Origin of the sequence: Pseudomonas prosekii, from assembly GCF_900105155.1 — a bacterium.
Classification (GTDB): Bacteria; Pseudomonadota; Gammaproteobacteria; order Pseudomonadales; family Pseudomonadaceae; genus Aquipseudomonas; species Aquipseudomonas prosekii.
In genome coordinates this window covers 3703912-3759576 of the sequence record NZ_LT629762.1, presented here as the reverse complement: position 1 = coordinate 3759576, position 55665 = coordinate 3703912, and the positions used below count along the sequence as shown (strand labels likewise).

Here is a 55665-nt window from a genome sequence, read left to right as displayed (position 1 = left end):
GTTCGATGCCCGCACCGAGCTGAGCCAGGGAGAATTAACCTGGCCAGTGAAGCTGATCGACCTGTCACTCAAGGGCTTGTTGATCGAGAAGCCCGAACCCTGGCTGGGTAATCCGGCGCATCATTTTCTGGTGGATATTCACCTGACCACTGACGTCGAGATCAAAATGGACGTCGAGTTGGCACACGACGACCACGGCCAGCTCGGCTTCGTCTGCAAACACATCAGCCTGGAATCCATCGAGCGCTTGCGGCGGTTGATCGAGTTCAACCTCGGCGACCCGGCAGAACTGGAGCGCGAGTTGGGTGCCCTGATCGAGGTTTAATAACCTGTACGGCCTTGTAGCAGCTGGCGAAGCCTGCGTTCGGCTGCGCAGCAGTCGTGAAGTCCGGCGACTCGGTGTTTCAGGAAAATCTCGCACTCAGGTTTTGCGTCTGCTTCGCAGCCGAACGCAGGCTTCGCCAGTTGCTACAGATTATGTTGCAAGCAATGGGGCAAGTTATTCGAAAAGAGCGTCCAGCGCCTGTTCCAGTCGGGTCACCGCGATAATCTGCAAGCCCGGTGGCGCTTCTTTCGGCGCGTTGCCCTTGGGCACGATCGCGCGTTTGAAGCCGTGTTTCGCCGCTTCCTTCAAGCGCTCCTGGCCACTCGGCACTGGGCGCACCTCGCCGGACAACCCGACTTCGCCGAACACCAGCAGGTCATGCGGCAGCGGCCGATTGCGCAGGCTCGACATCACCGCCGCCATCAGCGCCAGATCCGAGGCGGTTTCCAGCACTTTGACCCCGCCGACCACGTTGAGGAACACGTCCTGATCGTGGGTCGGAATCCCGCCATGGCGGTGCAATACCGCCAGCAGCATGGCCAGACGGTTCTGATCCAGCCCCAGCGTGACCCGGCGCGGGTTGGCCAAATGACTGTCATCGACCAGCGCCTGCACTTCGACCAGCATCGGTCGCGTGCCTTCCCACGTCGCCATCACCACACTGCCCGGGACTTCTTCCTGCGCGCGCGTAAGAAAAATCGCCGAAGGGTTGGAGACTTCTTTCAAACCCTTGTCGGTCATGCCGAACACGCCGAGTTCGTTGACTGCGCCGAAACGGTTTTTCACCGCCCGCAGCAGACGCAAACGGCCATCGGATTCGCCTTCGAAATACAACACGGTATCGACCATGTGCTCCAGCACCCGCGGGCCGGCGAGCGCGCCTTCCTTGGTAACGTGGCCGACGAGGAAAATCGCCGTGCCGCTCTGCTTGGCGTAACGCACCAGCAACGCCGCGCTCTCGCGCACCTGGGAAACACCGCCAGGCGCGGATTGCAGTTGTTCGGTGAAAATCGTCTGGATCGAGTCGATCACCATGACCTTGGGTTTTTCCAGACGGGCCGTGGCGATGATTGTTTCGATGCAGGTTTCGGTCATCACCCGCAGCTTGTCCTGAGGCAAACCGAGGCGACGCGCGCGCATCGCCACTTGTTGCTGGGATTCTTCGCCGGTGACATACAGCGCCGGCATGCTCTTGGCGAGGTTGCACAAGGTTTGCAACAGAATCGTCGATTTGCCGATGCCCGGATCACCGCCGATCAACACCACCGAGCCGTCTACCAGACCGCCGCCCAACACCCGATCGAGTTCACTGGAGGCCGTTGAGAAACGCGGAATTTCTTCGACGCTGACTTCCGCCAGGGTCTTGATCTGCGCCTGCTGGCCGGTCCAACCGGTGCGACCGCTGGGCGCCGCAGCACCGCCGCTCTCGACCATGGTTTCGGTCAGCGTGTTCCAGGCCCCGCACTCGCCGCACTGGCCCGCCCACTTGGGGAACGTTGAGCCGCACTCGGTGCAGCCGTACATGCGCTTGGCCTTGGCCATCTGAACTCCCGGGAAAAACCGCGATGATAGCTCAGCTGAGGCGGATCAGCGCGGCGCGGCGTTGCGGATTTCACCGCTGGCCAGACGCGCGGCGCTATTGCCCAGCGGATCTTCGGCATTCAGGTCGGCACCCTTGGCTTTCAGCGCATCGAGCAATTCCACGCGATTGAACAGTCCGGCGTACATCGCGGCAGTCTGCCCGGCGCCGTTGCGTTGATCGGGGCTGCAATCGCTGGCCAGCAAGGTGCGCGCGATGTGCATTTCACCCTTGAAAATAGCGCCCATCAGCGCCGTGTTGCCGCGTTGATCCTGTGCGCAGGCATCGGCGCCGGCGGCGAGCAAGCGGTTCACCGCATCCGTCTGACCGTGGTACGCCGCCAGAATCAGCGCGGTGTAACCCTTGGCGTCGCGGGTATCGAGGGAATAACCGGCGTCGATAAAGGTCTCGAGCATCGGCACATCGCCACGGCGCGCGGCGTCGAAATAGTAATCCTGCAGTTGCGCTTTCAGCGCGGCCGGGTCTTGCGTGACATCGGCCACAGGCTCGGCAAACGCACTCCACGAGAGCGCTGCCAGAAAAAAGCATAAATACCAACGCATGACTGGCTCCTTTGTTGTGACGTAGAGGTGGCGCAGAGGTGACGGAGCCTCGTACGAGGCCCCGCGTGTTCAGGCAAAAAAGCGATCAGTCCGCCAGTTTCGCCGCCAGTGCCTTGACCCGCGCCAGGTCACCCTTGGCCACTTTGGTGACGCCGGTGCCGTACTCGGGATCGGCCTTATAAAGGAAGGACAGCATGATGTGCTTGCTCTCATCGTCGGTGGTCGCCAACGATCCGCCGAAGCTGTCGATCAAGTCCTGACGCTCCTTCGGGCTGAACGAGCGATACAAATCGCCGGCCTGCTTGAAGTTCTGCTCATGCTGGATCTTCGCCTGCTGGGTGCTGCCGTTCAGCGCCGACTGGCTGTAGCGCGCGGTTTGCGCCTCTTCACGCGGCAGCAAACGGCTCGGCTGATAGTTCACACCAGAGCTGCTGGCGCCACTGTTCATCGCGCCATCCTGATTGCCATTGTTCACTGGCACTTTCGCTGCGTTGATCGGCAATTGCAGGGCGTTGGCGCCGAGGCGATACATTTGCGTATCGGCATAAGAGAACACTCGACCTTGCAACAAACGGTCTTCCGAAGGCTCGATACCTGGCACCAGATTGGCCGGAGCCATGGCAACTTGTTCGGTTTCCTGGAATACATTCGCCGGATTACGGTTCAACACCATTTGTCCAACTTTGCGCTCCGCAATACCCGGCCAGACCTTAGTTGCGTCCAATGGATCAAAATCAAACTTGTACAAGTCTTGCGGGTTGACCACTTGCACGTACAAGTCCCACTTCGGGAAGTTGCCTTTGTTGATGTTGGTGACCAAATCATTCGTCAAATGGCTGTAGTCCTGACCTTGAACTTTGACCACTTCTGCCGGATCGAGATTCTTGATCCCTTGCAAACTTTTCCAGTGAAACTTCACGTAGTGAACTTCACCTTTAGTGTTGATTAACTTGTAGGCATGAACACCGTTACCGTCCATCTGCCGATAACTGGCAGGTGTGCCAGCGTTGGAATACAACTCGGTCAGCGTGCGCGTGGCTTCCGGCACGTGGGAGAAGAAGTCGAAACGGCGCGAGTCGTCGTCAAGGTTCGTGCGCGGATCAGGTTTGAAGGCGTGGACCATGTCCGGGAATTTGATCGCGTCGCGGATGAAGAAGGTCGGGAAATTGTTGCCGACCAGGTCCCAGTTGCCGTCAGCGGTGTAGAACTTGGTGGCAAAACCGCGCGGGTCACGCAGGGTTTCCGGGGAATGGTTGCCATGCACCACCGCCGAGAAACGCACGAACACCGGGGTGCTCTGGCCGGCGGCGAACACTTTGGCTTTGGTCAGATCGCTGAGATCGTCGGTCACCGTGAAGGTGCCGTGGGCGCCGGTGCCGCGGGCGTGCACCACGCGCTCGGGAATGCGCTCGCGGTCAAAGCGCTGGAGTTTCTGGATCAACTGCACGTCTTGCAGGAGCACCGGGCCAGTGGCGCCGGCAGTTTGCGAGTTCTGGTTATCGCCGACGGCGGCACCGTTATCGCGGGTCAGGGTGGCTGCACTCACAGAAAACGACAGCAGGCCGGCGCTCAAAACGCCGAGGGCGCGGCGATGGGGAAAAGCCCCGAGGCCAAGGGAAATTTGCATTGGAGATTCCTCTGATTTTTTAAGGCGCATCCAGGTGCGCTCAACAGAGGCTAGAGACCGCTGGCGCAAAATCTAAATAGAAATGCCCAACCGCAGCGATAGGGAAAACGGGCTGGAAGCCACGGTCTAGACGGGGTAACCGCGCGCGAGTGATGGCTTTTTGTAAACTTTTCGCAATCAGGCGGGTCGACTGCAGGCAAGCCATGTAAGCAGGTGTTTCGAGCGAGATGCGTTTTGCTGATTTACACTGCGTTCACCAATCTCATCTGTAACAAGGAAATCACCTATGGGCGTGATAAACGAGTTCAAGGCCTTCGCGGTCAAAGGCAATGTGGTCGACATGGCCGTCGGTATCATCATCGGCGCCGCGTTTGGCAAGATCGTTTCGTCGTTCGTCGGCGACGTGATCATGCCACCCCTCGGTCTGCTGATCGGTGGGGTGGATTTCAGTGATCTGGCCATTACGCTCAAGGCTGCCAACGGCGACATCCCGGCGGTTGTGCTGGCGTACGGCAAGTTTATCCAGACCATGATCGACTTCGTGATCGTTGCGTTCGCGATCTTCATGGGCGTCAAACTGATCAACCGTTTGAAGCGTGAAGAGGCCGTGGCGCCGAAGCTGCCGCCAGTGCCGACCAAAGAAGAAGAGCTGTTGAGCGAGATCCGCGATCTGCTCAAGGCGCAGAACGAACAACCGAGAAGGTTGGAGTGATAAAAAACGGCGCCTGCGGGGCGCCGTTTTTTTTACCAGCGGTTTTTTACCAGCCGTTTTTTACCAATAGCTCTCTACCAGTAGTTCTCTACCGCGACCTGCCCGGGCCGGCGACTCAGGCTGAGGTTCATGTCGCGTTGTTTGAGCAGCTTGCGGGTGTCGTCGATCATCTGCGGGTTGCCGCAAATCATCACGCGCGAGTGCTCCGGCGTCAGCGCCACGCCTGCCGCGCGCTCCAGTTCGCCATTCTCGATCAGGGTGGTAATCCGCCCATTGAGCGCGCCGTCGAACTGCTCGCGGGAAACGGTGGGGATGAAGTGCAGTTTGTGCGCGTACTCGGCCAGGTAATCGCGCTGCGCCAGCCCCGCGATCAAGTCCCGATACGCCAGCTCCCGTCCCTCGCGCACGCTGTAGACCAGGATGATGCGCTCGAATTTCTCCCAGACTTCGAAGTCCTGCAGGATCGACAGAAACGGCGCTACCCCGGTGCCTGTGGATAACAGCCACAAGTCGCGACCATCGACGAAGCGATCAAGCGTCAGGTAACCCGTGGCCATTTTCTCGATCAGCAAGGTGTCGCCGACTTTCAAGCGGCTCAGCTCACTGGTGAATTCGCCGCCCGGCACGACAATCGAGAAGAATTCGAGAAACTCGTCATGCGGCGAAGAAACCATCGAATAGGCGCGCCACACCGTGCTGCCATCAGCCTTGGTCACGCCCAATCGGGCGAACTGCCCCGCAACAAAACGAAAGCCCGAATCCCGCGTGGTGCGCAGGGTAAACAGGCTCGGGGTCAGTGGCTGAACGTCGAGCAGGGTCTGGCGGGTGAATTTTTCTGCACTGGCAGTCATGGGGCACTCCATCGGACAGGTGCGCCAGTGTCCCGCAAAGCAGGCGGGTTAAACACCGATGGTTTGTAGTGGCATTCCCTGAATTGTTTTATCGCAAGGCCGCGAGCGAAGTTTTTGACGGCGCTGAATCACCGGTTAAATGAACTGCAATAGTGTTTACATTATGAAGTTCATCTTAATCGTTACAGAACCATTACAACCTTAAGAACTCATTTATCGAATTATTGAACGTTTCCATAACAAAATAGTCGGGGTGTTTTCTGAGGATTAGTCCTACACTCCGGGCGTGCCGGATCATTGGATCCAATATGCACCCCGACGAAATACGTAAATGGAGATTACGGTAATGGAAATATGGAAGGAGACGCAGCTCACTCAGTTGTCGTGCGCCAAAGAGTTTGATACCGCGTACCAGATTTCACTCAACTTCATCAAAAATCTGGGCTTCAAGTTTTGCGCGTTCTCAACCACCTCCAAGGCGCCGACCACATCGACCACCACATTTATGCGCAACAACTTCCCCCCAGACTGGAACACTCTTTACGAACAGAACAAATTCGATGCTATTGACCCTATCGCCGCCCACTGCACGCAATCGATGTTGCCGATTCTTTGGTCCGAACACGCTTTCGCCAAAACCCCATGGATCTGGCAGGCCATGCAAGAGCAAAAGCTGCAGCACGGCTGGTCGCAATCGATCCACGACGAGGAAAATGACCTGTGCAGCGTTTTGAGCCTGGCCCGAAGCCACTGTGAGGTGACGGCGTATGAGATGTATGAAAACCTCGGGTTCACGGTGTTCATCAGTCGCCATTTGCACGCCTTGGCCGCGATGGCGCTACCCAGGAAACCCCCTGCGCCAAGCATCCCGCACCTGTCTGCGCGAGAGATCGAAGTGCTGAAATTATCGGCCGACGGCAAGACCGCCTACGAGATTTCGCGGAACCTCAACCTGAGCGAACGCACGGTGAACTTCCACGTGCACCGCTCCATCGAGAAACTCGGCGTGTGCAACAAGATTTCCGCTGTGATCAAAGCCACCCGGGTCGGCGTCATCTGAGGACGCTGTACTCAGGGAAAACCTGCGAGTAATCCAACCGAAAAAAACGTACCATTTGCGATCCGTCCAGAGTGATGACGTGGGAACCTCCACGGCGCAGTCCACTCGGCCGTTTCTGCCCGCTACATCGCCCCAGGGCTGCGGGATACCCGTTGATTATCCAGAGCCCCCCGCCCCATGCCTTTGCTCGAAACACCTTTCGCCGAACTCGACCTGATCCGCCAGCCCGAACAGCAGAACGAACCGCTGCAAGCCTTCGATGCCGCGGACGAGTACTTGCTCAATCATCTGGCCGAACAGCAACCGAGCGCTGACTGCAGAGTGTTGGTGCTCAACGACAGTTTTGGCGCATTGGCTGCGAGCCTCGCGGGCAAGGTCCGGATCACCAGCAGTGGTGATTCGTATCTGGCGTTTCAGGGTCTGGAAAAGAATTTGATTCGTAACGGCCTGAGTTTCGACGCCGTGCCGAGTGTGCCGGCCAACGAAGCCTTGGTCGGGCCGTTTGATCGTGTATTGATCCGCGTGCCAAAAACCCTCGCCCTGCTCGAAGAACAATTGATTCGCCTGCAAAGCCAATTGGCGCCGGGCGCGCAGGTGATTGCTGCGGCGATGGTCAAGCACCTGCCGCGTGCGGCAGGCGATCTGCTCGAACGTTATATCGGCCCGGTTCAGGCGTCGTTGGCGGTGAAAAAAGCGCGTTTGCTGATTGCCACACCAGAAGCGAAAGCGCCGGCCACCTCGCCCTACCCTTCGCGTTACCTGCTCGACGAGCCGGCCATCGAACTGCTCAACCACGCCAACGTGTTCTGCCGCGAAGGCCTGGATATCGGCACGCGCGCGTTCCTGCCGCACCTGCCGAAAAACCTTGGCGCGGCGCGCGTGGCTGATCTCGGTTGCGGCAACGGCGTATTGGCGATCGCCAGCGCCCTGCAAAATCCTGACGCGCAGTACACGCTGGTGGACGAGTCGTTCATGGCCGTGCAATCGGCCAGCGAAAACTGGCGTGCGGCGCTGGGCGAGCGCGAGGTGATCGTGCGAGCGGGTGATGGTCTGGCCGGGCAGGAAGCACAATCGCTGGACGTGGTTTTGTGCAATCCGCCGTTTCATCAGCAGCAAGTGGTCGGTGACTTCCTGGCCTGGCGCATGTTCCAGCAGGCTCGCGAAGCGCTGGTGGTGGGTGGCGCGCTGTATATCGTCGGCAATCGTCATTTGGGTTATCACAGCAAACTGGCGCGGCTGTTTCGCGGGGTCGAGCAAGTGGCGGCGACGCCGAAATTCGTCATTCTGAAAGCGCGTAAATAATCCCGGGCAAAAAAAACCCTCCATCAGGAGGGTTGAGAAACCGTGTCACAAGGCACGGAACGGGAATAGGTGAATGCCTTCAGTGCGTGCTCAGGCCCGCGGCATTCATGAACATGCGCATCAGGCTGGCGACGATGAACAGCGCCACGACGCTGCCGGTCCAGATCATCGCCAACCATCCGAGCCGCTGCCACAGCGGCTTTTTTTCGGCCTGTTGAATCTCGTGCAGGGACGGTTTGGTGGACATGATTGCAATCCTCATTTGAGGGTGATGGCGTCTGGGAAGACGCCTTCGCGAGCAAGCTCTGCTCCTACAGGTGCGGTGGCGTCCGGGGGGACGCCTTCGCGAGCAAGCTCTGCTCCTACGGGTGCGGTGGCGTCCGGGGGGACGCCTTTGCGAGAGAAAGCTCTGCTCCTACGGGTACGCGGTTCGGCTAGTGGTAGCCATCTTCATGGGTGACTTTGCCGCGGAACACGTAGTAGCTCCAGAAGGTGTAACCCAGGATGAACGGGATAATGAACAGCGTGCCGACCAGCATGAAGCCTTGGCTTTGCGGCGGTGCGGCGGCGTCCCAGATCGAGATCGACGGCGGCACAATGTTTGGCCACAAGCTGATGCCCAAGCCGCTGTAGCCGAGGAAGATCAGCACCAGCGTCAGCAGGAACGGCGTGTAATGCGCGTTGCGAGCGACGGCGCGGATCAGACCGTACATGGTCACCAGAACCAGGATCGGCACCGGCAGGAACCAGAACAGATTCGGCAGCGTGAACCAGCGCGCGGCGATGTCGGCGTGGGCCAACGGCGTCCAGATACTGACGATGCCGATCACCGCCAACACCACGAACGCCAAGGGCCGCGCGAGGTTGTGCATCTGCTCTTGCAACTTGCCTTCGGTCTTCATGATCAGCCAGGTGCAACCGAGCAACGCGTAGGCAATCACCAGCGCTACGCCGCAGAACATGGTGAACGGCGTCGCCCAGTCGAGTGAGCCGCCGGCGAACTGGCGGTCGACCACCGGCAAACCGTCGATAAACGCCCCGAGCGCTACGCCCTGGAAGAACGTCGCCGCCACCGAACCACCGATGAACGCCTTGTCCCACAGGTGCCGCTTGTCGTCCTTGGCTTTGAAGCGGAATTCGAACGCGACGCCGCGAAAGATCAGCCCGATGAGCATGAAGATCAGCGGCAGGTACAACGCCGAGAGCACCACCGAATAAGCCAGCGGAAACGCCCCGAACAACGCCGCGCCGCCGAGTACCAGCCAGGTTTCGTTACCGTCCCAGACTGGCGCCACGGTGTTCATCATTACGTCACGGTCGGTTTTGCCGGGGATGAACGGGAAGAGAATCCCGATGCCCAGGTCAAAGCCGTCCATGACCACGTACATCATGATGCCGAAGATGATGATCACGGCCCAGATCAGTGGAAGATCAATACCCATGATTCAAATCTCCTTGGTCACGGTGTGGTCGGCATCGGCATTGTCGTCGTCGGCTGCGGACAGCGGACGGGCCGGCGTGCGTTTCTTGCCTGGACCACCCTCGTTGGTTTCCTTGCCCTCGTCGATCTTCGGACCTTTGCGCACCAGTCGCATCATGTAGCCGAGGCCGGCGCCGAACAGCGCGAAATAAACCACCACGAACAGCACCAGGGTGATGCTCATCTGCATAAAGCTGTGATTGGAGGACGCATCCGCCGTGCGCATCAAACCGTAAACCACCCACGGCTGACGGCCGATTTCGGTGGTGAACCAACCGGCGAGAATCGCGATCAGGCCGGACGGGCCCATCCACAATGCGAGGTACAGGAACGGCCGCGAGGTGTAGAGACGATCACCCTTGCGCAGCCACAGGCTCCACAAACCGGTGAAGATCATCAGGAACCCGAGGCCGACCATGGTCCGGAACGACCAGAACACGATGGTCGAATTCGGCCGGTCTTCCGGCGGGAAGTCCTTGAGTGCCGGCACTTGCTTGTCCAGCGAGTGGGTCAGGATCAGGCTGCCGAGGTACGGGATTTCCACGGCAAACTTGGTCCGCTCTTCTTTCATGTCAGGCCAGCCGAACAGGATCAGCGGCGTCGGCTCATCGCCCTTGTTTTCCCAGTGACCTTCAATCGCGGCGATTTTTGCCGGTTGATGCTTGAGGGTGTTGAGGCCGTGGAAGTCGCCGATTACCGCTTGAATCGGGGCGACGATCAACGCCATCCACATCGCCATCGACAGCATCGTGCGAATCGCCGGGTTGTCCTTGCCGCGCAGCAAATGCCAGGCCGCCGAGGAACCGACGAAGAACGCGGTCGCGACGAATGCGGCAGTGGCCATGTGCATCAAGCGGTACGGGAACGACGGGTTGAAGATCACCGCCAGCCAGTCCACCGGAATCACGCGGCCGTCGATGATTTCGAAGCCTTGCGGGGTCTGCATCCAGCTGTTGGACGCGAGAATCCAGAACGTCGAGATCAACGTGCCGACGGCCACCATGACGGTGGAGAAGAAGTGCAGGTTGCGCCCGACCTTGTTCCAGCCGAACAGCATGACGCCGAGGAAACCGGCTTCGAGGAAGAATGCCGTGAGTACTTCATAGGTCAGCAGCGGCCCGGTGACGGCGCCGGCGAAGTCTGAGAAGCGGCTCCAGTTGGTGCCGAACTGATACGCCATGACCAGCCCGGAGACCACGCCCATGCCGAAGTTGACGGCAAAGATCTTCGACCAGAAATGGTAGAGGTCGCGGTAGGTGTCGTTGTTGGTTTTCAGCCACAGGCCTTCGAGCACCGCCAGGTAACTCGCCAGACCAATGGTGATGGCCGGGAACAGGATGTGGAACGAGATGGTGAACGCGAACTGCATCCGGGCGAGATCAAGCGCCTCCAAACCGAACATAAGTCTTCCTCTATCAGGTAATACCGGCTGTAGGGCTTATGGCCCTGCACCCACTCTGGCCCCACGGATATGGAGTGTGGCGAAATTCAATTGGTTCTTTTTTATAAGCGTCACAGCGTAGGGAGTCTGGCCATGTGGCCGCCGGATCATTTCCCATAAGGGTTTTGATCTGGATCAAGCAATGTTGAAAGAGTAGTCGCATTTCGGACGATGGCCGCTGTGGTCGATTGCCGCGTGACAGGTTGCCTCAGAGGATTGGCCATCAAGCCACATGGCCCCTGTAGCAGCTGGCGAAGCCTGCGTCCGGCTGCGAAGCAGTCGTTCTTCCTGTGACCTCGGCTGACCTGATGCACCGTGGTGTCTGGCCTTACGGCTGCTTCGCAGGCTGCGCCAGCTGCTACATGGGATCTCGTACGCCGGAGTGATTTGATCGTTGTCTTGCTAACTAAATTTTCCTTCACCGTAACTTCCGGTTACAGCTTGGTGATACCCTCGACCTTCCCCACGCCCAAGACCTGCCTTCAGATGCCCAGCCAAGCGCCCCTGCTGTTACGTCACCACCGTCCTTTTCTCGCGTTCTGGCTGGCTCGGGTGTTTACCGCCAGCGGGTTTCAGATGCTCACCGTGGCGATCGGCTGGAATCTCTACCAACTGACCGGTAACGTGCTGGATCTGGGTCTGGTCGGTCTGGTTGAATTCGCCCCGCGCGTGCTGTTCATGCTGCACACCGGGCATGTCGCCGACCGGTACGACCGGCGCAAAGTCGCGGCAATCTGCCAGTCGCTGCAAGCGTTGATCGCGTTGTCGCTGGCAATCGGCAGCGCCACTGACCACGTCACCCGCGAGATGATCTTCATCCTCGCGTTCCTGCTCGGCGCCGCGCGCTCCTTCGAAATGCCGACCACCCAAGCCCTGCTGCCGAGCATCGTGCCCAGCACCTTGTTCCCGCGCGCCGTCGCCGCCGCGCAATCGGCGCAGCAATCGGCAACCATCGTCGCCCCGGCGCTCGGCGGTTTGCTTTACGCCTTCGGCAGCGTCTGGGTGTATGGCCCGACGGTGATTCTGTACATCATCGCGTGCGGCCTGATGCTCAACCTGCCCGCCCGGCAGACGCCGTTGAACAAGGGCAAAGCGACCATGGATTCGTTGCTGGCGGGGATTCGTTTCATTCGCAGCCGCCCGGACATTCTCGGGGCGATTTCCCTCGACCTGTTCGCCGTGCTGCTCGGCGGCGCCACCGCGCTGCTGCCGGTGTTCGCCAAGGACATCTTGCTCACCGGCCCGTGGGGCTTGGGCCTGCTGCGTTCGGCGCCAGCAGTGGGCGCGTTGCTGATGTCGCTGTACCTCGCCCGATTTGCCGTGGAGCGCAAAGTCGGCCGGGTGATGTTCACGGCGGTCGGGATCTTCGGCGTCGCGACCATTGCGTTCGGCCTGTCGACGTCGTTCTGGTTTTCCCTTGCGGTGCTGGTAGTGCTGGGCGCGGCGGACATGATCAGCATGGTCATCCGCGCGTCGTTTGTGCAGTTGGAAACCCCGGATGAAATGCGCGGCCGGGTCAGCGCCGTGAACGGCTTGTTCATCGGCGCCTCGAATCAACTGGGCGAATTCGAATCCGGGCTCACCGCCCACTGGTTCGGCACCGTGCCGGCCGTGGTCATGGGCGGCATCGGGACGCTGGTGGTGACCGGCACCTGGATCAAACTGTTCCCGACCTTGGCCAACCGCGACCGCATGAGCGAATTGGTCGAAGAGGCCAAGGTCTAGCGCACGTTGGACGAACTGCCCTAGAGCACTTTGTCCAAGGTGATCGGGAAGTCCCGCACCCGTTTGCCAGTGGCGTGATAGATCGCATTCGCCACCGCCGCCGCCACCCCGACAATGCCAATCTCGCCGACGCCTTTGGAACCGAGGGCGTTGACGATCTCGTCGTTTTCTTCGACGAACAGCACGTCGATGTCACCGATATCAGCGTTTACCGGGATGTGGTACTCGGCCAGGCTGTGGTTCATGTTGCGGCCGAGCGCATGGTCGGTTTGCGTTTCTTCGTGCAACGCCATGCCGATGCCCCAGACCACCCCGCCGAGAATCTGGCTACGGGCCATTTTCGGGTTGACCACACGGCCGGCAGCGATGGCGCTGACCACGCGATTGACTTTGATCGTGCCGAGATCTTCGTCGACCAGCACCTCAACAAACACCGCCGAATGGGTCGCGGTGGCGTAAGCGTCACGTTTTTTGTCGGGCTCGGCGTCGACCTGAACTTCGATCGCGTCTTCGCCACTCTCGCGCGCCAGATCCGCCAGCGACACCCGCTCATCGCCGAACAACAAGTGCCCTTCTTCGAAGGTCGCTTGCTCCAGCGTCACAGCGCCGAACGCCGGATGAGTCTGCCGCGCTACCGCCAAGAGTTTCTCTTTCAGCGCTTCACAGGCCTGCTGCACCGCCGTGCCGACCGAGGACACCGTAAACGAGCCGCCCTGCAATGGCGCCGTCGGCAACGACGAATCGCCGAGGACAAAGACTACATCTTCATGCGCAACGCCTGACGCCTGCGCGGCAATTTGCGTCATCACCGTGTAGGTCCCGGTGCCGATATCGGTGGTGGCGCTGCTGACCGTGAGTTTGCCGTGGTGATCGAGCGATGCCTTGGCGCTGGCCTTTTGCTGCATCGCTTCCCAGACACCGCCAGCCATGCCCCAACCCACCAACTGTCGGCCCTGACGCATGCTGCGCGGCTCGGGATCGCGCTGCTCCCAGCCAAAACGCTTGGCGCCCTGTGCATAACATTCGCGCAGTTCTTTGCTGGAATACGGTTTGTCTTCGTTCTGATTGCGCTCGGCGTAGTTGACCAGACGCAGTTGCACCGGATCGATCGCCAGCGCGCAGGCCAGTTCGTCCATCGCGCATTCGAGGCCGATCAGCCCCAAAGCGGCGCCCGGCGCGCGCATGTCCAGCGGCGTGAACACGTCCAGCGGCACCAGTTTGTAGGTCAGTTGCACGTTGTCGCAGTGATAAAGCATGCCGCTCCATTCGACCACGTGCTCGGTGAAATCCTCGAACCGCGAGGTCTGGCCGATGGCGGTATGCCCGACCGCGAGCAGGCGCCCGTTGGCTGCCGCGCCCAATTGCAGGCGCTGCAAGGTGCGCGGCCGATAGCCGAACGTGAACATCTGTTGGCGGGTCAACGTCACTCGTACCGAACGCTTGAGGTGCAGCGCCGCCATCACCGCCAATGGCAATTGATACTGCGGACGCAGGCCCGAACCGAACGCGCCACCGACGTACGCGGCGAAAATCCGTACCTGCTCTTTTTCCAGACCGAAGACTTTTTGCACGTAGGACTGACAGTTCTGCGGGCCTTGGGTCTTGTCGTGGATGTGCAGACTGCCGTCAGCCTGAAACAACACGGTACTGGCGTGCGGTTCCATCGGATTGTGATGCTCGATCGGCGTGCTGTAGTTGAGGTCGAGGCTCAGCGCCGCACCGGCAAATTCAGCCTGAAAATTCCCACGCGGCTTGGGCAGTTCGGCCGGCGCCGGATGGGCTTCGTCCTGCAGGCTCAGCAGATCTGTCTGATGCGATTCGCTGGCGTATTCAATCTCGATCAATGAACCGGCGTAACGCGCGAGCTCAAGATTGTCCGCCACCACTAAGGCCAGCGGCTGGCCGCTGTACATCACCCGGTCGTTGTACAACGGGCGAAACGGCGAGCCTTCGGCGGAATCGGCGTCTTCGTAATCTTCGTCATAACTGGCAATTTTCGGCCGATTGGTGTGGTCGATCACGGCGACGACGCCGGGCAGTGCCAAGGCTTTCGAGGCGTCGATGCTGACGACACGGCCGTGGGCGATGCTGCTGGAGACCACGCTGCCGTGCAGCAGGCCTGCTTCAGGAAACTCGCCGGCATAACGCGCCTGACCAGTGACTTTGAGATGGCCGTCGACTCGATCCAATGGCTGGCCCAGCGGTTTGGTAAACGTGTTCATCAGGCTTGCCCTCCCTGCGCGGCATCGCTCAGGGCGCGGATAATCGCGCGGCGCGCCAGTTTGACTTTGAAAGCGTTGTGTTCGAGCGGTTGCGCGTGTTGCAGCAAGGCGTCGGCGGCAGCGGCAAAGGTTTCCGCATTCGGGGTTTTGCCGATCAGCGAGTTTTCCACCTCGGTGTCACGCCACGGTTTGTGCGCGACACCGCCGAGCGCCAGGCGCGCCTGGCCGATCACGCCATCGTTGATTTCCAGGGCCGCGGCCACGGAGACCAGCGCAAAGGCATAAGAGGCACGATCACGAATCTTCAGATAATTACTGTGCTCGGCGAAACCGGCGGCGGGCAGCTCGATGGCAGTGATCAGCTCATCGTCGGCCAACTGGTTATCGCGCTCCGGCGTGTCGCCGGGCAAACGGTGGAAATCGCTGAATTCGATGGTGCGCTGGCCATTGCGACCCTGCACGTGGACCACCGCTTGCAGCGCCGCGAGCGCCACGCACATGTCCGACGGATGGGTGGCGACGCACTGCGCGCTGGCGCCAAGAATCGCGTGAATCCGGTTCAGGCCATCCTTCGCCGGGCAACCGCTGCCGGGCTCGCGTTTGTTGCACGGCACGTTGGCGTCGTAGAAGTAATAGCAGCGCGTGCGTTGCAGCAGATTGCCGCCAGTGCTGGCCATGTTGCGCAATTGCGGCGACGCCCCGGCGAGAATCGCCTGCGACAGCAGCGGGTAACGCTGCTCGATCAGCGGGTGCCAAGCCAAATCGGCGTTGCTCACCAGCGCACCGATCATCACGCCGCCGCTGGCGGTCTCGGTGACTTCACGCAGCGGCAGGCCGGTGATGTCGATCAGGTGCTCGGGACGCGTGAGGTTTTCTTTCATCAAGTCGAGCAGATTGGTGCCGCCGGCGATGAAGCGCGTCGCTGGCCCGGCCAGATGCACGGCGTTGTCGACTGAATCCGGCTTGCTGTATTGGAACGGATTCATTGGCCACCTCCTTGCCCGGCACGCGCCTGACAGGCCGGCAACGCTTCTTCGATGGCATCGCGAATGTTGCTGTAGGCGCCGCAGCGGCAGAGGTTGCCGCTCATCAGTTCTTTGATCTGCTCGGTGGTTTGCGCACGACCCTCATCAGCCAACCCGACCGCCGAACAAATCTGCCCCGGCGTGCAGTATCCGCACTGGAACGCGTCGTTCTTGATGAACGCTTGCTGCATCGGGTGCAGCTCATCGCCATCGGCCAAGCCTTCAATCGTGGTCAACTCGGCGCCATCGCACATCACCGCCAGCGTCAGGCAGGCGTTCACTCGTTTGCCATTCAGCAACACCGTGCAAGCGCCACACTGACCGTGGTCACAGCCCTTCTTGGTGCCAACCAGATCCAGCTGTTCGCGCAACAGATCCAGCAGCGTGGTCCAGGGTAAAACTTGCAGTTCACGCGCCTGGCCATTGAGCTTCAGGCTCAACGGATGACGGGTAAACACCGACGGCTCAGCGTCGGAAATGATTGCGCTCATAAACACCTCACGGGTTGATCGTACATTCGCAGCGTTTTGGTAAACCGCCGTCATAAGGGGTACGACTTCGAGGGTGGCACGGGCGTTCAAAGGAATTGATCTGTGGCGAAAACAGACGTGGAGCACAAATTTGCCGATCAAGTGCAATACATAGATACCGCATCGAGTGTAATGTATCGCCTTACACTTGCCGCATGATCAAATCCTTTCGGCACAAAGGCCTTCGTGGCTTCTATGAATCAGGTTCGGTATCGAACTGGTCGACTATCTGGACTATCACTGACAGGAGGCAGGACCATGCCGATGCACAATCCGCCGCACCCCGGTGAAACACTTTTATTGGACGTATTGCCCGAATTGGGGATCAGCGTCACTGAGTTGGCGCGCCATCTCGGTTTTGCACGGCCGCATCTTTCGCGAGTGCTGCATGGCCATGCACCGATCAGCCCGGACCTGGCGGTACGTCTCGAGCGGGCGGGCATCGGTCAGGCCAGAACGTGGTTAGGCGTCCAAACCGATTACGACCTCTGGCAAGCGGAGCATCGCGAGCAACCGGTCATCGAGCGCATTGCAGTTCATGCCTGAGCGCTGTCAAACCAACAACTCCCCCGCCACCGCCGCTCTTGCGGCGTTGCCGCACAGCGCTTCCACCAGTGCCAGCGCGAATGGCAGTGCGGCGCTGGAGCCTTGGGCGGTGATGCAGTTGCCGTCGACCACCACCGGTTGATCGACGAAGTTGCAACCGGACAATTGGTGACTGGCGCTGGGCAGGCAGGTCATGCGCCGCTGGCGTAATACGCCGAAGGTTTGCAGCGCCAGTGCGGGCGCTTCGGCGATGCCGGCGAACAGGCGTCCGGCGGCGGCCTGGTCCTTGAGCAATTGTGCGAGCGGTTGATGCGCCGCCAGATGTTGCGCGCCGACGGCACCGCCGGGCAGGACGATCAAATCGAACGGTTGCGCGAGCAGATCGACGAGCATCGCGTCGGCGGTCAGGCGCGTGCCGCGAGCGCAAGTGAGCATGCGCCGGCCTTCGATGCTGGCCAGCACCACCTCGACTTGGGCGCGGCGCAGCACATCGACCACGGTGATGGATTGCAGGTCATCGATGCCCTCGGCGAGGGTAATCAGGGCTCTGAAAGTCATGGGCAAGGTCCACAGGAGGGTCCTTGAAGCGTAGTCAGCTTTATTGACTGCTGTGCGGCTGGCCCGTTACCTGATGTTTTTGCCGGCGGCTATTTGATGTAGAGCTGCGTCGAAATGGTGTTGCCCGGCGCATTGATCGAGGTGTTGCTGAAGGTGAAGGTTCCTTCCTGTTTGCCGCCCAGATCATAGAGGTACAACGTGCCGACAATTTTCGTCGCGGCGCCGCTGCATTCGGTCAGGTTGCCGTTGCCGAATGCGCAGACCTTGTCGGCTTTTCCTTTGAGCCCGAACCCATCAAGCCCGACGCGGGGCGCGCGACCGTAGCCCATTTCCAGCACGTAGACCTTGATGTTGCCGGAGTGATCGCATTGCGTCCGTTCCTGGCCGGCAGAAATGTTTTCAATCCCACAGGCAGCCGATTGCACTTTAAGTACCTGAACGTTGCTCAGCGGCGGCGCCGACGCGGCCATGACCGCCGGCACACAGGCCAGACCGGCGAAAATCACCCCCAGCACTCGAACAATGTTGCGCTTGATGCCCGCCATGATCACTCCCCCAAAACAGGCGCGCAGTATGGCGCAGTTCGCCGATGCACAAAACATCGCCGACGATCGCAGCCATTGCCCCACGCTGCTGGTATGATGCGCGGCTTTTTCCGACCCACAGAAAATTCCGGGCGCCCTGGGCCGTCTGTGCTTTGCTGTTGAGGTCGATACATTCACGGCGCACTGCGCGCCACGGGGAGCGGACATGCTGGAACGGCTGTTTCAACTCAAGGCACATAACACCAACGTGCGGACCGAGATTCTGGCGGGCATCACGACCTTCCTAGCCATGGCCTACATTCTGTTCGTCAACCCGAGCATTCTCGGCGAGACCGGCATGGACAAAGGCGCGGTGTTTGTCGCCACGTGCCTGGCCGCCGCCATCGGTTCGACAGTGATGGGCCTGATCGCCAACTACCCGATCGCGCTCGCGCCGGGCATGGGCCTCAACGCCTTCTTCACTTACACCGTGGTCCTGCACATGGGCCACACGTGGCAAGTGGCGCTGGGTGCGGTGTTTATCTCGGCGGTGCTGTTCTTCCTGCTGTCGATCTTCCGCATCCGTGAATGGATCATCAACAGCATCCCGCTGCCGCTGCGCTCAGCGATTGCCGCCGGTATCGGCCTGTTCCTCGCACTGATCGCCCTGCACAACGCCGGCATCGTCGTCAGCAACCCGGCAACCATGGTCGGCCTCGGCGACCTGAAACAACCGGCACCGATCCTCGCGACCCTGGGTTTTGCGCTGATTGTGGCGCTTGAAGCGCTGAAGGTGCGTGGCGCAGTGCTGATCGGCATTCTGGTGGTCACCATTGCCTCCATCGCGCTGGGCTTTACCCCGTTCGGCGGCGTGATGTCGATGCCTCCTTCGCTGGCCCCGACCTTCCTGCAACTGGACATCAAAGGCGCACTGGACATCGGTCTGGTCAGCGTGATTTTCGCTTTCCTGTTTGTTGATCTGTTCGATAACTCCGGCACCTTGATCGGCGTCGCCAAGCGTGCCGGCCTGATGGGCAAGGACGGCCACATGCCGAAAATGGGTCGCGCACTGATAGCCGACAGCACCGCGGCAATGGCCGGTTCGCTGCTGGGCACCTCGACCACCACCAGCTACATCGAATCCGCCGCCGGCGTGAGTGCCGGTGGCCGCACCGGTTTGACCGCCGTGGTGGTGGCGATTCTGTTCCTGCTGGCGCTGTTCTTCTCGCCACTGGCCGCCAGCGTTCCAGCCTTCGCCACCGCGCCGGCACTGCTGTTCGTCGCCGTGCTGATGACATCCGGCCTGGCCGAAATAGACTGGGACGACATCACCGTCGCCGCGCCAGTCGTGGTCACTACGCTGGCGATGCCGTTCACCTACTCGATCGCCAATGGCATCGCGTTCGGCTTCATTTCCTGGACCGCGATCAAGTTGCTGTCCGGGCGTGCCCGTGAGCTGAACCCGGCGTTGGTGATTCTGTCGATTCTGTTTGTGATCAAGTTGGGTTGGTTTAACGCATGACTTTTGATTCCCAGGCTTACGCCGTCCAGCTCGAAGAAAAGGTCACGCGCTTGCGTGACCTGCTGGCCCCGTTCAGTGCGCCAGAACCTGAAGTGTTCGACTCGCCGCTGCAAAACTTTCGCCTGCGTGCCGAATTTCGGCTGTGGCGCGAAGGCGGCGACCGTCACTACGCGATGTTTTCCCCGGAAGACAAACGCACGCCGATCCTGATCGAAGAATTCCCGATCGCCAGCCTGCGAATCAATGAACTGATGCCCAAGCTCAAAGCGGCCTGGCAAGCAAGCGCGCCGCTGAGCAACAAGCTGTTTCAGGTGGAGTTCCTCACCACCCTGGCCGGCGACGCGATGATCACCCTGTGCTATCACCGTCCGCTGGACGAGCACTGGCACGCGGCGGCGAGCAAACTGGCGGCAGACCTGAACGTCAGCATCATCGGCCGCTCGAAGGGCAAACGCGAAGTCATCGGCTTCGATTACGTGGTCGAGAAGTTCGAAGTCGGCGGCCGCACGTTCAGCTATCGCCAACCGGAAGGCGCGTTTACCCAGCCGAACGGCACGGTCAACCAGAAAATGCTCAACTGGGCCTACGACGCCCTCGGCCAGCGCTCGGACGATTTGCTGGAATTGTATTGCGGCAACGGCAACTTCACCCTGCCGCTCGCCACCCGCACGCGCAAAGCACTGGCCACCGAGATCAGCAAAAGCTCGGTCAACGCGGCGCTGAGCAACCTCAGCGAAAACGCTGTGGATAACGTCACGCTGGTACGCCTGTCCGCCGAAGAACTGACCGAAGCCTTAAACGAAGTCCGCCCGTTCCGCCGCTTGCAAGGCATCGACCTCAAGAGCTACGAGTTCGGCAGCGTGTTCGTCGACCCGCCGCGCGCCGGCATGGACCCGGACACCTGCGAACTGACCCGACGCTTCGACAACATCCTCTACATCTCCTGCAACCCGGAAACCCTGGCGGCCAACATCGCCCAACTGCACGACACCCATCGCATCAGCCAATGCGCGATGTTCGACCAGTTTCCGTGGACGCACCACATGGAATCCGGGGTGTTGCTGACTCGGCGTTGAGGGATGTTCTGATCACAAATCAGCCGTCGTGATGACGGCTTTTTTGTGGGGGCTTATTGGGTAATTTCGACTTTGCGCGGACGACCGCCCTTTTTTCCGTTGGCGCGTGCAGCTTCAGCCTTGGCCGCAGAGCTTTGACGACCATTGCGCGAGGAAACGACCGAGGCAGCCATACTCATCAGCGACTTGCTGGCGGAAATCATTCCCGCAATAGAGACATGCAGGCCCTTTTCCTCATGGCAAAGCGCCGTGCCGGAGATACCAACCTTCAGGCTCGAATAATCCTCGTCTTCGAAATTATCGAATTCCGGATAGTGGCTCACGGGCAGTAATACGCCAGTGCCATCTTCGAAACTGACTGTAAGACTCTGCTCGTGAAACGACACCCCAGTCGCCTGCAAACTGCCTCTCAGGCGAGTTTTTCCGCGCTCGATCGCCTCCTCCAGCACTGCCTCGGTAATCGGCTGATCTACCAGAATTTTTGCCTTAACCGTTTTCATAACTCGATCTCCACGCCCTCCGGTACGCCCATGAGGACCAGCAGGGTCTTGTTCTTTTCAGGCTCGTAATACGACGAGCCAATCATGTAAGTCGTGCTGGCGACGCTTTTCATCATCACGACTTCGTCGTTTTGCGTGTCCCAAAGCTGATTGTCGAGGCATGCCGTTTGCAATTTGTCCCACCAGATTCCCCGCGCACGACGCAAATGTGCAGGTTGTCTGAGCGCCTGACGCAACCCCTCCAGCACCGCCAGAGGTGGTCGTCGTGAATGCGCAACGACATCCCAGAGCTCGACACTGTTGTGCCAAAAACTGAATTTGAAGCGTGCGCTCCAGATCCCAGCGTTAACGTGTGCATGTGGCGGACAATGTTCATCGCGCAACATGATCATCATCGAAAGACCTTTGTAGCTGAACAATCGCATGCTAACCCATCCGTTAGGTTAATAAGCCAAATGGCTCGACATTCCTTGAAAATCCGATCGCTGGTTCCGTTGATCGAAATACATCGCTCGTGTGGAGACTAGCGTTGCAGAGCACTGCGAGGCCGTTGACTGCACCGAAAAATGGTAAGCAATCCTTTCGCCGCATCGAAAGTACTGCGCAGGTGATGGCTGTCTTTCTCCGAGGATGTTTGCTAAACACTCACTCCACCACCCCACCCCACCCCCCCGGCGAAAACCCATCATGCAACGACACTTCGACGATCTTCAGCTGGGCAGTATCGAGCTGTTTTGCCTGGCGGCCGAGGCGGGCAGTTTTACCGCCGCTGCGTTGGTGGCCGGGGTGACGCCGGCGGCGGTGAGTCGGTCGGTGTCGCGAATGGAGGAGCGGCTGGCGGTGCGGTTGTTTGCGCGGACCACGCGCAGTGTGAAGTTGACCGACAGCGGTCGTCGTTATTACGAGGAATGTCGTCAGGCGTTGGCGCAACTTGTGGAGGCGCAACGCGAGGTCATGGGCCAGCAGCAGGAACCGTCCGGCACGTTGCGTATCAGTATTCCTACGACCTACGCCCATCATCGGATCTTGCCGTTGCTGCCAGCGTTTCGTGAGCGTTTTCCGGCGGTGAAGGTCGAGGCGCATATCAGCAATCGCAACATCGATTTTGTCGGCGAAGGTTATGACATGGCGATTCGCGTGCGGGTGATACCGGATTCGGGCCTGATTGCGCGGCACCTGGAAGACGCGGCGCTGGTGATGATTGCCAGCCCCGATTACCTGAAGCGCGCCGGCGTGCCGCAAACCCTTGACGACCTGGCGCAGCACGAATGCATTCAATACGAACTGCCCAGCAGCGGACGGCGGATTGCCTGGCTGTTTACCGATAACGGTGTGCCAAGGGAGATTCTGGCCGAGGGCAGCCTGAGTTGTTCCGACGATGTGCTGGGTGGCGTGACGTTGGCCAAACACGGCGCGGGGTTGTTTCAAACTTATCGTTTCATCGTCGAAAACCAATTGGCCGATGGCTCGTTGGTAGAGGTGCTGAAGCCGTACGCCGGGCGTTCGCGGCCCTTCACGTTGCTGTATCCGCAGAGTCGGCATGTGCCGTTACGACTGCGGGCGTTTATTGATTTTCTGGTTGAGCATGTGCCGCGTTGATGAAGATGGCCCGCAGCGCGGCATAGAAAAAATGTCCGATCACCGCACAAAAAAACCGCCGCCATCGTCTGTGCAATTGACCAAATTAACCAGCTAGTACAATTTATCTCCACAGGCTGAAATCACAGCCAATGCCAAAAACAATAAGTGGAGAAACACCCATGCCCCCAATCGTTCTGGTGCTCAACGGCCCGAACCTGAACCTGCTCGGCACCCGCGAACCGGCGACTTACGGCCACGAAACCCTGGCTGATATTTCTGCGTTGTGCGGGCGCGCCGGCGATGAATTCGGTTTGACGGTGGAGTTTCGCCAGACCAATCACGAAGGCGAATTGCTCGACTGGATTCACGCCGCGCGCGGTCGTTGCGCCGGGATCGTGATCAACCCGGCAGCCTGGACCCACACCTCGGTAGCGATTCGCGACGCCTTGGTCGCCAGCGAATTGCCGGTGATCGAAGTCCATCTGTCCAACGTTCACGCCCGCGAAGCATTTCGTCATCACTCCTTCGTTTCAGCGATCGCCACGGCGGTCATGGCCGGGTTCGGCAGCCACGGTTATCGCTTGGCGCTGGAGCATTTCAGCCTGCGTTTAAAAGGGTCAGCGGCATGACAGACCATCGCGTTGTTCTGGCCGGGCTGATCGGCGCCGGCATTCAGGCGTCTCGCACCCCGGCGCTGCACGAGCATGAAGGCGATGCGCAAGGGCTGCGTTATCTCTATCGACTGATCGACCTCGACGCATTGCAGCTCGACGTCAACGCCCTGCCCGATCTGTTGATGGCGGCCGAGCGCATGAACTTCACCGGGCTGAACATCACGTTTCCGTGCAAGCAGGCGATCATTCCGCTGCTCGACGAGTTGTCGCCGGAGGCGCGCGGTATTGGCGCGGTGAACACTGTGGTGCTCAAGGATGGCAAACGCGTTGGCCACAACACCGATTGCCTGGGGTTTGCCGAAGGTTTTCGCCGTGGTTTGCCGGACGTTGCCCGCGAACGTGTGGTCCAGATGGGCGCCGGTGGTGCGGGCGCGGCAGTTGCCCACGCGTTATTGAGCGAAGGCGTACAGCAACTGAGCATTTTTGATGTCGATGACAGCCGCGCGCAGGCGTTGGCGAACAACCTCAATCAGCATTTCGGCGCCGGCCGCGCCGTGGCCGGGCATGAGCTGGCGAGCACTTTGGCCCGCGCTGACGGCTTGGTGAACACCACGCCGATGGGCATGCAGAAGTTGCCGGGCATGCCGGTGCCGGTGGAGTTGCTGCGAAGCGCATTGTGGGTGGCGGAGATTGTTTACTTTCCGCTGGAAACCGAGCTGCTGCGTAACGCCCGCGCGCTGGGTTGCCGGACGCTGGATGGCGGCAACATGGCGGTGTTTCAGGCGGTCAAGGCGTTCGAGTTGTTCAGTGGCGTGGCGGCGGATTCGTCGCGGATGCTGGCGGATTTTCAGCGGATGAATGGGTGATTGCTTTTTTTTGGGGGGGGGCTGCTGCGCAGCCCAACGCGGGTAAAGCCCCTGGCCACGGGTCAGGCTTGCAGGTATCGCAGAACCGACTCGCAAATCATTTCGCGATGACGTTGCTTGATGCTTTCGTCCGGCAGGTCGATCTGGAAAATCTCGCTGAACGTATGCCGGTTCGACACGCGATAAAAACAGAACGAGCTGATCAACAAATGCACATCAATTGGTTGCAGACCTGCGCGGAACACGCCTTCTTCGGCACCACGGCGCAGAATCTCGCCCAGTGAATCGAGGATCGTATTGTTCATTGCCTTGATCGCGTCGGAACGCTTCACGAACTCGGCGTTGTGAATGTTCTCGATGCAGACGATGCGCACGAAATCGACGTTGTGGTCATGGTGATCGAAGGTGAACTCCACCAGCCGCCGAATCGCCTCGACCGGCGCCAGTTCCGCCAGGTGCAGACGATTTTCGGTGGTCCGAATATCCCCGTAGAGCTTCTCCAACACCTCGACGTAGAGCTGCTCCTTACTGCCGAAGTAGTAATAGATCATGCGTTTGGAGGTGTGGATGCGCTCGGCGATGGCATCGACGCGCGCGCCGGAAAGCCCTTGCTGGACGAACTCGACGATCGCCTCTTGCAGGATGTTTTCGCGGGTCTTTTCCGGGTTGTTCTTGCGACTCTTGCGAGGCTCGACAAGCGGTTCGTCGGGGGCAACGGGGAGTTCTGAAGTTATCGTCATTGCGGGCTCACGGCCATCACTGCACAGGCTGGCGATTATGGGCCGCGCCGCACAGTGAAGGAACCCGCACGGCGGCGTTTTCACCGGTTGTTTACGATTTTGCTACAACTTTGCCTGACGAACGGCGCCACTTCGTGATTTGGCCATCGCCGCCAGACGCACCGCCACGTTGGCTGCGCCGTAACCGGCATAGCCGTTTTTACGCTGGATGATCTCGAAGAAGAAGCGTCCTTCAAACGGCTCGGTGTAGACGTGAAACAGCTCGCCGCCATTCGCGTCGCGGTCGTACAGCACGTTGAAGTAGGCCAGCTCGCTGAGGAATTCGTCATCAAAATCGAAACGCGCCGCGAGGTCGTCGTAGTAGTTGAGCGGAATATCCAGCAGCGGCACGCCCGCCTCTTTCGCGCGGCTGACTTCGGCGAAGATATCGTCGCAGTCAAACGCGATGTGATGCACTCCGGAGCCGCGATAACTCGACAGCGCGTGTGAGATGGCGGTGTTGCGGTTCTCGGAAATGTTCAGCGGCAAACGGATCGAACTGTCGCGGCTGCGCAACGCGCGGCTCTTCACCAGACCATACGGGTCGGGCAGGACCACTTCGTCGTCGGCCTCGAAATCCAGCAGGCTCTTGTAGAACAGCACCCAACTGTCGAGGCTGTCCGCCGGCAGCGCCATCGCCATGTGGTCGATGCGCTTGAGGCCGCCGCTCGCGCCGGCATTCGGTTGCAGATTGAAATCGGTGCCGTAGACATCGGCGTGTTGGTCCACCAGATAAATCAGGCTGCCGTCCGGCGCGCGCACGGCGGCCAATTCCAGTTCGTTGGGGCCGACCAGTCCGCGATACGGCTGACCTTTGTAAGCCACGGCGCGGGCCAGCGCACTGGCGCTGTCGTTGACGCGCACGGCGGTGGCGCAGAGCGACGGGCCGTGGGCCTCGAAAAAACTGTGGGCAAAGGAATACGGTTCGGAGTTGAGGATCAGGTTGATATCGCCCTGGCGCAGCAGGCTCACGCTCTTGGAGCGATGCTGCCCGGCCTTGACGAAACCGAGGCGCTCCAGCCAATGCGAGAGCTTGGCGCCGAGGCTTTCGTCGACGGCAAACTCAAGAAACTCGATGCCGTTGTAGGCGCTAGCCTTGGGCGTTTCGAAGAGGATGTCGAGATTCGCTGCGGGCGTGGTGTCCTGCGCCAGACGTTCGCGGGTTTTCTCCTCCAGGTACAGCAACGAACGCAAACCGTCAGCGGCGTTGGCCCGTGGCGGCGCGGCGCGGAAGCCGTCGTTGAAGATCTCCAGCGACAGCGGCCCGGTGTATCCACTCTTGATGATCGGCGCGAGGAAACCCGCCAGATCAAATTCGCCCTGACCGGGGAAGCAGCGGAAATGCCGGCTCCACTCCAGCACGTCCATGGCCAGAATCGGCGCATCGGCCATTTGCACGAAGAAGATCTTCTCACCGGGAATCTGCGCGATGGCGCTCGGGTCACCTTTGAGCGATAACGTGTGAAAACTGTCGAGCAACACGCCGAGGCTCGGGTGATCCGCCTGGCGAACGATGTCCCATACCTGTTGATAAGTGTTGACGTGGCGGCCCCACGCCAGCGCTTCGTAACCGATGCGCAAGCCCCGCGCACCGGCGCGTTCGGCGAGCAGGCGCAAGTCATCAACGAGGATTTGCTGATCGCCAATGGAGTCGGCCGCCGAGTTGCTGCACACCAGCACCAGGTCGGTGCCGAGTTCCTGCATCAGGTCGAACTTGCGCTCGGCGCGTTCGAGGTTGCGCGGCAGGCGATCGCGGCGGCAGCCTTCGAAGTCGCGAAACGGCTGGAACAGCGTGATGGCGATGCCCAGATCAGCGCACATCTGCCTGATTTCACGAGGGCTGCCGTCGTAGTACAGGAGGTCATTTTCGAAAATCTCTACCCCGTCAAACCCGGCGGCGGCAATGGCTTCGAGTTTTTCCGGCAGGGTGCCGCTCAAGGAAACGGTGGCAATGGAACGCTGCATATTTCGACTCCCGGTGATGTGCACGCGATCCCTGTAGGAGCAAGGCTTGCCCGCGATGGCGATCTTGGGGACGCTATCGCGGGCAAGCCTTGCTCCTACGGAAGCGGCATTTTTGTTGGAACAAATTATTCGCCTCAAGATTCCACACAGCAATTCAAAGTGTACTAGTCAGTTAGTTTTATGTGCGATTATCGAACAGAATGGCTTTGAGCGAATTGACGATTTTTTGTCCACTGCCCAACATCCACTGCACGTTGAGCCCGGTCATGAACCGCCGCGGCTCGGGTAACCAAGACCCAGAACACCACATAAAAACAATCGGTGGCCTACATGACTCCTTCGCAAAGCTCTCCCATGGAGCGTTCCTCCATGACCTCTGCCCACGGCGGTATCGGCGACAAAATCCGCGGCGCGCTGGCGGTCGGCAAAACCCGTTGGGGCATGCTGGCGCTGGTGTTTTTCGCCACCACCCTGAACTACATCGACCGCGCCGCCCTCGGCGTCATGCAGCCCATTCTCGCCAAGGAAATGAGCTGGACGGCGATGGATTACGCCAACATCAACTTCTGGTTTCAAGTCGGCTACGCCATCGGTTTTGTCCTGCAAGGCCGGTTGATCGACCGGGTCGGCGTCAAACGCGTGTTCTTCTGCGCCGTGCTGCTGTGGAGCCTGGCCACTGGCGCGCATGGCTTGGCGACCTCGGCGGTCGGCTTCATGGTGTGCCGGTTTATCCTCGGTTTGACCGAGGCGGCGAATTACCCGGCGTGCGTGAAAACCACGCGGCTGTGGTTCCCGGCCGGCGAGCGTGCGGTGGCCACCGGCATTTTCAACGCCGGGACCAACGTCGGCGCGATGTTCACGCCGATGCTGTTGCCGCTGATCCTGCATGTGTGGGGCTGGCAGGCGGCGTTCCTGTGCATGTCGGCACTCGGCGGGATCTGGTTGCTGTTCTGGGGTTTGAAATACTTCAATCCGGAAGATCACCCGAGCGTCAAACAATCGGAACTGGACTACATCCAGAGCGAAGTCGAACCGCCGCAGACCCGCGTGCCGTTCTCGAAAATCCTGCGTATGCGTGGCACCTGGGCCTTCGCCCTCGCCTACTCGATGACCGCGCCGGTGTTCTGGTTCTACCTCTACTGGCTGCCACCGTTTCTCAATCAGCAATACAACCTGGGCATCAACGTGACCCAGATGGGCATTCCGCTGATCATCATTTACCTCACCGCCGACTTCGGCAGTGTCGGCGGCGGGATTCTTTCTTCGTTCCTGATCGGTCGCGGGGTCAACCCGATCAAGGCGCGGCTGATGTCGATGTTGCTGTTCGCCTGCTGCATCATCGGCGTGATCATGGCGGCGGGTTCGAGCAATCTGTGGGTGGCGGTCGCGGCGATTTCCCTGGCCATCGGCGCGCACCAGGCCTGGACCGCGAACATCTGGAGCCTGGTGATGGACTACACGCCTAAACACATGATGAGCACGGTGTTTGGTTTCGGCGGCATGTGCGCGGCGATTGGCGGGATGTTCATGACGCAATTGGTCGGGCACATCCTGACGGTGACCAACAACAACTACACGGTGTTGTTCACGCTGATCCCGGCGATGTACTTCATCGCGCTGATCTGGATGTACTTCATGGCACCGCGCAAGATTCCGACCGTCACCGACTGACACACCCTTTACCCTGTGGGAGCGAGCTTGCTCGCGATGGCGATCTACCAGTCAATATCTTTGCTGACTGATACACCGCCATCGCGAGCAAGCTCGCTCCCACAGTTATGTGTTCCACATTTGTTTCAGCGCCAAGGTTTCACCGGCGACTCTGCTGCCACGCCGCCGCCAGCCCGCTGCAGCAAATCACGGCGATCCCGACCACGGTGGTTACCGTTGGTGTGTGGGCAAACAGCAGCCAGCCGAGCAGCCCGGCGAACACAATCTGGCAATAACCAAACGGCGCCAACAGCGCCGGGGCTGCGTAGCGGAAGGCCTGGGTCAGGAACAAATGCGCGGTCATCCCGCAACTCCCCAGCGCCAGCATCAACAGACCATGCCCGAGCGTCGGCACCTGCCAGAAGAACGGCACCAGCGCGCTCATCACCAACGTGTTGCACAACCCGGCAAAGAAGTTGCTGGTGGTCGGGCTGTCGATCTGGCTGAGCTTGCGCGTGAGTAACTGATAGAAGCAGAAAAACATCGCCGAGCAGAACGGCAGCAACACCGCCGGGGTGAACAGTTCGCCGCCGGGGTGGACGATGATCAGCACGCCGACAAACCCGCAGATCACCGCGATCCATTGGCCACGGGTGACGTGTTCCTTGAGCAGCGGCACCGACAGCGCAGTCACCAAGACCGGCGCAAGAAAGTTGACCGCCGTGGCTTCGGCCAGCGGGATATACAGCAGGCCGGTGGTGAAAAACAGACTGGTGCCGAGCAGGCACAACGCCCGCGCCAACTGCAGCAATGGGCGTTTGGTGCGTAGGACGCGTAACCCGGACTGCGGCAGAAAAATTCCTGCCATCAACAAGGTGTGAACCACGTACCGCGCCCACACCACCATGACGATCGGGTAAAACCCGGAGAGGTATTTCGACAACGCGTCATGACTGGAAAACAGGAACGTTGCGGCAACGATCAGCAAAATCCCTTTGAAGGGCTGGTTTACACCGGAGAGTGGCGTGCTGATGGTCATGGCAATCCTTTGGAATCTGATTCCAACAATTTAGAACCTGGTTCCAGATTCTTGTAGCGGCGAAAGATAAAAGTGTGCGAACAACGCCCAATATTTCAGTGAGGACCACCGTGGGAGCAAAGCTTGCTCGCGATGAGTCCCTCCCCATTCAACATAGATGTCGACTGTAACGCCGCCATCGCGAGCAAGCTTTGCTCCCACAGGGTTTTCGCTCCTACAGTTCTGCGGCGAGCGCGCAGTTCAGGTGAACAGCTCCGACGCCAGGCTCGCCGCCGACAACTCATCCGCAAACTTCGACAACAGCGGCGCCAGTTCATGCAATCGCGCGCCGGGCATTCTTGCGCTCGGCCCGGCGATGCTCAGCACGCCGATCACCCGGCCATCACTCGGATGGCGCACCACCGCAGCAATTGCCGAGGTACCAACCGCCGAGCTTTCTTCGACCCAGGCATAACCTTGTTCACGCGCCAGGCGCAGGCGTTCGAGCAATTCAATATTGGAGCGCGGCGCGTTCGGCCCGAGGTCCTTGGGCCGCTCACCGCCCTGGCGCTCGACCAGCGACAACGCCTCGGCATCGCTCATGCACGCCAGCCACGCGTGGCCCGACGCGGTGTAGAACAACGGCGCATCGCGGCCCATGTCCGGGTCATAACGCAAACCGGAACGGGCGCCCTGGGATTTCGCGATCCAGGTCTGGCGCTCGCCTTCGATCACGCCGAGGCGCACCAGTTCGCCGGTTTCCTCGGCGAGTCGGTCGAGCACGAGTTGGACGATGTCGGCACCGCTGCTCGACAAGTAGCGAAAACCCATTGCCACCAGTTTGGTCGACAAGTGATAACGCAGGTTCTCCGGGTTCTGCCGCACGTAGCCCAGGCGAATCAGCTCGGCGAGCAGCCGATGGGTCGCGCTTTTGGGGATTTCCAATTGCTCCGCCAGCGTCTGCATCGGCACGCCGCGCGGGTCATTGGTGAGGCTTTCGAGCACACTGAAAACACGTTCGATCTGACTGCCAGCCATGCAAGGCTCCCGACACAATTTGGCCGATTCTAAAAGATCGTGCGATGAATGCAAAATCTGGAACCGGCATCTACTGCGCCGACCTGCGACAAATAGCCGAGTGCCGACGGAATTCGCCGCTCGATTCACGCTCAATACATCGCTGCACGTGGCCGGCCCGCCCCAGTTAAAAGATAGACGATCGGACTGGCGCCACGCCGGACCACCAACGACACTCAACGCATCTCCCCCAGTAAAGAAAGAGGATTCCCACATGCTATGGAAAAAAGGCCGACGCAGCGACAACGTGGTCGATGCCCGGGGCGATGATGTCGGCGGGGGTGGCGGCGGGATGCGCTTTGGTGGCGGCAAGGGTCTGAGCCTGACCGCAATCGTGTTGATCGTCGGGATTGGCTGGATCACCGGCCAGGACCCGATGCAAATTCTCGGGCAACTGACCGGGCAGATGAGCGAGCAATCGGCGCCGGCCACCACGCAAACGCGCAAAGCGCCGCCGGCCAACGATCAGCAAGCGGAATTCGTCCGTTCGATCCTCGGCGATACCGAAGACACCTGGGCCCAGGTTTTCCAGCAGGCCGGCAAGCAATACCGCAACCCGACGCTGGTGCTGTTCAGCAATCGAGTGAATTCCGCGTGCGGCCTCGCGACCTCGGCGACCGGGCCGTTTTATTGCCCGGCCGATCAGAAGGTCTATCTGGACATGGCGTTCTTCCAGGAAATGTCGCAACGTTTTTCTGCCGCGGGCGACTTCGCTCAGGCCTACGTGATCGCGCATGAAGTCGGCCACCACGTTCAGACCCTGCTCGGCGTTTCAGCGAAAATTCAGACTGCCCGCCAGCAAGGTCGGCAGATGGAAGGCGATGGTGGTTTACTGGTGCGCCAGGAATTGCAGGCCGATTGCCTGGCCGGAGTCTGGGCCAACAATGCGCAGCAGCGCCTGAACTGGCTGGAACCCGGCGACATCGAGGAAGCCTTGAATGCCGCCAACGCGATTGGCGACGACCGTTTGCAGCAACAAGGTCAGGGCCGCGTGGTTCCGGACTCCTTTACTCACGGCACGTCAGCGCAAAGGGTGCGCTGGTTCAAAACCGGTTTCGCCCAGGGCCAGGTTGGCCAGTGCGACACCTTTGCGGCGAAAAATCTGTAAATGCATAAATGCTGGTTACTGCTGTTGCTCGCCTGCGCCAGTGCGCAGGCCGACGATACCGGGGTCAAGGAAGTCAGCCCCGGCCGATTGCTCTTGAAGGAAGGCGAGATGGCGGTGGGCATTGGCCCGGCGCCGGAAAAAATCGAGCGTGTGCTGATCATCGTGCACGGCCGATTGCGCAACTCGCAAACCTACCGCCGCAGCGCCGAACAAGCCGCCGCCCTGGCCGGGCAAAGTGCGACGACGCTGGTGATCGCGCCGCAATTTCTCAATGAAAAAGACGTCGCGCTGTTCTCGGTCGCCGACACGGTATTGCGCTGGCAGGGCAATGACTGGATGGCTGGCGGCCTGTCTACCGCGCCGTTTGCGCTGAGTTCCTACGGCGCGCTTGATCAAATCGTCGAGCGCATCGCTGATCGCCGCCAGTTTCCGGACGTGAAACAAATCGTCATCGCCGGTCATTCCGGCGGCGGCCAAGTGGTCCAGCGCTACGCATTGCTGGCGCACGAGCAACCGGCGCTCAGCGCTGCGGGAGTGAAAATCCGCTACGTGGTGGCCAATCCTTCGTCTTATGCCTATTTCAATGAACAGCGGCCGGTGGCGTTCGATCACGCGCGTTGCAGCGGTTTTAATCGCTGGAAGTATGGTCTGACCGACATGCCGATCTATGCCAGCGGGCAAACGGCGTCGCAGATCGAAGGCGTTTACATCAAGCGTGACGTGACGTATCTGCTCGGTCAGGACGATATCGACCCACAGCATCCGGCGCTCGACAACGGTTGTGAGGCCGAGGCGCAAGGCGCTAATCGATTGGTCCGCGGGCGCAATTTCTTCAACTACCTGTTGCGGCGCAATCCGCAAGGGGTGAATCAGCGTCTGGTCGAAGTGCCCGGGGTCGGGCATAGCGGCAAGGGAATTTTTACTTCGCCGGAGGGGCAGAAGGTTTTGTTTGGTCAGTGAGGTTTTGGCGTGCCTGAGCAGGCCCCTTCGCGGGCAAGCCTCGCTCCTACAGAGAAACGCATTGCCGGTGTAGGAGCGAGGCTTGCCCGCGAAGGCGATTCCACAGGCAATAAAGCGCTTAAGCCAAAAGCATCCGCCGCAACTCGACACAATCCGCAGCATGCCAATCCGTCAGCTCCGGCCACGGGTTATCCGGCAGATTCACCAGCACTGTCCGCGCGCCTGCCGCTCGCCCGCAATCCAGATCAAAACGGTAATCGCCGACCATCACCATCTCGCTCGCCGGCACATTCCACGCTTCGGCCAATTTCAGCAAACCGCCGGGGTGCGGTTTTGGCGGCGCTTCGTCGCGGCCCAGCACATGCTCGACCGCGAAGCAGTCAGCCAGGCCGATGGCCTCCAGCGTCACATGCGCCAACTCGCGCGCATTGCGCGTGAGAATGCCCAGGCGATAACCGCGCGCAGCCAGGTCACGCACCAGTTCCACGGCACCCGGCGCCGGTTTCGAGCCCAGCGCCAGATCACGTTCATGCTCCAGCAGCCACGCATGTTTGGCCGCAGCTTCGGCGGCTGGCAGTGCAGCGAGGTGGGTAAGAATGTCGTCTTCGGCCGGGATCGACAGCGCCACGCGAATGGCCGCGAAATCATGCACCGCCACCGTCAGCGTGCCGTCCATGTCGAACACCCAATGGCGTACTTCAGTCAGGCTCATGCCCAATCCTTGCGATGGCGAATCAACCCTTCCTGGGTCACCGACGCCACCAGTTGCCCGGCGCGATTGAACACGCTGCCACGGGAGTACCCGCGCGAATTGCCGGCCCACGGACTGTCCATCGCGTAGAGCAACCAGTCATCGGCGCGCAGATCGGAATGGAACCACAAAGCGTGATCGAGGCTGGCGACCTGCATATCTTTCTGCCACACCGATTTGCCGTGCGGCAGCATCGAGGTGGTCAGCAAACCGAAGTCCGAGGCGTAGGCCAGCAGGTATTTGTGCAGCGCCGGCAGGTCGGCGAGATTGCCGTCGGCGCGAAACCACACGTACTTGATCGGGTCCGCCGGTTGCGGGTTGTACGGGTCTTTCTCGGTCACTGGGCGGACTTCGATCGGTTTCGGGCAGAGCAGTTTTTCGCGCATGTGTTCCGGGATCAAATGCGCGCGCTGCTGGAACAGTTCGAGTTCCGACGGCAGGCTTTCCGGGCCGACCACTTGCGGCATTTCGGTCTGATGCTGGAAGCCTTCTTCGTCGTACTGGAAAGATGCGCTGCAGGTGAAAATCGGATGGCCCTTCTGGATCGCCGTGACCCGGCGCGTGCTGAAACTGCCGCCATCGCGCACCCGGTCAACCTGATACACCACCGGCAACTTGGCGTCGCCCGGCCGCAGGAAATAACCGTGCATCGAGTGCACATGCCGCGCCTCTTCGACCGTCTGACTGGCCGCCGACAACGACTGACCGAGCACCTGACCGCCGAACAACTGACGGAAACCCAGGTCCTGGCTGCGACCACGGAACAGGTTTTCCTCAATCGGTTCCAGGGTCAGCAGGTCTACCAGGTCTTCCAACACTTGGCTCATTCAGGCTCTCCTCACACAAAGCAATGCCGCGCAGTCTTGGCTGCGGCGGTCGATTCAGTTAATGGCCCAGGCCAACATGGCGACCATTGTAAACGTCCGCGCAGGCTTATCCATGCAAGGTTTGCAGCCATTGTTCACGGCTGATGCGGTACAACACGTGCTGGCGCAACGGATGATCGGCGGCGAGGCGCGGATGCGCGAAGTCGTCACGTGGATCGTGTTGCATGCCGATTGCCTGCATGACTTTCTGCGATGGCAGATTGGTGTGCGTGGTGAACGACACGATCTCTTTCAGCGCCAAGCGATCAAACCCGCAGCGCAGAGCAGTCCACGCCGCTTCACTGGCGTAACCCAGCCCCCAATGTTCACGCGCCAGGCGCCAGCCGATCTCGGTGGCCGGGGTGAATGCGGCGTCAAAACCGACCGCGAGTAACCCGGTAAAACCGATGAACACGCCGGTGTCCTTGCGCTCCAGCGCCCACAAGCCATAACCGTGTTCGGCAAAATGCCCGCGAATCCGCCCGATCAGCGACGCACATTCCAGCCGACTCAACGGCGCGGGGAAATAACGCATCACCTGCGGGTCGGCGCACATCGCCGCAAACTGGGGCAAATCCTCGTCGCTCCACTGCCGCAACAGCAGTCGCGCGCTTTCGAGTTGCAGTATTGGCTCCATGGTGCCCTCTCCGTTTCAATCCATTGAGTCTATATCGCTGGTAGGATCGTTCACTTATTCCTACTGCCGTCGTTGATAAATCTGACAATGCCCTTGCCGCTGATCTACCACGAAGACTACAGCCCCGAGTTCCCGGCGGAGCACCGCTTCCCGATGGACAAGTTTCGTCTGCTGCGCGATCACTTGGTCGACAGCGGCCTGGTCCGCGACGCCGACCTGCTGCGCCCGCCGTTGTGCCCGGCAGAGATTCTCGCCCTCGCCCATGACCCGGCGTACATCGAGCGCTACATGAGCGGCGAGTTGTCGCGCGAAGACCAGCGCCGCCTCGGTCTGCCGTGGAACGAAGCGCTGGCGCGGCGCACGGTGCGCGCGGTCGGCGGCTCATTGCTGGCGGCCGAGCAGGCACTCGAACATGGCTTGGCCTGCCACTTGGCCGGCGGCACCCATCACGCGCATTACGACTATCCGGCCGGGTTCTGCATCTTCAATGACCTGGCGGTGATCAGCCATTACCTGCTGGCAAGCGGTCGGGTCAACCGCGTGTTGATCTTCGATTGCGACGTGCACCAGGGCGACGGAACTGCACGGATCCTGCGCAACACCCCGGACGCGGTGACCGTTTCCCTGCACTGCGAGAAGAATTTTCCTGCACGCAAAGCCGAAAGTGACTGGGACATTCCGTTGCCCAAAGGCATGGGCGATGCCGATTACTTGCAGGTCGTCGACGACGCGCTCAACTATTTGCTGCCGCTCTACCAACCGGACCTGGTGCTGTACGACGCCGGGGTCGATGTGCATAAGGACGACGCCCTGGGTTACCTGAAGCTGACCGACGAAGGCGTCGCCGCGCGCGATGAAAGCGTGATGCGCCATTGCCTGGGCCGCGACATCCCGGTGGTCGGCGTGATTGGCGGCGGCTACAGCAAGGATCGCCAGGCCTTGGCGCGCCGCCACGGCATCCTCCATCACAGCGCGCAACGGGTGTGGCAGTCATCAGGCTGTCACTGAAACGTGGTGCGTTACCCACAATGCCTGTGGAACTGCCTGTGGATAACCTGAGCGAAAGCGCCTGCAGCCCATGCGTTGTATAGCTTGCAGGACACTGGTTGTTTTTTGATCACACTTATCAACACCATAAATCCCCGTAGGAGCGAGGCTTGCCCGCGAAGGCGCCTGCACATCCACAATCAATTTGCCTGACACACCGCTTTCGCGGGCAAGCCTCGCTCCTACCCCCTGATCGGTGCTGGTAGAATGCGCCGCTTATTCCGCCACGCCGCAGCTCTCGCCATGACGCAATCCCCCGCCGCCCTCCCCCCGCACGTCGCCATCATCGGCGGTGGCCCCGCTGGCCTGATGGCCGCCGAGGTATTGAGCCAGGCCGGAATCAAAGTCGATCTGTACGACGGCATGCCGTCAGTGGGACGAAAATTCCTCCTGGCCGGCGTCGGCGGCATGAACATCACGCACTCCGAAGCCTACCCGGCCTTCCTCTCGCGCTACGCCGAACGCGCGCCGCACATCGCGCCACTGCTGCGAGCCTTCGGCGCCGAGGCGTTATGCCAATGGATTCACGACTTGGGCATCGAAACCTTTGTCGGCAGCTCCGGGCGGGTCTTCCCTACTGACATGAAAGCCGCACCGCTACTGCGCGCCTGGCTCAAACGCCTGCGCGATGCTGGCGTAGGTATCCACACCCGCCATCGCTGGCTCGGCTGGAATGCCGACGGCAGTCTCAACGTCGCCAGCCCCGACGGTGAAAAATCCTTGAAGCCCGACGCGACGCTGCTTGCCCTCGGTGGCGGCAGTTGGTCGCGTCTCGGCTCGGACGGCGCGTGGATGCTGCCTCTGGAACAACGCGGCGTAGGACTGGCGCCGCTGCAACCGAGTAATTGTGGCTTCGAGGTGCAGGCCTGGAGCGCATTGCTGGTGAGCAAATTCGCCGGCGCGCCGCTGAAAAACATCGCAATTGGGTTGAATGACGACGTGCCGCGACTCGGCGAATGCGTGATCACCGCGACTGGCATTGAAGGCAGTTTGATCTACGCGCTCTCGGCGCCGATCCGCGATGCGATCAATCAGCATGGTTCGGCGACTGTGCATATCGATCTGTTGCCGGGCAGGCCTGTGGATAAAGTCATGGCGGCGCTGAGCAAACCGCGCGGCTCGCGGTCGATGGCCAAACATCTGCACAGTCAGTTGGGGATCGATGGTGTGAAAGCGGCGTTATTGCGCGAATTCACTGACGCGCAATGCTTCGCCGACCCGGCATTGCTCGCCCAAGCGATCAAGGCGTTGCCGCTGACATTGGTCAAAACCCGGCCACTGGATGAGGCGATCAGCAGTGCTGGCGGCGTGACGTTTGAGGCGATGGATGAACGGTTGATGCTCAAGCAATTGCCCGGCGTGTTCTGCGCGGGAGAAATGCTCGACTGGGAGGCGCCGACTGGCGGCTATCTGCTGACCGGGTGTTTCGCCAGCGGGCGGGCGGCCGGATTCGGCATTTTGGAGTGGTTGCAGCGTAATAACTGAAGACGGCGGCGCGTTCATCGTGAGCAGGCTCACTCCTACACCGGATCTCCAAACGACCCAGATCAAATGTAGGCGTGAGCCTGCTCGCGAAGGCGCCCTGACAGACGCCGATCCAATCAAACCTTGTCACTGATCGTCCCCACGCTCGGCGTGGGAACGATCCTTTGCCGCCCCTCAGGCGATCAAGGCTTTTTCTTGCGCGGCCCAGTGTTGAACACCGGCACTTTACGCACAGGTTTGATCGAAGGTTCCACCGCCGAGGCGTCGCCACTTTCGACCCATTTACCCAGGTTGCGCTTGCTGCCACCGGAGGTTTTTGGCTTCTTCGGTTTTTTCGGTTTCTTGACCACCTGGCCACTGGAATCGGTATCCGGCACCCGGTGCTCAGGCTCGAAATCCTGCTCGGTCTGGCGGGTCAGGGTCTGGCGCGTAAGCATCTCGATAGCCGACAACTGATTCACTTCGTCCGCGCACACCAGCGAAATCGCTTCGCCGGTGGCGCCCGCGCGACCAGTACGGCCGATGCGGTGGATGTAATCCTCAGCCACGATCGGCAGGTCGAAGTTGACCACCAGCGGCAAATCCTCGATGTCCAGACCACGGGCCGCGACGTCGGTCGCTACCAGAATCTGCACTTCACTGGCCTTGAAACGATCCAGTGCGCGCTGACGGGTCGCCTGCGGTTTGTCGCCGTGGATGCCATCAGCGTTGACGCCCAGGCCCTGGAGTTTTTCCACCAGCGCGTCGACGCCATTGCGGGTCTTGGCGAACACCAGCACCTGTTTCCATTTGCCTTTGCGCAGCAAATGAATGAACAGCTCCGGTTTGCGCTTTTTGTCGACCACCACCACCCATTGCTTGACGGTGTTGGCAGCAACGTTGCGCGGGCTGACTTCGATGCTCAGCGGATCGTTGAGCATTTGCCCGGCGAGCAGGCGGATCGCATCGGAGAACGTCGCGGAGAACAACAGCGTCTGCCGCTGCTTGGGCAGCACGCGGTAAATATTCCCCAGCTCCTCGGAGAAACCGAGGTCGAGCATGCGGTCGGCTTCGTCGAGGATCAGCGTTTGCAGCTGATTGAACTTGAGCGCTTTCTGCCGATACAAGTCGAGCAAACGCCCCGGCGTCGCCACCAGCACGTCGACCCCTTTGCGCAGCTTCATCATTTGCGGGTTGATGCTGACGCCGCCGTACACCGCATAGGTGCTCAACGGCAGGTTTTCGGCGTACTGGCGCACGGCTTCGTGAACCTGCTCGGCCAACTCGCGGGTCGGCACGAGGATCAGCGCGCGTACCGAGTTGGACGCTACTTTCGGCCCTTCCATGGCCAGCAACTGCAGCAGCGGCAGCGCGAAACCGGCGGTCTTGCCGGTGCCGGTCTGGGCCGCAGCCATCAGGTCGCGACCGGCCAGCACGGCCGGAATGGCTTGCGCCTGAACCGGCGTAGGCGTCTGGTAGCCGAGCGTCTCAAGAGAGCGCAGCAAGGGTTCGATCAGGCCAAGGGAGGCGAAAGTCATGGGATTACCGTAGAAAAATGCGGAGCGGTTGTGCAAAACGAGTGTGCAATGGCGCGCAGTTTACCCTAATTCACCCGCGATTCTGTCGGCGCCACCGTCGCAGGTCGAATCGGCGCCCGACGCCACTGCGGCAAGCCGATCAACACCACCGCGCTGATGATCACCAGCATCGCCAGCGCTTCTTCAATACCAATGGTTTCGCCGACAAACACGATGCCGAGCATCACCGCCACCGCCGGGTTGACGTAGGCATAACTGGTGGCCGCTGCCGGACGCACGTTTTTCAGCAGGTACATGTAAGCGTTGAACGCGATGATCGAGCCGAAAAATGTCAGATAGGCCAACGCCGCCCAGCCTTCCAGCGGCGGCATCGCTTGCAGGTGCTCGCCGCTCACCGCGCTGCCGATCAGCAGCGCGACGCCGCCGACGAGCATTTCCACGGCACTGGCCATCGCGCCCTGGGGCAGCGGCAGGTGTTTGCTCCACACCGAGCCGAACGCCCACGCCGCTGCGGCGAATATCAACAACGCCGCGCCCAGCGGGCTCGATTGCAGATTGGTCCCAAGATTGAGCATGCCGATGCCGATCAGCCCCAGGACAATACCCGCCCATTCGAGCCGCGTATTGCGCGCGCCCCAGAAATAGCCGAACAGCAAGGTGAACAACGGCACCGTTGCCACCGCCAGGGCGGCAACGCCGGAAGCCACGCCGGTGTGTTCGGCGACACTGACCGCGCCGTTGCCGCAGGTCAGCAGCAAAATGCCGATGATGCCCGCCGCTTTCCACTGCGCCCACGTCGGTGCCGGCGCCCCGCGCCAGCGCAGGAAGGCATACATCAACGTGCCAGCGATGACAAAACGAATCCCGGCCAGCAACAGCGGCGGCCAATATTCGACGCCGATGCGGATCACCAGATAGGTCGAACCCCAAATCACGTACAACGCAAAGAAGGCAGCAATCAACGGCAAGGGAAAACGACGTAATCCAGGCATGGGCAGCTCGAAGACAGGTCAAATTGAGCCAATAGTTTAGAAAGGCCAGCGGCTAAAAATAAGTTACAAAACCTGTTTATCGCAGCAGTACACTTTTCAAAACACGGAGATCAGCGCTATAAACCGTGCATTCGAAAGTCGGGTCATTTTCAGGAATTGTTCATGGACAAGTACGACCGCATGCTGCTCAGCGCCCTGTTGGAAAACGGTCGCGCGTCCTACGCCGATCTGGCGCGCAAAGTGAACCTGTCCGCGCCAGCCGTGGCCGAGCGCGTGGCCAAGCTTGAGGCGTGCGGGGTGATCACCGGTTATCAGGCGAAAGTCGATATGTCGAAGATCGGCCTGCCGATCCAGTGCGTGATCGAGCTGCGCCTGAACCAGCACGGCCAGCAGAAAACCTACGACGACCTGATCAAAATCCCGCAACTGACCGAATGCCATCGGGTGACGGGCGATCCGTGCGTGATTATGCAAGCGGCGGTGGGATCGATGCCGGAACTGGAAGAGTTGATCAACCGGATCGCCAAGTTCGGCTTCAGCAAAACCTCGATTGTGCTGTCGAGCGCGATAGAAAAGCGCGTGCCGCTGGGGCAGTTGGAAGGGAGGTAGTGAGGCGGGTGACGCCTTCGCGGGCAAGCCTCGCTCCTACGCGGAACTCATCGCCCGGCAGGAGCGAGGCTTGCCCGCGAAGGGGCCCGCCCAGGCACCATCACCCGCTAGAAGCCGCGATGGCGCTTGAGGTGTTCGTTGATCTTCGCCGCCGGGACTTTCTGCAGGCTGACCAGCAGATCATGCGACAACTCGCGCAAGCCATGGGTCTGGCGCAGTTCGGCGGCAAGGTGCGCGGTCAGGTTAGCGGCCATTTCCGCATCCGCCATCGCCCGGTGAGCCTTGCCGGTGTGCGGCAGACTGGCGAAGGTGGTCAGCGTTCCGAGCTTGTGATTCGGCGCCGCCGGCATCAGGCGTCGGGCCAATAACAGCGAGCAGGCAAAGTTCTGCAACCGCGTGCGTTTGATCCGCCCCAGCTCGAAATCCCAGAATTTCTGGTCGAACGCGGCGTTGTGCGCCAGCAACGGCGTGATGCCGACAAACTCGTTGACCTCGTTCATCACCTGCTCGGCCGAGGGCGCGGTGCGCAGCATGGCGTTGCTGATGCCGGTGAGTTGTTCGATGAAGGCGGGCACGCGCACGCCAGCGTTCATCAGGCTTTGGTAACGCTCGACGATGCGCCCCTGTTCGAGGATCACCACGGCGATTTCCGTGGCCCGGCAGCTGCTGCTCGGGGAGATCCCGGTGGTTTCAAAGTCGATGACTGCTATGCGTTCCAAACCTGTTTCAACTCCGTAAAAATCAATTCTTGAGCAGCAGCGCGCCTTCGATCGGCACGTAGCGGCTGGCGGCGCGGATCAGCGAATTCGCGGTCAGCCCCGGCACGCCATACGCCACGGCTTGCACGCCATGTTTGCTGATGATGCGCTCCAGCAACATGTCGAAATCACCGTCGCCGGAGGCCAGCACCACTTCGTCGACGTGGTCGGCGGCGTCCATGATATCGAGCGTAATGCCGACATCCCAATCGCCCTTGGCCGAGCCATCGCTGCGCTGGATGTAGGGTTTGAGTTTCACCACGAAACCCAGATTGCGCAGGATCTGCTGGAACTGCTGCTGCTTGCTGTCGCCGCGATCGATCGCGTAGGCATAAGCCTCGACGATTTCGCCCTGTTTGCTGATATCAGCCCACAGCGCCGCATAGTTGAAGTGGCAACCATAGGCCTGACGCACGGTGTAATAGAGGTTTTGAACGTCGGCAAACACTGCGATTTTTTTCATCGCTGCTTCCTATTGGCACGCAAGCGCCTGAGCTCTTGACGCAAACGTGCGCAGGCTTGGATCAGGCACCTGGCCCGAAAAGTCGCCCAGTATGCCAGCCTGAAGGATTGTTCCGCGAATAATCAGCCCGGAGCGCGGCCGCGCCCCGGACGAGTGGTGGGTCAGATGAACGAATCGTCGTCGCCGCCGAAGAATGACGAGCTGTCATCGCTGAAGTCGGCGTCGCTGAAATTGCCCTGATCGCTGGTGTCGTTGCCGGCCATCTGCTGGTCGTTGCTCCAGTCATTGCCGTTTTGATCAGTGGCGTTTTGATCATTGGCGTGCGCCGGTTCTTCGCGAATGATTTCGACGATTTCCTGCGGTTGATGGCCGCCGTGGAACAGGCTGCTGATGCCTTCCGCCAGCATCACCCCACCGGCCACGCCGGCAGCGGTTTTCAGTGCGCCACCGAGGAAACTGGACGCCTGTGGTTGGGCGGCGTAGCCCTGCTGCGGTGGGACGCTCTGCTGCGGCGCTGGCGAATTGAAGGACGGCCGGGCCGGTTCGCGCCAGCCGCCGCTGGCCGGTGCTGCGCTCGGATTCGGATTCGGATTTGGCGCAGGCTGCGAATCGCGCGAGCCACCGCCGAAGATGCTCGACAAAAATCCACCACCCGACGCCGCCGGGGCCTGCGACTTGGCGTGTTGCAGTTCGGCCTGCAACTGCTGGATCTGTTGCGCCTGTTGCTTGTTCTGCTGATCGAGACTTTTGAGCGCCGCCTCTTGAACCAGAATCGCCTGGGTCATGAAATAGCCCGCAGCGGGCTGCCGCGTCAGGTGTTCCTTGATCCGCGCCTCGGCCTGGGCGTCGCGCGGGGCTGCATCCGTTTCGGCCTGTTGCAGCCGTGAAAACAGTCCATCGATCAGGGTTTGTTCTTCGCTGTTCATGGCGACCTCATAGATTGCCGGGAATATCGTCCCCCTCATCCACCGTGGATAAGGTGCCTGACAGTTATGGGGCTGATACAAGATGTTTCAACGGCCTTTACCGAACGTTTACCTTTGCGCCCCCCAGCGCATCATCGGTTAAAGTGTGGCACTGCTTTTAACCTGCGATACCAACTGATGAATCCGTTCGAAGTGCTGCGTGACTCCCTGTATTTCTTCAAGCGCAATCTGGGCCAGATCGTGCAACTGTGCTTGCCGCTGGTGATGTTCGAGGCGTTCCTGCAACAAATCGTCGACAACGCCACCAGCCCGGAAGGTTTCCCCGGTTACAGCGTGCTGGTCGGTTTGCTGGTGTATCCGCTGTACACCGCCGCGCTGATTCTGTTTCTCGACGCGCGCAGCCGTGGCGAATCGCCGCGCACCCGCGACCTGCTGGCGATGTCCACCACCCTGTGGCCACGCTTTGCGCTGCTGACCGCGCTCAACACATTGCTGATTTTGCTGGGCCTGTCACTGTATTTCCTGCCGGGTATCTGGCTGATGGTGACACTGGCGTTCGCCGAGTATTTGCTGGTGCTGCGCGGCATGGCGCCACTGGCGGCAATGAAGGAAAGCCTGCGTCTGACGCGCGGCCATTTCCTGCGGATTCTGGTGTGCATTCTGGCGGTGATGGCGCCGTTGTGGCTGCTCAAGGGTCTGAGTCTCGAGTTCTATCCACAACCACAGAACCCCGTGCTCAGCTGGCTGATCGACAGCGCCCACAGCTTCCTGCAACTGTTCACCAGCGTGGTCCTTTTCCGTATGTTCATGCTGGTCGGCGAAGCGCCTGACAAAAATGACCGAATAGTCTGACCGCTCTACCGTTGGGCGCAGGCAGCGCTCTCGGGTATGCTCGGGGCCTCTTTGTAACGCTATAAGCCGAGCCAATGACCCGTCTCCTGCGCTACACCCTGCTGAGCCTGTTGCTGATTGTCGGCCTCGGCGCAATATTGATTTACAGCGTGACCTGGCGCCCCGAAGCCAAGGAAGTGTTGCCGGTCAGTTGCACCGCGAAGGCGCCGACGCTGGTGCCCGGCCAGGCGCTGAAGGTGATGACCTGGAACGTCCAGTACCTGGCGGGCAAACGCTATGTGTTCTGGAATGACCTGGCACAGGGCGACGACGAGAGCCCGACCCAGGAAGACATGGCATTCAGCCTGGATGAAGTGGCGCGGGTGATTCGCGACGAAGAGCCCGACATCGTCCTGTTGCAGGAACTCGATGACGGCGCCAAGGCCAGCGACTATCAGAACCAGTTCAAACTGCTCCAGGAACGCGTCTCCGACCTGTTCCCGTGCAGCGCTCACACCTTCGACTGGAAAGCCGACTTTGTCCCCGAGCCGCACATCTTCGGCAGCGTCGGCCGGCAATTGGCGACGTTGAGCCGCTACCAGATCGGCCATGCCGAACGCGTGCAATTACCGGTGGCGCCAGCCAACTTCATCAGCCGCCAGTTCAAACCGAAAAACGCCTTGCTGGCGACTTATCTGCCGCTGAGCGATGGCGGGCAGATCGCAGTGCTCAACACTCACCTGGAACGCGTTGTTCAACCGGACGACACCCTGCAAGCGCAAGTGACCGCCGTGGGCAAAGTCCTCGACCGCTATGAAGGCCGGGGCACGCCGTGGTTGATTGGCGGCGATTTCAATCTGCTGCCGCTGGGCCAATACCGACGTTTACCCGCCGAGCAACGCACGCCCTTCTCTGCCGACAGCGCATTGCATGTGTTGTGGGACAAATACCCGATGATCCCCAGCAACAGCGAGGCGAGCGGGGTTAATCGCGCGCAATGGCTGACCCATTACCCGAACGATCCCGGCCTCAATGGCCCGGATCGCACGGTGGATTATCTGTTTTACAGCCCGAGGATCAAACGCGTTGAAGCGACGGTGAGACAGGACGACACGTTGCGCATCTCCGATCACCTGCCAGTGATTGCGCGGTTTCTGTTGCCGGCGGCCCCGTAGTCCGAATCAAAGCTTCAAGAGCAGGCCATCTCTGTGGGAGTGAGCCTGCTCGCGAATGCCGCAGCGCCGATCCAACTGACTATTTGCGCGGTTTGATCCGCGCCGTCGCCTCGGCCACCAATGGGTCATCCGGCCAGTAATGCTTGGGATAACGCCCCTTCAAATCCTTCTTCACTTCGGCATACGTGCTGCGCCAGAAGTTCGCCAGATCCTGCGTCACCTGCACCGGGCGCCGCGCCGGCGACAACAAGTGCAGCTTGACCACTTGCCGGCCACCGGCAATGCGCGGGGTTTCGGCGAGGCCGAACAGTTCCTGCAAACGCACCGCGAGAATCGGCGGTTGCTCACTGTAATCCAGCCGAATCGATGAACCGGACGGCACGCTCAAATGGTGCGGCGCCAGCTCATCAAGCCGTTGCGGCAACGGCCATGGCAGCAGGTTATGGACGATGCTTGACAGGTCCAGATTGGCGAAGTGGCTGAGCCTCGAGACTTTGCCCAAGTACGGCATCAGCCAATGTTCGAGGTTGTTCAGCAACGCCGCATCACTGACATCCGGCCATTCACTTTCACCCTTGCCGCCGAGGTCCAACTGGCGCAACAAAGCGACGCGCGCCTGCCACTGACGCAGTTCCGGGGTCCACGGCAACAGCTCCAGCCCCTTGCGCCGCACCAGATTGACCAACGCCTGACTGCGCGCCGTTTCGTCGAGCCCGGTCAGCGGCTCGCGGCTGAGGATCAGTTCGCCGACCTTGCGCTGGCGCTCGGCGCGCAACACGCCTTCGCGCTCGTCCCAATCCAGCTGATCGACGCAGCGCACCTGCTCGGCCAGCACCGAGTCAAACAGCGCCGGATCAAAATCCGCCGCCAGATAAATCCGTTCTTCACGCTGACCCTGACGGCTGCCGAGGTCGGCGATCACCAGCCACGCTTGCTTCATCAAACTGTCGGCCTCGGCAAACAACGCCGCGCGCCCGTTGGCCAGGCGATATTCCGCCCCCCCGGCGCGGCGTTGTTGCGCGACCCGGTCCGGGTACGCCAGCGCCAGCAAGGCACCGAGCCAGCGTGGATGATCGGGATCGCTGACCGGCGCCGAAGCTTTGCCGCGCAGATAACCGCGATATTGCCGCGCCAATTGCCGAGCCCGTTGCACACCGCCCTGAGCACCGCGCGCGGCGCGTTCTTCGCCGGACAACAACACCAGCCGACTGTGCAGATCGGCGCCCGCACCGCGCAAGATATCGCGTTCACCGAGCAGCGCCGCGACGTCGCACGCCATCTCCGCCAGCCCCAGCGCTTGCCCGCGCAACAGTAAGTGCGCGATGCGTGGATGCGCCGGCAACTGCGCCATTGCCTGGCCATGAGCGGTCAACGCTTCGCCGTCGAGTGCGCCGAGGCGCTCAAGCAAATCCTGCGCCTGGGCATAAGCGGCGGCGGGCGGAATATCGAGCCAGACCAATTGCCCCGGCGCCACGCCCCAACGCCCGAGCTGCAACGCCAGACCGGCGAGGTCCGCCGAGAGTATTTCCGCGCTCGCGTAGGCAGCCAATTGTTCGTGCTGGTCTTGCGACCACAAGCGATAACACACGCCCGGCTCCAGGCGCCCGGCCCGGCCGGCACGTTGCGTGGCGCTGGCGCGGGAGATGCGCTGCGTGTCGAGACGGGTCATGCCGCTGCCCGGATCGAAACGCGGGACCCGCGCCAATCCGGCATCGATCACCACGCGCACGCCATCGATAGTCAGGCTGGTCTCGGCGATGTTGGTCGCCAGCACCACTTTGCGTTGGCCGGCGGGCGCCGGATCAATCGCCGCACGTTGCGCAGCGAGGTCCAGTTCACCGTGCAACGGACAAAGCAAAACCGGCGAGCTCGCGCCCAGCGCGTCGGCCAATTGCTGATGCACCCGACGAATCTCCGCTTGCCCCGGCAGGAACACCAGGACGCTGCCGCTTTCGTCGTTCAGGGCTTCGAGGATGGTCTGGACCAAACGTGGCTCGATGAATTCCCCGGGTTGAAACGGTCGGCCCCAGCGCATCGCCACCGGGTACATGCGGCCTTCGCTGCGCAGGATCGGCGCGTCGTCGAGCAACCCGGCGAGGCGCTCGCCTTCCAGCGTCGCCGACATCAGCAGGATCTTCAGCGGCTGGTCGTCACGAAACAGTTCGCGGCCATTCAGGCTCAGGGCCAGCGCCAGATCGGCGTCGAGGCTGCGTTCGTGAAATTCATCGAAGATCAGCAAACCGACGCCATCCAGCGCCGGATCATCCTGCAAACGCCGGGTGAGAATGCCTTCGGTGACCACTTCGATACGCGTGTTCGGCCCGACTTTGCTGTCCAGTCGAATGCGATAACCGACGGTTTCGCCGACGGTTTCGCCGAGCTCACTGGCCAAACGCTCCGCCGCCGCCCGCGCCGCCAGCCGCCGTGGTTCAAGCATCAGAATGGTCTGCCCGGCCAGCCACGGCTCATGCAACAAGGCCAACGGCACGCGCGTGGTTTTACCGGCACCGGGCGGCGCTTCGAGCACCGCTTCATGGCGCGTCGCCAAGGCTTCACGCAGCGCGGGTAAAACTTCATCAATCGGCAGAGAATTCATGCTGGCTCCACAGGGCGTGCCCACAGTAAATTGCGAGTCGCAATTTCAGCCCGAAGGGCCGAACCGCAAAAAAATTCATTGGCCTTTACACGTTGTCGATCTGAAAAAAACAACTTCAATCCTCAGCGATTGCACTAGGGGTGAGACGCGGGCGCAATTTACTGTGGGCACGCCCTGCCGCCGCGAGTATAACGGCGAACTGCCAAGTGTTCGTTGCGGTCCTAATTCGTATCGACGACGCTTCGTTTCCAGATGACTCAGGAGATTTTTTCCATGCGTATTCCTTTTCGCCTGATCGGCGGTGTGCTGGTCGCGACCTTGCTGACCCAAGTCACTGCTTGCGGATCGATTTTCTATCCTGACCGGCGTGGCCAGATCGACGGCAAGATTGACCCGGCGATCGCCGTGCTCGATGCCGTCGGCCTGCTGTTTTACGTGATTCCCGGGCTGATTGCGTTTGCCGTGGATTTTGCCACTGGCGCGATTTATTTCGAGCCGGGCAAGACCGCGCAAGTGGCGCCGGAGAAACTCAAGGAAGCCATCGGCCCGGACGGTCAGGTGGATAACCGCAAGTTGCAGACCATTCTTGAAACCGAACTGGGCCGCAGCTTCCCGCTCGACGATCCACGCCTGATTCAGCACAAGGGCAGCACGCAGCAACTGGCGATGTTCGGCCTGCAACCTGCCGCCTGATTGCGCACTTAAAGGACATGCCGCAGCTATGACCACCAGCCTCGAACACGCTCGCCTGCTGCGATTGGCGACCCGCGCCTCGGTGGCGGTGGCTTGCACGTTGATTGTTGCGAAAGCCATTGCCTGGTGGTTGAGCGGCTCGGTGAGCATGCTCGCCGGGCTGACCGACTCGGCGCTCGACGGCATCGCCTCGTTGCTCAATTTGCTCGCGGTGCATTACGCCTTGCGCCCGGCGGATGACGATCACCGTTACGGCCACGGCAAGGCTGAATCGTTGTCGGGCATGGCGCAGGCGTTGTTCATCGGCGGCAGTGCGGTGTTGATCGCGTTTCACGCGTTTGATCGCTTGCAACATCCGGAGCCGGTCGGCGCGCCGTGGGTGAGCATCGGCGTAATTGTTTTCTCCTTGGCGCTGACCGTGGCGTTGCTGATGTTGCAGCATCGGGTGATCAAGGCCACTGGCTCCAACGCCGTGCGCGCCGACTCGCTGCATTACCGTTCCGACCTGATGCTCAACGGCAGCATTTTGCTGGCGCTGGTGCTCGCCGGGTTTGGTTTCAATCAACTGGATGCGTGGTTTGGTCTGGGGATTGCCGCGTACATTCTCTGGAGCGCGGTGCAGATCGCCCGGGAAAGTTTTGCCGTGCTGATGGACGAGGAGCTGCCGACGGATGTCAGCCAGCACATGCTCGAATTGGCCTGCGCGGTGCCCGGCGTGTTGGGCGCGCATGACCTGCGCACGCGGATTTCCGGTAATCACTGGTTTGTGCAGTTGCATCTGGAGTTGCCGGGGGAACTGACGCTGTCAGTCGCCCACGGCATCAGCGATCAAGCCGCCGAGGCGATTCACGCCGCTTACCCGCGAGCCGAAGTGCTGGTGCACGCCGACCCGCAGGAAGTGGTGTTGGCCGCCAAGGCTCAGAACGTCACCTGATAACCGCGACTGGCCAGGCAGTTGCCCTGCGCCTGTCGATAGGCCTGCACCACCGATGGATCAGGCTGATACGTGGCGGTTTGCGGGTTGAAGCCACTTTGCTGCGTCGCGTATTGCGAGCACTCGTAACCGTCCTGGGCGACTTGCTGCGGCGACTGGCCATTGGCCGGGTACGCCGTCACGTCGATCCCAGTGCTGGTCGGTTGCTGCGGTGCAACGCCGACCGGCGGCTCGACCACCACGTAATCCTGAGTGCTTTGTTGGTAGGCGTAATACGAACCGGCGGCGAGGAACAGCAACGCGCCACCGACCCACACTTCGCGCGCGTAATCGGGCATGTATTGCACGCGAATCCCGCGCGGCGGCTGCACCACCACATAACGCGGACCTTGCGGGCGATACCAGTAGCCGCCGGAATAGTAGTAATCCTGGCCACGGTACGGCACGCGGAAATCGCGGTCCGGGAAGCGGTCGACCATCTGTCCGGGACGATACTGCGGGCCCGGTCCCCAACCGTTGCCGTGGCCACTCGGGCGACCTATCCAACGATAATCATCGGGTCGTGAACCTTGGCCGCCAGCCTGCCAATGCTGGTTGTTATCGTTGCGCCGCGGGATGTCCTGATAGTAACCACGGCGCGGTTCCTGGGTCTGGCGCACGGCGTCGGGCCGGGGCTGGATCGGCAGGCTGTTGGCCGGCAGCTGCGGCGGTGGCGGCGCCGGGCGAACTTGCGTATTGGCATCCCGCGGGCCACGGTTCTGCCATTGGCCGTTCTGGTTATGATCGCGGTTTTGATCGTGGTTCTGGTTCTGACCGTTGTGCTCGAACTGGCGGCTGTTGTCGCCACGAATAATCTGGTTATTCTGCGGTCGCGGCTGATTCTGCTGCTCACCACCACGGCCCTGATTGTTACCCTGCTGCTCCGGCCCGCGCTGTCCACCCTGCGGGCCGCGACTTTGCGGGTCATCGGCGAGCGTTTGCGCGCTGACACTTACACACAGCAAACCAACACCGGCCAAACGCCAGATGCGCGACTTCATGCTCTTCCTCACTGCGGGTTAGGACCTGTACGTAAGACTGGGAAAGCACAGGCTTGTTCTGCAACAGGTTATCAGTCACGCAACTTATTTATTGAGCGCTGATTGGCTCAACGTCCTGCAATAAATCGCGGGCAAAAGAAAAGGGAGACCCGTCGGCCTCCCTTTGAGAACTTCGTCCGTGCTCAACGCTTTTGACGTTGGCTCACCTCACGCCGTCTTCTGGACAGTGTGTAGCTCGGGGGCCGGCGCATCCCCGGTGGGGGCTGGCGGCCGCAGCTGGCCTGATTGGGCGAGCCGCTGTGGACTGTTTGTCCGAGCAGTGATTCTGGTGTTAAGAATAGGCTCGAGGCGCTGGCACAGGATTGCGAAGATTGCTGAATTAAACATCACTTGCGCAATTTTTAACCCTGGATAGATAATCCGCCGCAATAGTTACGACAAAGGACTGATTGATGAGCAAACTCGACCGATACGACCTGAGCATTTTGGCGGAATTGCAGCGTGACGCGCGCATTTCCAACCAGGAGCTGGCCGAACGCATCGGCCTGTCGCCTTCACCCTGCTCGCGCCGCGTTAAACAGCTGGAGGACGACGGTTACATCTCGCGTCAGGTCGCGCTGCTGGACCGCAAGATGCTCGGCCTGAGCCTCACGGCGTACGTGCTGATCGGCATGGACCGGCACACGCCCGAGCGTTTCGAGAACTTCGAAGCGGCGATCCGCACCTTGCCGCAAGTGCTGGAATGCAGCCTGGTGACGGGAATGGATGCCGATTACCAGTTGAAAGTGGTGGTGCCGGACATGGATCACTATCAGAAGCTGCTGCTGGGCCATTTGACCCGGATTGAAGGCGTGACCAGCGTTCGCTCGAGTTTTGTGTTGAACCAGGTGTTGAACAGCACCGAATTGCCGCTGACCCATCTGCGCAGTTGATCGTGGCGAGGGGGCTTGCCCCGGTTGGTCGTTCCCACGCTCTGCATGGGAACGATCAGCTTCCCGACGCAGGTCAATGCCCCGCGATCAGCGCATGCCGTATACTCGCCCCCGCCCTTTTAGCCCTGCCCGCGCTGGAGATGTTCGATGGATCCTGCACTATTCGAAGAGTGGATGATGACCGGCCTGGTCACCATCCTGATCGGTTTCATGGGTTTTATCGTCTGGGATCTGGCGAAGAAGTCCAAGGCCGGCAAGTTCGGCACGTTCATTCTGTTCTTCGTGCTGGGCCTGGGGATTCTCGCGTTCATCATCAAAAGCGTGGTTATCGCCTACATCGAAAACGGCTCGTCATAAGCGCGCCGGCACTTCCTTCCACTGGCCCTGATCGAGCCCATCGATCGACCAGTCGCCGATTTTGACCCGCACCAGACGCAACGTCGGCAAACCCACCGCCGCCGTCATGCGCCGCACCTGCCGATTGCGCCCCTCACGAATCACCAGTTCCAGCCAACTGGTCGGCACGCTTTTGCGAAAACGCACTGGCGGGTTGCGCGGCCACAGTTCAGGTTCTTCAAGCTGTCGCGCCTCGGCGGGCAAGGTCATGCCATCGTTCAGCTCGACGCCATCACGCAAGCGCTGCAACTGCTCGGCGCTCGGCTCGCCTTCCACTTGCACCCAATAGGTCTTGGCCAGTTTGTGTTTCGGGTCAGCGATGCGCGCCTGCAGTTGTCCGTCATTGGTCAGCAACAGCAAGCCTTCGCTGTCGCGGTCCAGGCGTCCGGCCGGGTAAATCCCCGGAATCTCGATGTAATCCTTGAGCGTCGCCCGCCCTTCGCCGTCGCTGAATTGCGTCAGCACATCAAACGGTTTGTTGAACAGGATCAGCTTCGGCTCGGCCGGCGGCGCTTTGGCGACACGGCGCGCGGCAGATTGCTGAGTATTCGCGCCAGGGCGGCGGGAAACGGGACGTTGAGGACGGGACATGGCAAAAGGAACATCTAACGGTCAGGGCTGCTAATGCTAGTGCCCTGACCGCCAAATGACCATGACCAACCGTTAGCGGAACAATCGTTAGCGGAACGGCGGCTCGTCGAAGCTGCGCAGTTTGCGCGAGTGCAGGGAGTTGAGCTCAGTGCGCAACAGGTCCACCGCTTCGATGCCGATCTTCAAGTGCTGGCTGACCGCGCGTTCATAGAAAGCGTTGGCCGAACCCGGCAGTTTGATTTCACTGTGCAGCGGTTTATCGGAAACGCACAGCAAGGTGCCGTAAGGCACCCGCAAACGATAACCCTGGGCGGCGATGGTGCCGCTTTCCATGTCCACGGCGACCGCGCGGGACAGGTTGATCAATGGCCGTTCCTGAGCCCAGCGCAGTTCCCAGTTACGGTCGTCGTAGGTCAGCACGGTGCCGGTGCGCAGGCGTTTCTTCAGCTCGTCGCCCTTCTCGCCGGTGACGTTGGCCGCTGCTTGTTGCAAGGCCATTTGTACTTCGGCCAGCGCCGGGATCGGGATGTTCGGCGGCACCACACGGTCGAGAATCCCGTCGCGGCGCATGTAGGCGTGGGCCAGCACGTAGTCGCCGATGGTCTGCGACTGCCGCAGGCCGCCGCAGTGGCCGATCATCAGCCAGCAATGCGGGCGCAGCACGGCCAGGTGATCGGTGATGTTCTTGGCGTTGGACGGGCCGACGCCAATGTTCACCAGCGTCACGCCGTGGCCATCATTGGCGATCAGGTGATAGGCCGGCATCTGATAACGGTGCCAGACCACGCCGGCAGCAATCGCCGACGCCTCGCCGTGGTCCATGGTTTTTTCGATGATCACGTTGCCCGGCAACACCATGCGCACAAAACGCGGGTCGCTGCGCAACTGCTCCAGACCGTGGACGATGAACTGGTCGACGTAACGGTGGTAGTTGGTCAACAGAATCCACGGCTGCACATGACGCCAGTCGCTGCCGGTGTAGTGCACCAGTCGGCGCAGGGAGAAATCCACACGTGCCGCATCGAACAGCGCCAGCGGCAGCGGATCGGTGTTTTCCCAATCGTAGAGGCCATCGGCGATGCCATCGGTGGCGGCAGACAGGTCGGTACTCGGGAACACCCGCGCCAGCACCGCAGCGGTGACGCCGGAACCGGCCAGCTCATCGCCCTGCTCGACCACGTACGGATACGGAATGTTTTGCTGGCTGACGCCGACTTCGACCGTGACGGTGAAGTCGTGCATCAACGGCACCAGTTGCTCCAGCAGGTACTTACGAAACGCCGCCGGATGGGTCACGGTGACGCTGTAAGTGCCGGGCAACTGCACTTTGGCGTAGGCGCGAGTGGTTTGTGGGACTTCGCCCTGGCACAGGTAGGTCAGGCGCAATTCGGGATAACGAAACATCGCACGCTGTTCGGCGTCGGGTTCGATACGGTCCTTGAGGTAACGCTTGAGCGCCTGATTCAGCGCAGAGGTTGCCTGCTCATGCAGGACGGCGAGCCGGTCGACGGCTTGTTCGGCGGTTTGAACAACAATAAACGCTTCGGTCACGATCAGCTTCCTGTGTTCTGACTTGCAGGCGTTCATCTTGCCTGCATCGTCGGCGGACGGGAACAGTGACGTGTTGATACAAATCGCCGCAATCAACGCAGTCCCCTTCAGCACAAGCCCCTGTGGGAGCGAGCTTGCTCGCGATGACGGTGGAACAGGCGACTTCGATGTCGACTGTCATACCGCTATCGCGAGCAAGCTCGCTCCTACAGGGGATTTTGGGTGGATTACAGAGGTGGGGTTGAGCGGGCGACGAGCGCTTCGACATCCAGCCCGCGCGGCAAAGCGCCATACACGCGCCCCGCCGAGCCGAGGCGGCTGGCGATAAACCCATCGCTGACCGCCGCGTTCCCTGCCTCCAGCAGCAGCTTTGCCTGCAAACCGAGGGCAATGTCTTCGGTCAATTGCCGAGCGCGGTACTGGATGTCGCTGGTGTCCTTGAACGCGCTGTGCAATTGGCTGATATGCGCGGCCAGGCGCTTGTCGCCGTGGCCATTGCCGAGTTCGCTGAACAGCACATCAAGCACGCCCGGCTCTTTCGACAAGGCGCGCAGCACGTCGAGGCATTGCACGTTGCCGGAACCTTCCCACGTCGAATTGACCGGCGCCTCACGGTACAGGCGCGGCAGGATGCTTTCTTCGACATAACCGGCGCCGCCCATGCATTCGGCGGCTTCGTTGATCATTCCCGGCGCGCGTTTGCAGATCCAGTATTTGCCCACCGCCGTCACCAGTCGGGCGAATTTGGCTTCGTGGCTGTCGTCCAGATGATCCAGCGCCTGGCCCAGGCGCAAGCTCAATGCCAGCGCGGCTTCGCTTTCCAGCGCGAGGTCGGCCAGCACGTTTTGCATCAATGGCTGTTCGCTGAGCAACTTGCCGCCGACGCTGCGGTGCGCGCAGTGATGGCTGGCCTGGGTCAGCGCCTGACGCATCAAAGCGCTGGAACCGACCATGCAATCGAAGCGCGTCATCGCGACCATTTCGATAATCGTCGGTACGCCGCGCCCTTCTTCGCCGACCATCCACGCCAGCGCGCCGCGAAATTCGACTTCGCTGGACGCGTTCGAGCAATTGCCGAGTTTGTTTTTCAGGCGCTGGATGTAGAACTGGTTGCGCGTGTCGTCCGGGCGATGGCGCGGCAGCAGGAAGCAGGTCAGGCCTTTATCGGTCTGGGCCAGCGTCAGAAACGCATCGCACATCGGCGCCGAGCAGAACCACTTGTGCCCCACCAGCTCATACGCCTGACCCGGCCCGGCAGCGCCCACCGGAAAGGCTTTGGTGGTGTTGGCGCGGACGTCGGTGCCGCCCTGTTTTTCGGTCATCGCCATGCCGATAGTGACGCCGGCCTTGTGCGCCATGCCGACGTTACGCGGGTCGTACTCGGTGGCGAGAATCTTCGGCAACCACTGCTCGGCGAGGTCCGTTTGCAGGCGCATGGCCGGGACGCTGGCGAATGTCATGGTCAGCGGACAACCGCTGCCGGCCTCGGCCTGACTGTGCAGATAAGTCATGGACGCGCGGGCGACATGTGCGCCGGGCTGCGGCTGGGTCCATGGCAACGAGGTCAAACCGTGCTCGACCGCCGTGCGCATCAACTGGTGATACGCCGGGTGAAACTCCACCAGATCGATGCGATGGCCATAACGGTCGTGGCTGACGAACACTGGTTTGTTCTGATTGGCGAGGAACCCGGCTTCCATCAGCGGCCCGCCGGCCAGCGCGCCATAAGCGTCGATCCGCGACTCGGCCCAACCGGCGCCAAACCGTCGCGACCACTCCTGCAACGGCAGGTCGATGCGATAGAGGTTGCTGCCGTCCGGCGACGGTGGCTGATTGGTGACTTCGTGGGTTTCGGCGAACTGATGCAGGTTCATGACGGGGTTCCTTGGGTCAGCCAGAGGGCCAGTTAAGCACCGCCCCTCGGCTGATCAAAGTGTCATAAGCGCCGAACTGTCGGCGCTTTCACCCTGCCTCGCTGCACAGCACGCGGCGATGCAGAGCGGCTTGCAGGTCTTCGAATTTCAGCGGTTTGTTCAGGAAATCAATCAGCGCGCCGCTCGGGCACTGTTCGCGGTCAACACTCGGGGCA

General features: G+C 60.7%; 54 protein-coding genes and 1 pseudogene (2 of these 55 cut by a window edge). 23 read left to right on the top strand and 32 right to left on the bottom strand.

The window, feature by feature from the left end; genetic code table 11:
• Window positions 1–325 carry the 3' portion of a PilZ domain-containing protein gene (locus BLU01_RS17075; RefSeq protein WP_092277773.1) on the top strand. The gene continues 44 nt to the left of window position 1, outside the view, so the window shows 325 of its 369 coding nt (coding positions 45–369); the start codon falls outside the window, past its left edge; its stop codon occupies window positions 323–325.
• Between the two features lie 174 nt (window positions 326–499).
• Here the strand turns inward: BLU01_RS17075 and radA are convergent, their stop codons facing one another.
• From radA to BLU01_RS17060, 3 genes are all read right to left on the bottom strand, one after another.
• Window positions 500–1867, bottom strand: coding sequence for a DNA repair protein RadA (gene radA, locus BLU01_RS17070; RefSeq protein ID WP_092277771.1), 1368 nt, complete (start codon window positions 1865–1867; stop codon window positions 500–502).
• A gap of 45 nt (window positions 1868–1912) precedes the next feature.
• Complete coding sequence (locus BLU01_RS17065) at window positions 1913–2467, bottom strand: ankyrin repeat domain-containing protein (RefSeq protein WP_092277769.1); 555 nt, start codon at window positions 2465–2467, stop codon at window positions 1913–1915.
• 85 nt (window positions 2468–2552) lie between these two features.
• Complete coding sequence (locus BLU01_RS17060; protein WP_092277767.1) at window positions 2553–4094, bottom strand: catalase; 1542 nt, start codon at window positions 4092–4094, stop codon at window positions 2553–2555.
• Window positions 4095–4380: 286 nt separating this feature from the next.
• Here BLU01_RS17060 and mscL point away from each other — a divergent pair, with 286 nt between their 5' ends.
• The gene (gene mscL, locus BLU01_RS17055; RefSeq protein ID WP_092277765.1) at window positions 4381–4806 is read left to right on the top strand and encodes a large-conductance mechanosensitive channel protein MscL; all 426 of its coding nucleotides are present in this window, start codon (window positions 4381–4383) and stop codon (window positions 4804–4806) included.
• A 74-nt stretch (window positions 4807–4880) separates the two neighbouring features.
• On the opposite strand, the gene BLU01_RS17050 is transcribed toward mscL, so the two are convergent.
• Window positions 4881–5657 (bottom strand): ferredoxin--NADP reductase, encoded by a 777-nt coding sequence (locus BLU01_RS17050; protein ID WP_092277763.1) that lies wholly within the window; start codon window positions 5655–5657, stop codon window positions 4881–4883.
• 346 nt (window positions 5658–6003) lie between these two features.
• Between BLU01_RS17050 and BLU01_RS17045 the strand changes: the two genes are divergently transcribed.
• Together BLU01_RS17045 and BLU01_RS17040 are read left to right on the top strand one after the other, a co-directional pair.
• Window positions 6004–6717, top strand: coding sequence for a helix-turn-helix transcriptional regulator (locus BLU01_RS17045; protein WP_092277761.1), 714 nt, complete (start codon window positions 6004–6006; stop codon window positions 6715–6717).
• Between the two features lie 177 nt (window positions 6718–6894).
• Window positions 6895–8019: a methyltransferase gene (locus BLU01_RS17040; RefSeq protein ID WP_092277759.1), complete on the top strand. Its 1125-nt coding sequence runs from the start codon at window positions 6895–6897 to the stop codon at window positions 8017–8019.
• 79 nt (window positions 8020–8098) lie between these two features.
• On the opposite strand, the gene BLU01_RS17035 is transcribed toward BLU01_RS17040, so the two are convergent.
• The 3 genes from BLU01_RS17035 to BLU01_RS17025 form a co-directional block, all read right to left on the bottom strand.
• The gene (locus tag BLU01_RS17035) at window positions 8099–8266 is read right to left on the bottom strand and encodes a DUF2474 domain-containing protein (RefSeq protein ID WP_092277757.1); all 168 of its coding nucleotides are present in this window, start codon (window positions 8264–8266) and stop codon (window positions 8099–8101) included.
• Between the two features lie 187 nt (window positions 8267–8453).
• On the bottom strand, window positions 8454–9461 hold the full coding sequence (gene cydB / locus BLU01_RS17030; RefSeq protein WP_092277755.1) for a cytochrome d ubiquinol oxidase subunit II: 1008 nt from the start codon (window positions 9459–9461) through the stop codon (window positions 8454–8456).
• A gap of 3 nt (window positions 9462–9464) precedes the next feature.
• Window positions 9465–10901 carry a cytochrome ubiquinol oxidase subunit I gene (locus BLU01_RS17025; protein WP_092277753.1) on the bottom strand — a complete coding sequence of 479 codons (1437 nt, stop codon included), beginning with the start codon at window positions 10899–10901 and terminating at the stop codon, window positions 9465–9467.
• A gap of 525 nt (window positions 10902–11426) precedes the next feature.
• Here BLU01_RS17025 and BLU01_RS17020 point away from each other — a divergent pair.
• On the top strand, window positions 11427–12665 hold the full coding sequence (locus BLU01_RS17020; protein ID WP_092277751.1) for an MFS transporter: 1239 nt from the start codon (window positions 11427–11429) through the stop codon (window positions 12663–12665).
• Window positions 12666–12685: 20 nt separating this feature from the next.
• Here BLU01_RS17020 and BLU01_RS17015 read toward each other — a convergent pair whose 3' ends face one another.
• The 3 genes from BLU01_RS17015 to BLU01_RS17005 are packed head-to-tail and all read right to left on the bottom strand — an operon-like array spanning window position 12686 to window position 16403.
• A complete protein-coding gene (locus BLU01_RS17015; RefSeq protein WP_092277750.1) occupies window positions 12686–14887 on the bottom strand; it encodes a xanthine dehydrogenase family protein molybdopterin-binding subunit in 2202 nt (733 codons plus the stop codon).
• Entirely contained in the window at window positions 14887–15873 is a 987-nt protein-coding gene (locus tag BLU01_RS17010; RefSeq protein WP_092277748.1) for an FAD binding domain-containing protein, read from the bottom strand. Before BLU01_RS17010 ends, BLU01_RS17015 begins: the two co-directional genes overlap by 1 nt.
• Entirely contained in the window at window positions 15870–16403 is a 534-nt protein-coding gene (locus BLU01_RS17005) for a (2Fe-2S)-binding protein (protein ID WP_092277746.1), read from the bottom strand. The genes BLU01_RS17010 and BLU01_RS17005 overlap by 4 nt, the downstream gene beginning before the upstream one ends.
• A gap of 297 nt (window positions 16404–16700) precedes the next feature.
• Here BLU01_RS17005 and BLU01_RS17000 point away from each other — a divergent pair, with 297 nt between their 5' ends.
• On the top strand, window positions 16701–16988 hold the full coding sequence (locus tag BLU01_RS17000; RefSeq protein WP_092277744.1) for a HigA family addiction module antitoxin: 288 nt from the start codon (window positions 16701–16703) through the stop codon (window positions 16986–16988).
• A 6-nt stretch (window positions 16989–16994) separates the two neighbouring features.
• Here the strand turns inward: BLU01_RS17000 and BLU01_RS16995 are convergent, their stop codons facing one another.
• Together BLU01_RS16995 and BLU01_RS16990 are read right to left on the bottom strand one after the other, a co-directional pair.
• On the bottom strand, window positions 16995–17546 hold the full coding sequence (locus BLU01_RS16995) for a DJ-1 family glyoxalase III (RefSeq protein WP_092277742.1): 552 nt from the start codon (window positions 17544–17546) through the stop codon (window positions 16995–16997).
• An 89-nt stretch (window positions 17547–17635) separates the two neighbouring features.
• Window positions 17636–18082, bottom strand: coding sequence for a DUF4879 domain-containing protein (locus BLU01_RS16990; protein ID WP_231987169.1), 447 nt, complete (start codon window positions 18080–18082; stop codon window positions 17636–17638).
• Window positions 18083–18296: 214 nt separating this feature from the next.
• Here BLU01_RS16990 and BLU01_RS16985 point away from each other — a divergent pair, with 214 nt between their 5' ends.
• Complete coding sequence (locus tag BLU01_RS16985) at window positions 18297–19592, top strand: NCS2 family permease (protein ID WP_092277738.1); 1296 nt, start codon at window positions 18297–18299, stop codon at window positions 19590–19592.
• The gene (gene trmA, locus BLU01_RS16980; protein ID WP_092277736.1) at window positions 19589–20668 is read left to right on the top strand and encodes a tRNA (uridine(54)-C5)-methyltransferase TrmA; all 1080 of its coding nucleotides are present in this window, start codon (window positions 19589–19591) and stop codon (window positions 20666–20668) included. The genes BLU01_RS16985 and trmA overlap by 4 nt, the downstream gene beginning before the upstream one ends.
• 53 nt (window positions 20669–20721) lie before the next feature.
• Here the strand turns inward: trmA and BLU01_RS16975 are convergent, their stop codons facing one another.
• Together BLU01_RS16975 and BLU01_RS16970 are read right to left on the bottom strand one after the other, a co-directional pair.
• Window positions 20722–21168 carry a DUF2442 domain-containing protein gene (locus BLU01_RS16975; RefSeq protein ID WP_092277734.1) on the bottom strand — a complete coding sequence of 149 codons (447 nt, stop codon included), beginning with the start codon at window positions 21166–21168 and terminating at the stop codon, window positions 20722–20724.
• Window positions 21165–21593: a DUF4160 domain-containing protein gene (locus BLU01_RS16970; protein ID WP_092277732.1), complete on the bottom strand. Its 429-nt coding sequence runs from the start codon at window positions 21591–21593 to the stop codon at window positions 21165–21167. The genes BLU01_RS16975 and BLU01_RS16970 overlap by 4 nt, the downstream gene beginning before the upstream one ends.
• A gap of 262 nt (window positions 21594–21855) precedes the next feature.
• On the opposite strand from BLU01_RS16970, the gene BLU01_RS16965 reads away from it, so the two are divergent.
• The 3 genes from BLU01_RS16965 to BLU01_RS16955 all read left to right on the top strand — a co-directional run bounded on the left by BLU01_RS16965 (window position 21856) and on the right by BLU01_RS16955 (window position 24229).
• Window positions 21856–22767, top strand: a complete 912-nt coding sequence (locus BLU01_RS16965; RefSeq protein ID WP_092277730.1) for a LysR family transcriptional regulator — start codon at window positions 21856–21858, stop codon at window positions 22765–22767.
• Between the two features lie 161 nt (window positions 22768–22928).
• On the top strand, window positions 22929–23378 hold the full coding sequence (gene aroQ, locus BLU01_RS16960) for a type II 3-dehydroquinate dehydratase (protein WP_092277728.1): 450 nt from the start codon (window positions 22929–22931) through the stop codon (window positions 23376–23378).
• Window positions 23375–24229, top strand: a complete 855-nt coding sequence (locus tag BLU01_RS16955) for a shikimate dehydrogenase (RefSeq protein ID WP_092277726.1) — start codon at window positions 23375–23377, stop codon at window positions 24227–24229. Before aroQ ends, BLU01_RS16955 begins: the two co-directional genes overlap by 4 nt.
• Before the next feature lie 62 nt (window positions 24230–24291).
• Here the strand turns inward: BLU01_RS16955 and BLU01_RS16950 are convergent, their stop codons facing one another.
• Complete coding sequence (locus tag BLU01_RS16950) at window positions 24292–24969, bottom strand: TetR/AcrR family transcriptional regulator (RefSeq protein ID WP_092277724.1); 678 nt, start codon at window positions 24967–24969, stop codon at window positions 24292–24294.
• Between the two features lie 102 nt (window positions 24970–25071).
• Window positions 25072–26973, bottom strand: coding sequence for a 3-dehydroshikimate dehydratase QuiC (gene quiC / locus BLU01_RS16945; protein ID WP_092277722.1), 1902 nt, complete (start codon window positions 26971–26973; stop codon window positions 25072–25074).
• Between the two features lie 354 nt (window positions 26974–27327).
• Here quiC and BLU01_RS16940 point away from each other — a divergent pair, with 354 nt between their 5' ends.
• Window positions 27328–28644, top strand: a complete 1317-nt coding sequence (locus BLU01_RS16940) for an MFS transporter (protein ID WP_231987090.1) — start codon at window positions 27328–27330, stop codon at window positions 28642–28644.
• A gap of 139 nt (window positions 28645–28783) precedes the next feature.
• On the opposite strand, the gene BLU01_RS16935 is transcribed toward BLU01_RS16940, so the two are convergent.
• Together BLU01_RS16935 and BLU01_RS16930 are read right to left on the bottom strand one after the other, a co-directional pair.
• Complete coding sequence (locus tag BLU01_RS16935) at window positions 28784–29662, bottom strand: DMT family transporter (protein ID WP_092277718.1); 879 nt, start codon at window positions 29660–29662, stop codon at window positions 28784–28786.
• A gap of 240 nt (window positions 29663–29902) precedes the next feature.
• Entirely contained in the window at window positions 29903–30679 is a 777-nt protein-coding gene (locus BLU01_RS16930) for an IclR family transcriptional regulator (RefSeq protein WP_092277716.1), read from the bottom strand.
• A 253-nt stretch (window positions 30680–30932) separates the two neighbouring features.
• On the opposite strand from BLU01_RS16930, the gene ypfJ reads away from it, so the two are divergent.
• Both ypfJ and BLU01_RS16920 read left to right on the top strand, forming a co-directional pair.
• Window positions 30933–31826 carry a KPN_02809 family neutral zinc metallopeptidase gene (gene ypfJ / locus BLU01_RS16925; RefSeq protein ID WP_092277714.1) on the top strand — a complete coding sequence of 298 codons (894 nt, stop codon included), beginning with the start codon at window positions 30933–30935 and terminating at the stop codon, window positions 31824–31826.
• Window positions 31827–32786, top strand: a complete 960-nt coding sequence (locus BLU01_RS16920) for an alpha/beta fold hydrolase (protein ID WP_092277712.1) — start codon at window positions 31827–31829, stop codon at window positions 32784–32786.
• 118 nt (window positions 32787–32904) lie between these two features.
• Here BLU01_RS16920 and BLU01_RS16915 read toward each other — a convergent pair whose 3' ends face one another.
• From BLU01_RS16915 to BLU01_RS16905, 3 genes are all read right to left on the bottom strand, one after another.
• On the bottom strand, window positions 32905–33498 hold the full coding sequence (locus BLU01_RS16915; RefSeq protein WP_092277710.1) for an HAD family hydrolase: 594 nt from the start codon (window positions 33496–33498) through the stop codon (window positions 32905–32907).
• On the bottom strand, window positions 33495–34364 hold the full coding sequence (tesB, locus tag BLU01_RS16910) for an acyl-CoA thioesterase II (protein ID WP_092277708.1): 870 nt from the start codon (window positions 34362–34364) through the stop codon (window positions 33495–33497). The genes BLU01_RS16915 and tesB overlap by 4 nt, the downstream gene beginning before the upstream one ends.
• A gap of 106 nt (window positions 34365–34470) precedes the next feature.
• The gene (locus BLU01_RS16905; RefSeq protein WP_092277706.1) at window positions 34471–35040 is read right to left on the bottom strand and encodes a GNAT family N-acetyltransferase; all 570 of its coding nucleotides are present in this window, start codon (window positions 35038–35040) and stop codon (window positions 34471–34473) included.
• Window positions 35041–35127: 87 nt separating this feature from the next.
• On the opposite strand from BLU01_RS16905, the gene BLU01_RS16900 reads away from it, so the two are divergent.
• Together BLU01_RS16900 and BLU01_RS16895 are read left to right on the top strand one after the other, a co-directional pair.
• Window positions 35128–36048 (top strand): histone deacetylase family protein, encoded by a 921-nt coding sequence (locus BLU01_RS16900; RefSeq protein ID WP_092277704.1) that lies wholly within the window; start codon window positions 35128–35130, stop codon window positions 36046–36048.
• Window positions 36049–36330: 282 nt separating this feature from the next.
• Window positions 36331–37572 carry a TIGR03862 family flavoprotein gene (locus tag BLU01_RS16895; protein ID WP_197675595.1) on the top strand — a complete coding sequence of 414 codons (1242 nt, stop codon included), beginning with the start codon at window positions 36331–36333 and terminating at the stop codon, window positions 37570–37572.
• Between the two features lie 182 nt (window positions 37573–37754).
• Here the strand turns inward: BLU01_RS16895 and BLU01_RS16890 are convergent, their stop codons facing one another.
• Complete coding sequence (locus BLU01_RS16890) at window positions 37755–39089, bottom strand: DEAD/DEAH box helicase (protein WP_092277700.1); 1335 nt, start codon at window positions 39087–39089, stop codon at window positions 37755–37757.
• 65 nt (window positions 39090–39154) lie between these two features.
• Window positions 39155–40081 carry a drug/metabolite exporter YedA gene (gene yedA, locus BLU01_RS16885; protein ID WP_092277698.1) on the bottom strand — a complete coding sequence of 309 codons (927 nt, stop codon included), beginning with the start codon at window positions 40079–40081 and terminating at the stop codon, window positions 39155–39157.
• Window positions 40082–40243: 162 nt separating this feature from the next.
• On the opposite strand from yedA, the gene BLU01_RS16880 reads away from it, so the two are divergent.
• Entirely contained in the window at window positions 40244–40690 is a 447-nt protein-coding gene (locus tag BLU01_RS16880; protein WP_092277696.1) for an Lrp/AsnC family transcriptional regulator, read from the top strand.
• 107 nt (window positions 40691–40797) lie between these two features.
• Here BLU01_RS16880 and BLU01_RS16875 read toward each other — a convergent pair whose 3' ends face one another.
• The 3 genes from BLU01_RS16875 to BLU01_RS16865 form a co-directional block, all read right to left on the bottom strand.
• Window positions 40798–41409 (bottom strand): 3'-5' exonuclease, encoded by a 612-nt coding sequence (locus BLU01_RS16875; protein ID WP_092277694.1) that lies wholly within the window; start codon window positions 41407–41409, stop codon window positions 40798–40800.
• A gap of 22 nt (window positions 41410–41431) precedes the next feature.
• On the bottom strand, window positions 41432–41911 hold the full coding sequence (locus tag BLU01_RS16870) for a LabA-like NYN domain-containing protein (RefSeq protein ID WP_054616703.1): 480 nt from the start codon (window positions 41909–41911) through the stop codon (window positions 41432–41434).
• 161 nt (window positions 41912–42072) lie between these two features.
• Complete coding sequence (locus tag BLU01_RS16865) at window positions 42073–42837, bottom strand: DUF2076 domain-containing protein (protein ID WP_092277692.1); 765 nt, start codon at window positions 42835–42837, stop codon at window positions 42073–42075.
• Between the two features lie 177 nt (window positions 42838–43014).
• On the opposite strand from BLU01_RS16865, the gene BLU01_RS16860 reads away from it, so the two are divergent.
• Complete coding sequence (locus BLU01_RS16860) at window positions 43015–43689, top strand: YciC family protein (RefSeq protein ID WP_092277690.1); 675 nt, start codon at window positions 43015–43017, stop codon at window positions 43687–43689.
• Window positions 43690–43763: 74 nt separating this feature from the next.
• Window positions 43764–44843 carry an endonuclease/exonuclease/phosphatase family protein gene (locus tag BLU01_RS16855; RefSeq protein ID WP_092277687.1) on the top strand — a complete coding sequence of 360 codons (1080 nt, stop codon included), beginning with the start codon at window positions 43764–43766 and terminating at the stop codon, window positions 44841–44843.
• Between the two features lie 79 nt (window positions 44844–44922).
• Here BLU01_RS16855 and hrpB read toward each other — a convergent pair whose 3' ends face one another.
• Complete coding sequence (gene hrpB, locus BLU01_RS16850; RefSeq protein WP_092277685.1) at window positions 44923–47439, bottom strand: ATP-dependent helicase HrpB; 2517 nt, start codon at window positions 47437–47439, stop codon at window positions 44923–44925.
• 273 nt (window positions 47440–47712) lie between these two features.
• Between hrpB and BLU01_RS16845 the strand changes: the two genes are divergently transcribed.
• Together BLU01_RS16845 and BLU01_RS16840 are read left to right on the top strand one after the other, a co-directional pair.
• Window positions 47713–48132: a polyribonucleotide nucleotidyltransferase gene (locus BLU01_RS16845; RefSeq protein ID WP_092277683.1), complete on the top strand. Its 420-nt coding sequence runs from the start codon at window positions 47713–47715 to the stop codon at window positions 48130–48132.
• 28 nt (window positions 48133–48160) lie between these two features.
• A complete protein-coding gene (locus BLU01_RS16840; RefSeq protein ID WP_092277681.1) occupies window positions 48161–49066 on the top strand; it encodes a cation diffusion facilitator family transporter in 906 nt (301 codons plus the stop codon).
• Here BLU01_RS16840 and BLU01_RS16835 read toward each other — a convergent pair.
• The gene (locus BLU01_RS16835; RefSeq protein ID WP_092277679.1) at window positions 49051–50106 is read right to left on the bottom strand and encodes a DUF6515 family protein; all 1056 of its coding nucleotides are present in this window, start codon (window positions 50104–50106) and stop codon (window positions 49051–49053) included. The two genes, BLU01_RS16840 and BLU01_RS16835, sit on opposite strands and share 16 nt — an antisense overlap.
• 452 nt (window positions 50107–50558) lie before the next feature.
• Between BLU01_RS16835 and BLU01_RS16830 the strand changes: the two genes are divergently transcribed.
• Both BLU01_RS16830 and BLU01_RS16825 read left to right on the top strand, forming a co-directional pair.
• On the top strand, window positions 50559–51038 hold the full coding sequence (locus BLU01_RS16830) for an Lrp/AsnC family transcriptional regulator (protein WP_007937367.1): 480 nt from the start codon (window positions 50559–50561) through the stop codon (window positions 51036–51038).
• Window positions 51039–51185: 147 nt separating this feature from the next.
• Window positions 51186–51395, top strand: coding sequence for a DUF2788 domain-containing protein (locus BLU01_RS16825; RefSeq protein ID WP_092277677.1), 210 nt, complete (start codon window positions 51186–51188; stop codon window positions 51393–51395).
• Here BLU01_RS16825 and BLU01_RS16820 read toward each other — a convergent pair.
• The 4 genes and pseudogenes from BLU01_RS16820 to BLU01_RS16805 form a co-directional block, all read right to left on the bottom strand.
• Window positions 51390–52025, bottom strand: coding sequence for a pseudouridine synthase (locus BLU01_RS16820; RefSeq protein ID WP_092277675.1), 636 nt, complete (start codon window positions 52023–52025; stop codon window positions 51390–51392). The two genes, BLU01_RS16825 and BLU01_RS16820, sit on opposite strands and share 6 nt — an antisense overlap.
• A gap of 87 nt (window positions 52026–52112) precedes the next feature.
• On the bottom strand, window positions 52113–53612 hold the full coding sequence (gene amn, locus BLU01_RS16815; protein WP_167370433.1) for an AMP nucleosidase: 1500 nt from the start codon (window positions 53610–53612) through the stop codon (window positions 52113–52115).
• A gap of 191 nt (window positions 53613–53803) precedes the next feature.
• A complete protein-coding gene (locus tag BLU01_RS16810; protein WP_092277673.1) occupies window positions 53804–55450 on the bottom strand; it encodes an acyl-CoA dehydrogenase family protein in 1647 nt (548 codons plus the stop codon).
• Between the two features lie 54 nt (window positions 55451–55504).
• Window positions 55505–55665: pseudogene (locus BLU01_RS16805) on the bottom strand (hybrid sensor histidine kinase/response regulator) (it continues 2243 nt past the right edge of the window).

Coding starts and splice junctions, on each gene's coding strand:
- radA (WP_092277771.1), bottom strand. CDS start 1,867: ATGGCCAAGGCCAAGCGCATGTACGGCTGCACCGAGTGCGGCTCAACG.
- BLU01_RS17065 (WP_092277769.1), bottom strand. CDS start 2,467: ATGCGTTGGTATTTATGCTTTTTTCTGGCAGCGCTCTCGTGGAGTGCG.
- BLU01_RS17060 (WP_092277767.1), bottom strand. CDS start 4,094: ATGCAAATTTCCCTTGGCCTCGGGGCTTTTCCCCATCGCCGCGCCCTC.
- mscL (WP_092277765.1), top strand. CDS start 4,381: ATGGGCGTGATAAACGAGTTCAAGGCCTTCGCGGTCAAAGGCAATGTG.
- BLU01_RS17050 (WP_092277763.1), bottom strand. CDS start 5,657: ATGACTGCCAGTGCAGAAAAATTCACCCGCCAGACCCTGCTCGACGTT.
- BLU01_RS17045 (WP_092277761.1), top strand. CDS start 6,004: ATGGAAATATGGAAGGAGACGCAGCTCACTCAGTTGTCGTGCGCCAAA.
- BLU01_RS17040 (WP_092277759.1), top strand. CDS start 6,895: ATGCCTTTGCTCGAAACACCTTTCGCCGAACTCGACCTGATCCGCCAG.
- BLU01_RS17035 (WP_092277757.1), bottom strand. CDS start 8,266: ATGTCCACCAAACCGTCCCTGCACGAGATTCAACAGGCCGAAAAAAAG.
- cydB (WP_092277755.1), bottom strand. CDS start 9,461: ATGGGTATTGATCTTCCACTGATCTGGGCCGTGATCATCATCTTCGGC.
- BLU01_RS17025 (WP_092277753.1), bottom strand. CDS start 10,901: ATGTTCGGTTTGGAGGCGCTTGATCTCGCCCGGATGCAGTTCGCGTTC.
- BLU01_RS17020 (WP_092277751.1), top strand. CDS start 11,427: ATGCCCAGCCAAGCGCCCCTGCTGTTACGTCACCACCGTCCTTTTCTC.
- BLU01_RS17015 (WP_092277750.1), bottom strand. CDS start 14,887: ATGAACACGTTTACCAAACCGCTGGGCCAGCCATTGGATCGAGTCGAC.
- BLU01_RS17010 (WP_092277748.1), bottom strand. CDS start 15,873: ATGAATCCGTTCCAATACAGCAAGCCGGATTCAGTCGACAACGCCGTG.
- BLU01_RS17005 (WP_092277746.1), bottom strand. CDS start 16,403: ATGAGCGCAATCATTTCCGACGCTGAGCCGTCGGTGTTTACCCGTCAT.
- BLU01_RS17000 (WP_092277744.1), top strand. CDS start 16,701: ATGCCGATGCACAATCCGCCGCACCCCGGTGAAACACTTTTATTGGAC.
- BLU01_RS16995 (WP_092277742.1), bottom strand. CDS start 17,546: ATGACTTTCAGAGCCCTGATTACCCTCGCCGAGGGCATCGATGACCTG.
- BLU01_RS16985 (WP_092277738.1), top strand. CDS start 18,297: ATGCTGGAACGGCTGTTTCAACTCAAGGCACATAACACCAACGTGCGG.
- trmA (WP_092277736.1), top strand. CDS start 19,589: ATGACTTTTGATTCCCAGGCTTACGCCGTCCAGCTCGAAGAAAAGGTC.
- BLU01_RS16975 (WP_092277734.1), bottom strand. CDS start 21,168: ATGAAAACGGTTAAGGCAAAAATTCTGGTAGATCAGCCGATTACCGAG.
- BLU01_RS16970 (WP_092277732.1), bottom strand. CDS start 21,593: ATGCGATTGTTCAGCTACAAAGGTCTTTCGATGATGATCATGTTGCGC.
- BLU01_RS16965 (WP_092277730.1), top strand. CDS start 21,856: ATGCAACGACACTTCGACGATCTTCAGCTGGGCAGTATCGAGCTGTTT.
- aroQ (WP_092277728.1), top strand. CDS start 22,929: ATGCCCCCAATCGTTCTGGTGCTCAACGGCCCGAACCTGAACCTGCTC.
- BLU01_RS16955 (WP_092277726.1), top strand. CDS start 23,375: ATGACAGACCATCGCGTTGTTCTGGCCGGGCTGATCGGCGCCGGCATT.
- BLU01_RS16950 (WP_092277724.1), bottom strand. CDS start 24,969: ATGACGATAACTTCAGAACTCCCCGTTGCCCCCGACGAACCGCTTGTC.
- quiC (WP_092277722.1), bottom strand. CDS start 26,973: ATGCAGCGTTCCATTGCCACCGTTTCCTTGAGCGGCACCCTGCCGGAA.
- BLU01_RS16940 (WP_231987090.1), top strand. CDS start 27,328: ATGGAGCGTTCCTCCATGACCTCTGCCCACGGCGGTATCGGCGACAAA.
- BLU01_RS16935 (WP_092277718.1), bottom strand. CDS start 29,662: ATGACCATCAGCACGCCACTCTCCGGTGTAAACCAGCCCTTCAAAGGG.
- BLU01_RS16930 (WP_092277716.1), bottom strand. CDS start 30,679: ATGGCTGGCAGTCAGATCGAACGTGTTTTCAGTGTGCTCGAAAGCCTC.
- ypfJ (WP_092277714.1), top strand. CDS start 30,933: ATGCTATGGAAAAAAGGCCGACGCAGCGACAACGTGGTCGATGCCCGG.
- BLU01_RS16920 (WP_092277712.1), top strand. CDS start 31,827: ATGCATAAATGCTGGTTACTGCTGTTGCTCGCCTGCGCCAGTGCGCAG.
- BLU01_RS16915 (WP_092277710.1), bottom strand. CDS start 33,498: ATGAGCCTGACTGAAGTACGCCATTGGGTGTTCGACATGGACGGCACG.
- tesB (WP_092277708.1), bottom strand. CDS start 34,364: ATGAGCCAAGTGTTGGAAGACCTGGTAGACCTGCTGACCCTGGAACCG.
- BLU01_RS16905 (WP_092277706.1), bottom strand. CDS start 35,040: ATGGAGCCAATACTGCAACTCGAAAGCGCGCGACTGCTGTTGCGGCAG.
- BLU01_RS16900 (WP_092277704.1), top strand. CDS start 35,128: ATGCCCTTGCCGCTGATCTACCACGAAGACTACAGCCCCGAGTTCCCG.
- BLU01_RS16895 (WP_197675595.1), top strand. CDS start 36,331: ATGACGCAATCCCCCGCCGCCCTCCCCCCGCACGTCGCCATCATCGGC.
- BLU01_RS16890 (WP_092277700.1), bottom strand. CDS start 39,089: ATGACTTTCGCCTCCCTTGGCCTGATCGAACCCTTGCTGCGCTCTCTT.
- yedA (WP_092277698.1), bottom strand. CDS start 40,081: ATGCCTGGATTACGTCGTTTTCCCTTGCCGTTGATTGCTGCCTTCTTT.
- BLU01_RS16880 (WP_092277696.1), top strand. CDS start 40,244: ATGGACAAGTACGACCGCATGCTGCTCAGCGCCCTGTTGGAAAACGGT.
- BLU01_RS16870 (WP_054616703.1), bottom strand. CDS start 41,911: ATGAAAAAAATCGCAGTGTTTGCCGACGTTCAAAACCTCTATTACACC.
- BLU01_RS16865 (WP_092277692.1), bottom strand. CDS start 42,837: ATGAACAGCGAAGAACAAACCCTGATCGATGGACTGTTTTCACGGCTG.
- BLU01_RS16860 (WP_092277690.1), top strand. CDS start 43,015: ATGAATCCGTTCGAAGTGCTGCGTGACTCCCTGTATTTCTTCAAGCGC.
- BLU01_RS16855 (WP_092277687.1), top strand. CDS start 43,764: ATGACCCGTCTCCTGCGCTACACCCTGCTGAGCCTGTTGCTGATTGTC.
- hrpB (WP_092277685.1), bottom strand. CDS start 47,439: ATGAATTCTCTGCCGATTGATGAAGTTTTACCCGCGCTGCGTGAAGCC.
- BLU01_RS16845 (WP_092277683.1), top strand. CDS start 47,713: ATGCGTATTCCTTTTCGCCTGATCGGCGGTGTGCTGGTCGCGACCTTG.
- BLU01_RS16840 (WP_092277681.1), top strand. CDS start 48,161: ATGACCACCAGCCTCGAACACGCTCGCCTGCTGCGATTGGCGACCCGC.
- BLU01_RS16835 (WP_092277679.1), bottom strand. CDS start 50,106: ATGAAGTCGCGCATCTGGCGTTTGGCCGGTGTTGGTTTGCTGTGTGTA.
- BLU01_RS16830 (WP_007937367.1), top strand. CDS start 50,559: ATGAGCAAACTCGACCGATACGACCTGAGCATTTTGGCGGAATTGCAG.
- BLU01_RS16825 (WP_092277677.1), top strand. CDS start 51,186: ATGGATCCTGCACTATTCGAAGAGTGGATGATGACCGGCCTGGTCACC.
- BLU01_RS16820 (WP_092277675.1), bottom strand. CDS start 52,025: ATGTCCCGTCCTCAACGTCCCGTTTCCCGCCGCCCTGGCGCGAATACT.
- amn (WP_167370433.1), bottom strand. CDS start 53,612: ATGAACGCCTGCAAGTCAGAACACAGGAAGCTGATCGTGACCGAAGCG.
- BLU01_RS16810 (WP_092277673.1), bottom strand. CDS start 55,450: ATGAACCTGCATCAGTTCGCCGAAACCCACGAAGTCACCAATCAGCCA.